Below are 56,071 nucleotides of genomic sequence, written 5' to 3'. Positions count from 1 at the left end.
TAAACAACGCATCGTCGACGTCGAGCAGGAAAGGTCTTCGCTTTTTCTCCGAGCTGTCGAGGGCGGCCAAGATGTTCGCCTCGCCCTGAAGCTCGGCAGCTTCGAGCCCAAGCTTCAGAGCGCACTTATAGTAACCGTTCGACGTCGCCAAATACACTTGGCCGTTCGCGCCAAGCCCTACTAGCTTCTCCAAGCGATAGTTGTTTCCGTTCCATTTGCCGCGAAGTATCGTGCCCGGCGGCAATGGCACTACTTCTGCTTCAGACGACGTAGTCACTCCGCACCCCGTTCGTAACGCTTCTTGTTGGAGCTTGCTGGGCGTCCAATTTCTCTGATCTGATATTACCACATGTTTCGCGGATATACTCCACCACCTGCATTAACGCAGGTCCCGTCGGGGTCGTCCCTTTCATCCGGATTTTGCCGAACAACGAGCCGATCTTCGACGCGTTGGACGTCCATTCCGCATCGAGCATGCACAGTTCGTCTTGCGAGTTGCCCGGAAAATGAAAGACCGCCACTTGGCTCTTGCCTTCTCTAGCCTGCAGGCTAAGCGTAAGATCCCGTATCGCTTCCTCTACCGCGTGCAGCTTCGGCTTCATGCTGGCGCTCGCATCGATCAGCAAAGCGACGGACAGCGACATCGTCTCCTCCATCTCTTCCATGACCTTCACGACTTCGGAACGCTTGGTCGGCGGCAGGGCGCCTACGTTGTCCACGCCGAACAGCTGCTTCAGCTCTTGATTCACCGCTTGCCGGATGCTGCCCGCAATCGTCTGCCGCGTCATCATCTGGACGGTGCGGGACAGCTGCACGCTCGTTACGATCCGGCTAATGCCGCCGCCTGCCTTAGCAATCTCCGCAATCTCCGTCGCCCCGTATTCGCCGATCGCGCCTTCGTCCACGATACCCGCCACGTTAACCGTAATGCCTTCCGCGTAAGCTTGCGCGGCGGCAACGACCGGACTATCCCCGACGTTGGAACCGCCGTCCGTAATCAACAAAATTTGTTTCATCATCGCCTAATCCTCCCATTCTATCGGTTCTATTAGCATTGTCGCCAATGAATGAGAGGTTTATCCGTAAAGTAAAAGAGTTCGTAACAACAGCAGGCTGATCAGTCTGCCGCCGCTTCGCCGCTTATGGTTTTTTCGTAAAGGTTGAATCCGTCTTTATCGCCGATATAGGCATACTCAGCCTTGCGATAGAAGGCGTTCAAAGTCGGATTGTTAGCGATACAATCGAGCCTGATGCATGTTTTGTCCGGCGGGAAAGCAATGCCCGTATCGATCCACTTCATGATCTGCTGTCCTAGCCCTATTCCGGCGAAGTCGCGATGAACGGATAGGCGGTGCAAATATACGGCCCGTTCGTCGAACGCGCGGTCGCCCCACAGGTTCAGATCCCACTCGCTCGGCCGCGGCATGAATATAACGACAGCCGCCGGACGGTCTTCCTGCTTGAAGAGTATAACTTCTCCCCGCGTTATGGCAGCAGCGGTATTATGCCTGTCTATGCCGACGAGCAGGTCCGCCCATTGCGTGGAGCCTTTGGACTTGAGCCATTCGGCGGTAATTCTGAATAGCTCCATAATGCGCGAGGCGTCCTCCGGTTGGGCAAGGTGAGCCCGGATTTGCGAGTTGACGATCGGGTTGGTCAAGGTGAATGAATTCATTAGCGTGCCTCCATCGTTAACGTTGGGAACAAAACTCTGCCATCAGCATAGCATTTCCTAACTCGGCGCAACAACAAGCCCCCTCTTCGTCCCGCGCTGGCCGCGCGTCGCCGAATGGGGGCTTCATCTATATGAATTTTCCTATCCGCTATTAAGATCCCTTCGCATCATGTCATTAACTCACCGTCCTTGGCCGCTCCATCCGGTGGAAGCCCGGCCAACGGAAGGCCGCCCATTCCGGCTGGTGCCTCGCGATACGGGTGACGATAACCGTCATATCGTCTTTCACCCCGCCCGGATACTGCTTGAGCGCAGTCTCGAGCAACGCGTCCGCTATATCTTGCGGATCGTCCGCGTCAAGCTCCTGGAGCACCCGCTTCATCCACTGCTCCTTATTGAGCGCATGACCGGGCGCATCTAGAATGCCATCGGTCATCATGATGAGAATATCTCCGGGCTGCAGCTGGACGCGAAGCAGATCGATCTCGATATCTTGCAGGATACCGATAGGCAAGTTGCCCGCCGCGATCGGAATAATCTCCCGCCCTCGCTTAATGAAGCTAGGCGTAGATCCGATCTTCAGCATCGTCGCGGTGGCAGAATGCAAGTCGATCAGCGCCAAGTCGACGGTCGCGAACATTTCCTCGGGGGAGCGGAGCAGCAAGACGGAGTTCACCGACTTAACCGCGAGCCGCTCGTCGATGCCGGATTGCAGCAGCTGCTCGAGCATCGACAGCGCCGCGCTGCTCTCCATGCGCGCCCTCGCTCCGTTGCCCATTCCGTCGCTAAGCGCGACCGCGAATTTACCCGCGGGCAGCTCCATCATGCTGAAGCTGTCGCCGGACAGGATGTCGCCGTCTTTGGCGGCGCCGGCCACTCCCGTCTCCACTTCGAACACTTTGGCCGACGAGAACATGACCGTCGATTGATGCGCCGTCGGCACTCCGCCGCGTTCCGAGCTGACCGTTACCGTCTCTCCGAGAATTTCGGTTAGAATCGGCGCGATCATTTTCCGGCATTCGTCGAATCCGGATCGGAACGCGTGCACCATCTCGATTTCCACATGACCCTCCTCCAGGCTAATAATATCGACGCTCTGGATCGCCAGCCCTAACTGATCGAGCGCATCGCGAATTTGCTCCTCCTGCACATCCATCTGCTTCGATTCGCGGCGAATTTCCTTAACGAGGTCGTCCATGACCTGCGACACGCCGGACAATTGATCCGCGACCAGAAACCGGCTGTCCTGAAGCTGCTGCCGCCAATGCAAGTCGTGGCGGTACATCTCGGACTCTCGTTTCAGCACGTCGAGCACGAGCGGGATTTTGACGCATGTCCGATTCCAGCTCTTCGGCAGCTGTACCGCCCGTACCGCCGGATTGTTCTCGATCGTCGTCATCATATCCGTCATGAGCTTGTACGTCTGGAAAAACTGCCCGTCCCAGCATAGCCCTCTTCGATGACAGCTATTGCATGTATTCTCGTGAACCGCGTTCACGAAATGGTCGACGTCTTGGCTCTGCCGCATCGTCTCCCCGGCTTGGGTAATTTGCCGGAAGCTGCGCGACAGCTGGCGGAATACTTCCGAGAACCGCTCGACCCGCTCGGCGGTCAAATCTCTCACCTTCTGCGCATATTCTCGTTGATTTTGAGCATAATTGAGCGTGCCGGGCACATATCTTGATAGTGACTCCGCTGCTGAGCGCGGCGTAAGCAGCAGAAGAATGGCGGCAGCGACCGTCGCCCACGTCGAGCTCATCGTCGTGGCAGCATCTCCGGCATACAACGCCAATACCGACGTTCCGAGTATCATCCCGAACGCGGTCGCCGCTTTGCCGCCTTCGCGAATGAGTCCGGCCATCAAGCCGCCGAGCGCAAGCAAGCCGATATTCGAGGCTGCCGCCAAATCGGACAAGCTGAGGATCATCCCGGCGACGACTCCGGCGGATGTGCCGATCGCAGGCCCTCCCACAAATGCAGCCAATAGTACGAAATAACGGGAGCACACATACACGACCGCTACGCCATATACGGTCCATCCGGTTAATCCGGTAAGCAAGCAAGCCAACAATATAACGAGTCCGACCCATTCCTCGTGCCGCAGATGAGCGGCTTTTCGCGTACGGGTCAGTATGGGCAAGGAGTGAATGAACAACAACGTGAGCACGAAAGCTAAGCCGGCTTCCACCAACGTAAGTATGTAGGGTAACCACGTAGGCTTGTCCAAGAGCAATGTGTTAAACAGCCGCACTAGCAAAGAAGCGGCGAATACGACGACCGGCGCGTGAGAGAGATCCGCTCGTTCATATAGCACGAGCCCTCTGTGCAACAAATAGATGACTCCGATTTCCGCGCAGATGAGCGCGGGCATCGGATCCGGCGACCAGAAGCTGCCTGCTACGGTCGCGAGCGCCGCCCAGAACGCGAACTCCCTTCGCATATAGAGCACGACGCCGAAGTAGGCGGCCGCAAAAGGCGCCAAGCCCTCCAGCATAACCGCTCGTCCGAGTAAAAACCCCGCAACGATAACGAGAAGGAGCCACATCTGCTCCCGAATCGCCGCGCCCCACCTGTGCAACAACTTCTCCGGAGGGTCGCCCTTTGCCATGCGGTTGTCCGCACCGCCTTTGGAATACCACCGTTTCTGCCGCTTTACCGCAGGCGCATAGGCTGGTCCGGTTCCTGCGCGAGGAACGAAGGGAACAACGGACGGCTTGTCCATAAACGCACACCCCATTCACCATATTGATTTGTGTTCTTAATTATAGGGGGGCGTGCAGGGAAAGTTTGTCAGAAACGGTTGGCGGGAAAAAAGTTTTTTCCGACAGCTTCGGCCCGGTTAAAGCGCGTTCTTGGCGACAACTCGGCGACACGGGCAAACCCGCGACTGGCATGGCTTATGATCTGAATTGCACTCCGTTGCCCGACCGATTCGCACGGATTACGACATCACAATAGGCGCGCTTCCGACGGCGGATGCCGATGCCGAATCGAGCTTTAGCGGACGCGATCCGCGCCGCTATGCCGGAAACCCGCGAATGATTGGGCAGGTTAAAATTTTCAAATATTTGGACACAAGCATAAACGGATTGCACCGTCCCAAGGGCTGGCGCAATCCGTTTATGTCGGAGGTTATTCAGAAACAAAAAACCGAACCTCATCGGTTCGGTTTGCGTTCATCTATTACGATCGGCGACCGCCACGTCCGCCGCGTTTGGATTCGGTGCTCTTCTTCAGGTTGGAAATCCGCTCTTCGCTGTCCTTAAGGAATCTGGTCAGCTTGTCATCGAAAGAAGGAGATCTTCCTGGTCCTCCCTGCTTGAAGGGGCGTCCTCCACGATCGCGTGGTCCACGCTGTTGAGCTGGCTGCGTTTGTTGCTCCGGCGGTTTGTCCACGGCTTGACGAATGGACAGACCGATCTTTCCGTCTTTGTCCACGTTAATGACTTTAACCGTAACCATGTCATTAATCTTCAAGTGTTCATGAACGTCTTTAACATAGCTGTCTGCGATTTCGGAAATGTGTACGAGTCCCGTAACGCCGCCCGTCAAATCTACGAACGCTCCGAAATGCGTAATGCCGGTAACTTTACCCTCAAGTTTGGTGCCTACTTCGATGGCCATAAAAACCGATGTTCCTCCCTGAACATAATTGTGCCCGAACTACATAAGTTCGGTTATGCCGATTATAACCGAGAATTGAAACCGAGGTCAACAGACGTGCGCCCAGCAGCAGCGCATCTTATGGCCTTTTTATTTTATTTCGAGCGGGATTTCTCCCGGATAACCCATTCCTTGTTCCTTGCGCGCGAGCTCTTCCACGTACTCCCGATCGTTCAATTGCACGATCTTCTGCTTAAGCGCTTCGCTCTGAACGGTGGCATCGTTAAGCTTCTTGTCAGCTTCTTGCAAGTCGCCCGCCCGATCTCCCATGAGCCCGTGCTGCACGTACAGGACGTACACGGCCCAGCTCATGAAAATAACCATAACAAATAACAGCAGCTTCATTCTTCTGCGAACGCCGGTTGTTGCCGATGTCGTCGCCATGGTGCGAGTTGACATGCCGATGCCTCCTTTCTCGCGCTTATTATAGCATAAATGGTTTAATCGAAAATATCCTTCTTACGATGCAATTCCGTCTATAAGGCTGTCGAATCGTGCAGCTGTTATTTTTTACGGAAAATCGCGACGATCTCCCGCCATTTATCCCTTATCTTATGCCAGGCTTGGACGACCGGACGGAATTTCACGCGCACCGGCAGGAGCTTCGCCCATATCCACTTCGCCAGCTTCGATAAAGGCTTGAACAGAAGTCTGCCGACCCATAACAACAAAGCGGCGATAACGACGAATACGATGTCGAGCAGCTTGGCGAGCAAGCGGACGATCCAGGCCAGCGGCTTGAACAACAACGCATCGCCTATGCGCCATAATCCTCTGAACAGCTGCTGAAGTCGCTCGATCAGCCACCCGGTCACTTTGGCGACCGTTCGGCTGAACAGCCCGAAGTACCCGGTGACGCCGATGCCCAGTCCGAGGAACACGTACATCCGCACTTCGCCGTGGTTGCTGTCGAGGAGAAGGCTGAATACGGCGAACGTCGCAGCCGCCCAATAGACGACGTCCAGCCCGGGCAACAACCACCGCGCGATATGGAACCGATGGCTCGCGACTCTGTAGACGTCGAAAACGGTACCCATCGCGAGTCCGCAAAGGATCATCGCTCCGATCGCCGTCCATTGTTCCGCCGCGTTCATTTGAACAACTTTCCGAACAAACCTTTCGATTTGTTCCCGGATTGACCGTCCAAATAAACAAGCGAGTGGATCGAGCCTTCGATCGAGACGAGCTTCTGCTCCAAGCTCAAGTTTTTCATATGAAGGTTTTGGCCCCGAACGGTCAGAAACCCGCACTCGGTCTCAAGCAGAAACTCTTCGTTGTCGAAGCTTTCCACATTGTTGACGCCGGATATATCCAGCGACTTGCGGTTCAACATGCGAACTTCCTGATGCTTGATCCCCTTGCTTTGTTCCATGGCGCTCCCCCCTAGCCTTTAAGACTAGCTTATGGGGGACAGGCTGCGATTAGAACTCGCGGTTACGGGCGGATATAGACGCAGACGGGTTTGTTGATCGCGATCTCGTTGCCGGCGTAGACGGGCAAGCCCGTCGCCGAATCCACCCGGAACAGCACGACCGAATCGGAGTGTTGGTTCGCCGCGAGCAGCCACTGTCCGTCGGGCGTAATCGCGAAGTTGCGCGGGTATTTGCCGCGCGTGGAGACGAAGCCCGCGCCGCGAAGCTCTCCGGTGTCGGCATCGACCGAGAAAATCGCCAAGCTGTCGTGCCCCCGGTTGGAGGCGTAGACGAATCGGCCGTCCGGAGATACGACGATCTCCGCGCACCAGCTCTCGCCCTCGAACGTCGACGGCAGCGTCGTTACGCTCTCTTGCTTCTCCAGCTTGCCAGGCTGCGCGTAGTCGAATCGGGTTACGGTACTATCCAGCTCGTTGATGACGTAGGCGTATTTGCCCGAAGGGTGGAATTTCATATGACGCGGTCCCGCGCCGGGCGCGAGATTGACGGCATCGTGCACCGCCCATTCCCGTTTGTCCGAATCAAGCGCGTACACCATGATTTTATCCATGCCCAGATCGGGGATGAACAGGAATTGCCCGTCCGGACTGAACACCGCCGAATGCGGATGCGGCGCTTCTTGGCGGCTCGCGTTAGGTCCCGTGCCGGAATGGCGGAAGCGTACGCTCACCGCGCCGGGCACGCCGCTCGGCTCAACCGGGTATACGACAACCGAAGAGCCGCTGTAGTTGGACACCGCAAGCCACCGCTCGCTCGGATCGAGCATGACGAAGCAAGGGTCGGCCCCGAGCGTCGGGTGAGACATGACTTCCTGTAACGAAGTGCCTTCTTCTTCGATGGCGAAGGTGACCACTTCCCCGCCGGGCTGTCCGCCTAACGTGGACACTTCGCTAACCGCGTGCAAATACCGTCCCGACTTATCCATCGTGAGGAAAGACGGATTCTGAATACCCGTGAACTCCGTTTCTTTCGTCAACGTCGCGGCGTCCGGGTCGAGACTGAGCCGGGTAACACCGACCTCCTCGCTGCTTCCGTACGCGCCGATCCATATTTCTATCGCTTTCGCCATGTGGTGTACCCCTTTCCGATTGTTACTTTGCATCATTATAAAGCATTCCTATCTTTTCCTGCTATAAAAAAAGACCGCCCGAAGGCGGTGCTTGTCGTCTGACCCAGATGCGAGCGGCTTACAGGAAAGGATCTTCTTCTTTCTTGCGCGCCTCTTCCTTCAGCACCGTATACATGCCTTCGACGTCTTCTTTGCGCGTCGACTCGCTAAGCTTCTCCACGCGAACCGTCAGCGTGCGCTGTCCGAACTGAACATCCAGCACGTCTCCGATCTTGATCGTCGTGCTTGGCTTAGCCTCTTTACCGCCCAGAAGGACGCGCCCTTGATCGGACACGTCCTTCGCGACGGTGCGGCGCTTAATGAGCCGCGACACCTTCAAAAATTTATCCAGACGCATGAATTACTTAACGGCGTCTTTCAGCTTGTTGCCCGCTTTGAAAGCAGGAACTTTGGAAGCTGGAATCTCGATGGAGTTACCCGTTTGCGGGTTGCGGCCAACGCGGCCGGAACGGCTGCGCGTTTCGAACGTGCCGAAGCCGATCAGTTGAACTTTGTCGCCACCAGCAAGTGCGTCCGTAACTTCGCCGAGGAAGCCGTTCAATACGGATTCTACGTCTTTCTTCGTCAAGCCGCTTTTTTCTGCGATGTTGTTGATCAGGTCGGTTTTGTTCATGTTACTTATTCCTCCTAATGATTCTTTTCATATTTCGTCCCGCCTAAGGCCCAAAGGCTTGCTGGAACGCTGTTTGTTTAATACACGATGAATATTATTCTGTTACTTACTAAAAAAATCCTGCCGAACATTCAAAAAAAATCGCGAAATAGGTAGAAAGTATGGGAATTTCGTCGGATTTTACGTAAGTTTTAGGTAACTTTGTAGCTAGCTTAGGCTTTTCGCCTCCTGCCACCACGCTTCCATCTCTATCAAGCTAGTATCCCCGAACGTTCTCCCGCTCATACGTAGCCGCTCTTCGATGTAGCGAAAACGTTGCGCGAACTTGCGATTCGTACCCGCAAGCGCCTCCTCCGGATCGACCTTAAGGAACCGCGACGCGTTCACGACGGCGAACAGCAAATCACCTAGCTCGTCTTGCTGGCGATCGCGGGTCTCGTGCTCGGAAGCGTGGCGAAGCTCTCCGAGCTCTTCCTCGATTTTGTCGAAAACGCCGCCGAGATCCGGCCAGTCGAAGCCTACGCCGGCTGCCTTCTTCTGTTGCTTGTGCGCGCGCGGCAAAGCGGGCAAATCCTTCGGAATGCCGTCAAGCAACGACTCGCGCTCCGGCACGCCTTTGCGCTTCTTCTCCTCCGCCTTCATCTGCTCCCAGTTGCGAAGCGCTTCTTCGGCGTCTTGCGCGTTCTCGCCGCCGAATACGTGCGGATGGCGGAAGATCAGCTTGTCGTTCAACTCGGCGAGCACGTCGAATACGTCGAACGTGCCGACCTCTTCTTCCATCTGGCTATGTAGCAGCACCTGCAAAATCACGTCTCCGAACTCTTCCTTCATGCCGTCCGGATCGTCGTTGTCGAGCGCTTCGATCGCTTCGAACGTCTCTTCGATGAAGTTTTTGCGAATCGATAAGTGCGTCTGCTCGCGATCCCACGGGCAGCCTTCCGGGCTGCGAAGCGTGGCGACGATCTCATGCAGCCGCTCGAACGATCCGCGGAGCAGCCTGTCGTCCATGCTGGCGGGAACGTAGACGAGCATAAGATTGCCGTAGTCCGCTTGGCGATCGAGCTCGTGCAGCGGTACGGTGCGGATCGACTCCTGACCCGGCACGCCCAGCGCCTGCCCGATCGTCACCGGATGGTCGTCCGGATAGACGCCCATGAGCGTCAGCTTCACTTCCGAAGCGGTGAACGGATCGTACACTTGCCCGATGACGGTATGCATGCGCGGACGCAGCATGTCGCGCGTCAAACCCGACGCGTCAAGCAGCTGGAAGCCTTCGATCGGATCGAAGCCGAGCCGCGTGAAAGCTTGGTCCAGAAAGCTCTCTCCGCCGAGGATGGTGAGCTGCGTGCCGTTGGCCGGCGCACGCTCGCGCAGCAATTGCACGGCGCGCTCGGCGACCATCGGATGGCCGGGAACGGCGTAGACGATCGTCTCATCAGGATGCAATTGTGCGAGTTCAAGCAGTCGGGACGCAATCGCTTCGTACACGTCCTCGAAAGCATCGTGCTGCTCGTAAATCGAATCGAACGACGTGAAGACGATATCCCGCTCGCTCAGGTCGGCGACTGCCGGATGGTCGGACGTGCGGACATAGCGATGCGAAGCGCGTTCTAGCGTCTTAAGCGCGCCGAGTGTCAATTGATCTTCGCCGCCGGAGCCGAGCCCGACGACGGTAATGGAAGCTGGCATAGGTAAGGTCATCCTTCCTTGGTTAGGTTGCGTTTGAGGGCTGCAGCATGGATGCGCTGCAGCCAGCCGTCGATGCGGGTGCCGGAGATGCCCGGCAGCTCTCGCCACTCGCTAGGAGCGACGGCGCCGAAGGAGACTAGCGCCGCGGCGAATACGGCGGCGCCGAGCGCGATGCCCGGCAGGGCGGTGAGCAGCGCCGCCGCGCGCGCGGGCAAGGCGCCGGTTAGGGCGCCGAGCGCTAGCGCGATAGCCGCGACCGCTGCCGCCATGGCGGCGAGCGCAGCGGCGGAGCGCCACGCGACGCTTAGGCGCGGGGCGGGCAGTTGGACGCGCTGGCGTAAGCTTAGCGCGTTGAGCAGTGCCGCGGCGGCGAAGGCCGCGGCCATCGCGGCGGCTGCGCCGCGTATGCCATACGCGGGGACGAGCACCGCGTTGAGCGTGAGCTTGAAGAGCGCGGCGGCGGCGAGGTTGACGGCGGGCGAGCGCATGTCGCCGAGCCCTTGGAGCAGCGCCGAGCTGACCGCTTGCAGCGTGCCGCCCGCGGCGGCGATCGCGATGATCGCAAGCGCGCCGGTACCTTTGTCGTCGGAGAACAACGACACGTTGATCGGTCCGGCAAGAATCGCCAAGCCTACGGCGGCGGCCGTGCCGAACCACCACGCTAGACGGGTAGCGGACAGCGCCCGCTTGCCGAGCTCCGCGTCGTCTCCGCGTGCGCGAGCCGCCGTGAAGGCGGGCACGAGCGCTGCGGCCGCGCCGGCCGCAGCCATTATAACGAGCTGGTTCAAAGCGACGCCGCGATTGTAGATGCCGAACTCCGCAAGGGAGAAGGCGGACGTCGCATCCGTTCGTTGTCCGAGTAGCCGAGGGATCGAGAAAGCATCGATAAGTCCGAATAACGGCGCGACGACGGAAGCAACGGCCACCGGGATAGCAACCGCCGCAATGCGTCCGAGCAGCTTCTTGCGCGACTCCGGATACTGGATAGCCGCGCGTCCAGCCAAGCCGGTCACTCGCGAACCGGCGCCTTTGCCCCGTATGACAAGCGGTTCCCCGCGACGGCGCCAGTGCAACTGACCCCATAGCATGGCGATCAGTCCGGCGACGGCGCCGGTCGCTAATCCGCCGTGAACGGCAGCCGCGGTCGACGAAGGCGACCAAGCCGCATGCACGGCGTAAATTAACATAATGAGCATGAACGAGACGCGGGCGATTTGCTCGACGATCTGCGAGATCACCGGCTGCACCATCTGCATCCGTCCTTGCCGGTAACCTCTAAGCACGGCAGTCGCCGGCGCGAACAGCAGGGCGATGGACGACATGCGGATCGCGGATGCCGCTTCGTCCACGCCCATCCCATGCGCGAAATGATCCGCGCCCAAGCACAACAGCGCGAACATGACGAGCCCGCTCGCGCCAAGCAGGCTCAGCGACCAGCGCAGCACGCGCTGCGCGCCGTGCTCGTCGCCTACGGCCACGCGCTCCGAGACGAGCACGCTGACCGCTACGGGCACGCCTGCGGCCGCGAGCGTCATCCACATGATCGCCAAAGCATATACCGCGCTATACAGGCCGAACGTCTCGTCCCCGGCCATGTTTTGCAGCGGAATTTTTTGCAACGTCCCGATCAGCTTGGATAACAGCGCAGCCCCGCCCAGCAACGCGGCACCTTGCCATAGCGCTTGTTTAGCCCCTTGTTTGCCTGTTCCCTCTACCTTTTCCGACGACGACATGAACGTCCATTCCCCATTCCCGCTTCATTCCCATGAGGCGATTTAGCAAGTATTGCGAATATTATACTTGATAATCGCACATAAAAGCGTCTGTCCCCTTCCTCTCGGCGGGTGCAGACGCTTCGTTATCATCTATTTAAGCAGATTTACTGCTCCATTTGCTTCGCTAGAAATCCGGCGGCCGTCTCCACCATCTTGCTCTCCATTTCGCCTACGGAAACCGAATCGTCCTTGCCGATCAGGACGACCGTCCCTATCGGATCGCCACCGGCGACGATCGGCGCCGCGACCAACGAGCCGTTGGCATCGTTGTTATCGCGCATGATCTCATGGTTGCCGGCCCCCGGTTCAAGAAGGATTTTCCGGTTTTCCATGCAGCTCTCGAGCAACGTGCCGATCGCTTTGTCCAGAAACTCCTTCTTAGGTGCGCCCGCTACGGCAATGACAGTATCGCGGTCGGTAATCAGACAAATATGCCCCGTGCTCTCCGACAAAGATTCGGCATATTCTTTGGCGAAGTCGCCTAGCTCCCCGATCGGGGAATATTTCTTTAGGATAACTTCTCCGTCGCGATCCACGAATATTTCCAGCGGATCCCCTTCACGGATCCGAAGCGTGCGGCGAATTTCTTTCGGAATGACAACCCGCCCCAGGTCATCAATACGGCGTACAATCCCGGTTGCTTTCATAGCTCGTGTTGCCCCACTTTCGTTGATGTATTAACCTGCGTGCTACCGGTGCATATGACTTCCGGCCTTTATGACGAGCGCTAGATAACGTTCGGAAAAAGGTGTCATTGAGTCGTGATAGTAGTATTCAACCTCTCCCATTTTCTTATGCGCTCGCCCTGCACTGGTGCAATCCACCAACCTTGCTTCCGGGCGCGTTCACGGCTTGGCGATCCGGTCGCCTTCTAAGGGTTTCCCCGTTTCCTTGGCATATTCGCCGCCGCGGTTCATCAGCTTCCAGATGAGCTGCGCCGCTTGCTTCACCGAGCGCGGCCGCAGGTCCTCGGCGCCTTGCAGCATGCGAAACGGACGCGCCAACCGAGGCAGATGGAGCGAAGCTTGCGTCAGCAGCTCGTCGTCGAACAGCAATTCCGCAGTTCCCGAGGCTAGCAACTTGCCGTCCTTGAGCAGCAGCACGCGGTCAGCCCATTCCGCCGCGAAGTCGACGTCGTGCGTCGCGACCATGATCGTGAGCCCGCTCCGATGCATCCGTTCCAGCAACTCCTGCAGCTCATCTCGCCCCCGCGGATCGAGGAACGACATCGGTTCGTCCAAAATGATGAAATCCGGCCGCATGGCGAGCACGCCAGCGATCGCTACCCTTCGCTTCTGGCCGTAGCTTAGCTCGAACGGCGATCTCGTCTTGTATTCCAGCATTCCGACGCTGCTGAGCGCCTCTGCCGCCCGCTCCGCCGCTTCCTCGGCGGATAAGCCGAGATTGCGCGGTCCGAAAGCGACGTCCTCCAGCACCGTCGCGGAGAAGATCTGATCGTCGGGGTCCTGATAGACGACGCCGACGCTCCGCCGCAGGCGATGCTCGTTCGACCGGTTAACGGTCTCGCCGTATAGCCGCACCTCTCCCGCGTGAGCGAGCTCTAGCCCGTTCAAGAGCGAAATCAGCGTAGACTTCCCCGCCCCGTTGGGCCCCATAAGCGCAACCTTCGTTCCCTTGGCAATATCGAAGCTTATGCCCTTGAGCGCTTGAATGTTGCCATAAGCGTACGAGACAGCTTTGACCTCTACGACCGGTACCGTACGATCCGTCTCCGCAAGACGTTCCACGCTTCTTCCCCCTTCGAATCCGCCTCGCGCGGACATCGCCATATAAATGCGCTGGCTTCTTAAATAAGCGCGAACGAACAACGCCCCCATCAACTGCCCAAAGCGCTTATACGTTAGCGCGTTCCAGAGCCAGCCGGACGTCTTCATCCCTCGCGAGCGCTGCGCCTTGGACATGCCTCGCGCCTCCTCCTTGAGGAGGAAAAAGTATCTCAGCAGCAGCGACATCATCTCGAGCATGATCGCGGGAATGCCGATAGCCCTCAAGCTGCGGATCAACACGAACAACGGAGTGACCGCGATCAAGTAGGTGATAAGCAGGTTCGCGCCCGCCAGCTTCAATAACAAGACGACCGCCCGTTCAACGCCTTCGGACGTGGCCGTATAGCCGAGCACTTTGAATGCAGGGCGTCCGGCCGTATGAAACGGAATGAACAGCGCGGCGCTTGCCCCGAAAGGGATGAGCAGCAGCATTCTGCGCAAGATCATTCGGAGCGAGATGCCGCAACATAGCATTACAAACAAGAACAACCCTGCCGTTCCGGCGAGAACGGCGGGTTGTCGTAAGGCGACGATCGTAACGAGAAGAACCGCTACCGTCCACAGCCGGTAGGAAGGGCTGGCGATTAGCGGCCTTATGCCTTCGTTCTCACGAAGGGTGACGGTCACTTTCCCCGACATCTTCTTTCCCCCTGCCACGGCGCGTTAAAGAGCCTGTTAGTAGATAGAGCACCAAGAAAAGCAAGCCTACGCCGATAAGTCCGGCCAAGCCTACCTTTACGATCGGCACATGGATGCCCGGCACTTCGTAATCCGCTATCCAAGCCGTCCAAGACGGCGTCTTCGCCTTGTCCAGAAATCCATGGTCCTCCGCGACTCGCTCAAGCCCATCCGGGCGCGGAGAAGCGAAATAAGAGATAATCCCTCCGGCCAGCAGCGTGATCACCCCAAGGACGATCCACTTGCGCTTGCTGCCCGTCACTTTGCGAGGCTCGTTCATGTTAGCGGAACCCCCTTCGTCTGCGCAGGCTCGATCGCGATCTTGCGCTCCGTTAAGTAGGCGACGACCATCGCTGTCAGAAGTCCTTCTCCGATTCCGATCAGACTATGCCAACCGACCATCGCCTTCAGGGCGATGTCGAGAGGGAATGTCCCCGACCATGCCAGCAAGAAAGCTACCCCGGCAGCAGCCGTCACGATAGAGATCCACGCGGCGACGAAGGTGACGACGGACGACGCTCGGCCTCTAAGCAGAGCGGTCCCTAGGCGATAGAAGCCATACCCCGTATAGATCCCAATTACGCCAGTGCACAGAATGTTCGCCCCGAGCACCGTTAATCCGCCGTCTTGGAACACGAGCGCTTGGATCATGAGCACCGACGTCATGACGATAACCGCCACGGAAGGCCCGAACAAGATCGCGGCGAGCGTTCCCCCGAGAAAATGTCCGGACGTCGCGCCTCCGATCGGGAAGTTAAGCATTTGCGCCGCGAAGATAAACGCGCCGATGAGGGCGATCTTCGGAACTTCGGAACGGGAAAGCGACAACCGCGCCTTGCGCAAGCTATAAGCGACCGATGCAGCGCCTAGAGCCCCCGTTGCCGCGCAGGTTTTCACATCCAAAAATCCGTCAGGGATATGCATCGACTTCCCCTCCTTTTTTCCAATGATCCCTTATCCCCGTCGGCTCGTCAAGCCTTTCGACTACTCTTCCTTATGCTTCAGCAACGCCGCTAATTCCCGCCGCAGCTTCAGAAATTCCGGATGCTCCCGTACCTCGGGCGTGCGCTCCGCGGGCAGGGTGACGGGGAACTCGCGCAAAATGCGCCCCGGTCCCGCTCCCATTACGACGATGCGCTGGGAGAGGAAGATCGCTTCATCGATGTCGTGGGTAATGAACAAGACCGTCGTCTTCTCCGTATCCCACATTTCCAGAAGCGCTTCCTGCATCTCGAGTTTCGTCTGCGCGTCGAGCGCGCCGAAAGGTTCATCCATGAGCAGCACCTTCGGTTCGTTGGCCATCGCCCTCGCGATAGCGACCCGTTGCTTCATGCCTCCGGACAATTGCTTAGGGATATGGTTAGCGAACCGCTCTAGGCGCGTAATCCGCAAATAATGGTTGGAGATGCGGCGCCGATCGAGAATCGAGATCCCCTTGAGCTTCGGCCCGTACTCGATGTTCTGCCGAACGGACAGCCACGGGAACAACGTATACCCTTGGAACACCATGCCCCGGTCCGCGCCGGGACCGACGACAAGCTCCCCGTCCAGCCGGACTTCGCCTTCGGACGACTCCTCCAATCCGGCGACGATACGCAAAATCGTCGATTTGCCGCACCCGGACGGACCGACAATCGTCACGAACTCGTTCGCGCCGATCTCCAGGTTAATGTTGGCTAAAGCGCGGAATTCCGTCTTCTTTGCCTTAAATGTCTTGCCTAAACCTTGGATCGAGATGGATCCCGAACCGGTAACCTTGACAGCTTGCAGAACGGCCTCGCTCATGGCTGACGCCTCCTTTGTCCTGTATTAAACCCACGGATAGAAGCGACGGTTGAGAAACGCGAATATCCGGTCGCTGATTAGTCCGAGAAGTCCGATGACGATGATGCCGACGAAAATTTGATCGGTGTTCAGGAACCGCTGCGCCTTCAAGATCGCGTATCCGAGACCGCTGTTAACCGCCATGAGCTCTGCGACGACCAAATACGTCCATGCCCATCCAAGGATCAAGCGCATCGTATTGAGCAACTTCGGCTGAACAGCCGGAATAATGACCGTCTGAATCGCTTGCCACCGGCTCGCCCCGAGCGTGAACGCCGCCTGCACCAAGTCTTTGGAGACGAGGCGGGTGTCCGCGGCGACCATAAGCACGAGCTGGAAGAAGCAACCGATGAAAATGAGCAATATTTTCGCCCATTCGCCGATCCCCGCCCATACCATGATGAGCGGAATGAACGCGACGGCTGGCATGTAGCGAATGAACTCCATCGGAGGCTCCACGAATGCTTCCCCGTACCGGTAAGTACCGGCGAACAAGCCGATCGGTATGCCGACGATACAGGCTAGTACGAAGCCCGCGCTAACGCGGAAAATACTAATTCCGATATGATGCCAGTACGTGGACGTGCCAAGCAGATCGAACATCGTGTTCAGCACTCTGCCGGGCGTCGGCAGGAAAAGCGGATTCACGAACTCGCCGTAGCTAAGCACGGACCAGATGGCCAGCATGATCCCGAAGGAGATGACGGCGACGATGCCAAAGTTGCTCTTCGGAACGTCCTCGAAAATTTGCATCACATGGCGTTTCTTCGTTCTAGCCTGTTTCGCCGCGCTTGGAGTAACGGACGGGATCGCCGCGACTTGTTGTCCTCCCGATTGCTCATTCGCCGTATTCATGTCGGATCACTCTCCTGAGGCTTTTTGGACGAACTTCGGTTCTAGCAGCGCTTCTACGTCCGGAATCGACGTGATCATGTCGAGCTTCTTCAGGAATTCCGCCGTCTTCTTGCCCGTGAACGCAAGCGACGTATACTCTTCGCGTACGCCGAACGCGTTGACGTTATCCGCAGCGCTGAACAGCTTGATGCTGTCGAGTCCGAGCTTGAAGTCTTCCGGCGACGTCTCCGCCTTCTTGGCCATCAACTCGATCGATTCTTGCTCGTGATCCTTGAAGTAGGCGAGGGCGTCGAACCAAGCATCGATGATCTTTTGCACATCGTCCGGACGGTTGTCTATGACGCTTTGCTTGAACACGAGCAAATCCGGAATGAGTCCCGGCGTATCTTTGGACGAGAACAGAATCTTGCCTTTGCCTTCCTTGACCGCGGTCGTCTGGAACGGCTCCCATAAGACGGAAGCATCGGTCTTCCCGGATATAAAGGCCGGAGCCGCATCGTTGACTGTCATGTTCGTATAGTTCACGTCGCTCTCCGACATGCCGTTCTGTTCCAGGGCGGTTAGGAGCAACAAGTGGTCGACCGTACCGAGCTCGGTCGCGACCGTCTTGCCCTTCAAGTCTTTAATGGACGAAAATTCCGGTTTGCTGACGATGGCGTCTCCCCCGTTGGAGTTGTCGTTGACGAGCACCGCCTTCAGCTTGATGCCTTTGGATGCGGCGGGTAGCGTATCCGAGAGCGTCTGGCTGTTCGCATCGACTTTGCCTGTCGCGAGCGCCTGAAGGGAGTCGCTGTATACCGGGAACCATTCCAGCTCGACATTGACGCCATGCTTCTCGAAAAATCCCTTTTCCTCGACGAGGTACCAGAAAAACCAGCCCGGCCACGGGCTAAGCGCGATCTTGATCGGCTCGCTCGAGTCGCTTGCGTTATCTTTGTTGCCACCACAGGCGGACAACAGCAATGCGCTGATCAACACGGTCGACAACAGGGCAAATACTAACTTGCGCGGACTTTTCGGATTCGGTTTCATGACTCCCACTCCCTTATCGTATCTTTTAAGTAATAGAAAAAGCCTGAGAGAGAGGGTCTCCCAGGCTTTTGTCCTTCCGTGTGAATGGTCCTGAACGCCATACATATCGCCCGCGAACCATGCGCCGTCTCTCGGACCAGCTTGGAAGCCCAACGGAACCCTAGACGACTTTGCGTTTCCCTTAAGTGAATCAGGAAACCGATATTCAGTTTTAATTGTTAGGTTTAGTAACATACTACCAACAATATGCGAATCCCGTCAACAATTATGTTAGATATTATTACATAATTAAATCGTCAAATATTTCATAACCGCCGGGTCATCCAATTCCTCGCGCCCGCCCTGCCACACGATGGAGCCTTTCTCCATAATGTAGAACCGGTCTCCGACACTCCGCACGAAGTCCAAGCTTTGCTCGACGAGCAAAATAGCCGTTTTCCCCTCGTCGCGAATCGAACGAATAACATCTTGGATCGCTTCGACGATCGAAGGCTGGATACCCTCGGTCGGCTCGTCAAGAAGAAGTAGCTCCGGCTCGGAGATGAGCGCGCGCGCGAATGCCAGCTGTTGCTGCTGCCCGCCGCTAAGATCCCCGCCCCGGCGATCGTAGAACGTCGGCAAAATCGGGAATTTCTCTACGGCCACCGCAGGAATGTCCCTGCTTTTACGCTTCGCCGAATCGCGGTTGGCTTCCAGGCCGATGCGCAAATTTTCGTAGACCGACAGCTGGGAGAAGATCTCGCGCCCTTGCGGCACGTACCCGATACCCCTTCTCGCCCGTTCGCCCGGCGCTCGCTTCGTCACGTCGGAGCCTTTGAAGGAGACGGAGCCTTGTCTCGCCTTAAGCAACCCCATAATGCTCTTTACGAGCGTCGACTTCCCGACGCCGTTGCGCCCCATCAGGCAGACGACCTGCCCCGGCTCTACCGTGAGCGACACGTCGCGCAAAATGACGCTTTCCCCATATCCCGCTTCAAGCCGTTGAACGGTTAACATCGTAATCCCGCCTTCTGCCCAGGTAGACTTCCGCCACCCGATCGTCTCTTTGTACCTCTTCCATCGAACCTTCCTTAAGAAGCTTGCCTTCGTGCATAACGGTTACTTTGCTGGCGAAATTGCGAACGAACTCCATATCATGCTCCACGACGACGACGGTCCGCTTGCGCACGATTTCCTGCAGCAGCTCGCCGGTCTTGTCGGTTTCCTTGTCCGTCATCCCCGCTACAGGCTCGTCGAGCAGCAAAATTTCCGGCTCCTGCAGCAGCATCATGCCGATCTCGAGCCACTGCTTCTCTCCATGCGAGAGCAGCCCGGCGCGCAGCTTCTTCTTATCGCCTAGCCCGATGAGCGCCAGCTCGCCGTCGATTCTCTCTTGGTCGGCTTTATTCATTTTCGCCCGAAGCGTCGCCCATACGCCGCGGTTCTGAGCCATCGCGATCTCCAGGTTCTCCTCGACCGTAAGGCCGGCGAAGATCGACGGCGTCTGGAACTTGCGCCCGATGCCGAGCTGCGCGATCTCGTGCTCCTTGCGCCTTGTCACATCCACCGCTCCGCTCTTGCCGTTGAACAGCACCGAACCGAACGCCGGTTTAACTTTGCCGCAGATCGCATCCAGCATTGTCGTCTTCCCGGCCCCGTTCGGCCCGATCAGAAACCGCAGCTCCCCGTGAAGCAGCTCCAAATTCATATCCTGCACGGCTTTGAAGCCGTCAAACGACACCGTTACTTTCTGGCACGACAGTATTGAGCTTGATTTCATCCGTCTTCCGCCTCCTTGAGAGTAGTTGACTCGCTTGCCGGATCAGGCCGACGAGGCCGCCCGGCAGGAATACCGTCACGACGATGAACAGCGCGCCGAGGAAGAACAGCCAGAAATCCGGATACGATGCACTCAGCTCGCTTTTCGCTTGCGTCATAATAATGGCCCCGATAACCGCTCCGATTAACGTCCCTCTACCGCCGATGGCGACGAGCAACACCAACTCAATCGAAGGAACGATCGCCATCATCGTAGGCGAGATAATGCCGACATGAAGCACGAACAACATTCCGGCTAGACCCGCCAGCGCGGCGGACACGGCGAATGCGGCCATCTGATACTTCGCCGGATCATAGCCGAGGAACCGCGTGCGGTTCTCTCCGTCGCGAATGGCGCGCAACACTTTGCCGAATCGGCTCTTGACCAAATATCTGCAGACGATGAACGACACGATTAGCGCAACGACCGTCACCAAGTAAACGACCGACTTAGCCGTATCGGATTTCAAGCTGTAACCGAGTAGCTTGCTGTAGCCGGTCAACCCGTTCGTCCCTCCCGTGTATGCTTGCTGCCCTACAAACAAGGTGACGGTAATGATAACGAGCGCTTGCGTAAGAATCGTAAAATACACCCCGCGAATGCGGTTGCGGAAAGTGAAGAAACCGAGAATTAACGCCAGCACCGCCGGAATTACGATCCCCATCAGCGCTGCGAAAGCAAAGCTCTTGAACGGCTCCCAGAACCACGGCAGCTTCGTCAGCCCCATCCAATCCATGAAGTCGGGCAAATGCTTGCCACCCGCTTCAAGCTTCAAGTGCATTGCCATCGCGTAGGCGCCAAGGCCGAAGAACACGCCGTGCCCCAAGCTGAGAATGCCGGTATAACCCCACAACAGATCAAGCCCCAGCGCTACGATCGCGAAGGCAAGACACTTAGCCAACAAATTCAACCGGAAGTCGCTCAGAAACATCGGCGCGGACAACAGCAAGCCCGAGGAGACGACGTAGCCGATAATTAGCCAGACTCGGCGCGGTATATTGATCGAGGATAGCAACGCAATCACCCACTCCCATACGAATATCCATTGCGTAGCGCATGCGGACCCGCATGCAGCTTAGTCGAGCGAACGCGTCCGAACCGCGAACATCCCCATCGGCTTCCACTGCAGGAAGGCGACGATGCACAAGAAGACGAGCACCTTGCCGAGAGACGCATCCGTCCACCATTCGAACATCGTGTTGAACACGCCGATGCCGAGCGCTCCGGCTACGGTCCCTACGAGCTTGCCGACGCCGCCCAGCACGACGACCATGAAAGCATCCACGATATAATAAGTGCCGATGGAAGGCCCGATTGATCCAATTAACGTAAGTGCGCAACCCGCGATGCCCGCGATACCCGAGCCGATAGCAAAAGTAACCGAATCTACCCGTCTCGTCGAAATTCCTAGGCATGCCGCCATGTCCCGATTTTGCATAACCGCGCGCATTCGGCGCCCGGCACCGCTACGGTAAATATAGAAGTACATCGCGACCAAAATCAGAACGACTAGCGCGATAATGAACAACCTTTTGTAGGGGAGAACAACGTCACCGCCCATCAATTTCAACCCGCCATTAAGCCACGAAGGGCTCTCGACGCCGACGTTCGGCGCCCCGAAGATGGACCTTGCAAGCTGCTGCAGCATTAAGCCGACGCCCCAAGTGGCGAGCAAACTGTCGAGCGGACGGCCATACAAAAACCGGATCAATGTCACCTCGAGCAAGAAGCCAATGGCGAACGCAAGCACGAAGCTCACGAGTATAGCGACCGGAAAATACGCGTCGAACATGCTTTTAGGGAAGGAAGACTTGAATATTTCTTGCGTCATATAAGCGCCGTAAGCGCCGATCATGATAAACTCGCCGTGCGCCATATTGATGACCCGCATAAGACCGAACGTAATGGCTAGCCCGAGCGCGATCAAGAGCAGAATGGAGCTGACGCTAAGACCATTGAACATTTGCGTAATCCATATATCCATCGATGGAACCCTCCCCTGCCTTGGTACAAGCGAGGGGAAGGCTCGGCTTTCGCCGAACGCTTCCCCCTACGTTTGCTGCGACTAGTTTATGACCCTTCGCTGAGCCCCTTCGCCCAATCGTAGGTTTTCAAGTATGGATCGGGTTTGACCGGACCACCGGAATTCCACAGTTCTACGATTTGACCGTCGGCTTGGATTTCGCCGATCCGAACCGTCTTGTAGATGTGCTGGTTATCTCCGTCGATCGTGACTTTGCCCTCTGGCGCGTTGAATTCGATGCCTTTGGCCGCGGCCTTCACCTTGTCTACGTCGAAGGATCCGGCTTTCTCGGCCGCTGCCGCCCACAGATAGACAGCGACGTAACCCGCTTCCATCGGATCGCTCGTTACGCTGTCCGCACCGTACTCCTTCTTGAAGTTTTCAACGAATGCTTTGTTCTCCGGCGTATCGGTCGTTTGGTAGTAATCCCAAGCGACGAGATGCCCCGTCAAGTATTCAGGACCGATGCCCTTCACTTCTTCCTCCGCGACGCTGACGGATACCGTCATGAGGTCTTTGGAGCTAATGCCGGCATCCTTCAATTGCTTGAAGAAGGCTACGTTGCTATCGCCGTTCAGCGTGTTGTACACGACGTCCGGCTTCGCTTCCTTAATCTTCGTAATAATCGTGGTGTAGTCGGTGTGACCGAGCGGCGTATATTCTTCGGCGACCGTCTCTCCGCCTTTGGCGGCCAGCTGCGCCTTAATGATCTTGTTAGCAGTGCGCGGGAATACGTAGTCGGAGCCAAGAAGGAACACTTTCTTCTTGCCCTTCTCCAGCAGGAAGTCGACGGAAGGGATGATTTGTTGGTTCGTCGTTGCGCCGGTATAGAAGATGTTAGGGGATGATTCCAAGCCTTCGTATTGTACGGGATACCAGAGCAGACCGTTCAGTTCTTCGAATACCGGCAGCATCGCTTTACGGCTGGAAGAAGTCCATCCCCCGAATACCGTCGCGACTTTATCTTCCGATAGAAGCTTGCGCGCCTTTTCCGCGAATGTCGGCCAGTCGGACGCTCCGTCCTCGACGATGGGCTCGATCTGTTTACCGAGCACGCCGCCCTTGGCGTTAATCTCTTTGATCGCCATGAGCTCGGAGTTCTTGACCGTCACTTCGCTGATCGACATCGTTCCGGTCAACGAATGCAAGATACCAACCTTAACCGTGTCTCCCGTCGCCGCCGCGGACGATGCCGGCGCCGAGGATGAGCTCCCCGCCTCATCATTGTTGTTGTTACCGCAAGCTGCCAACACCAAGCTGGCGGATAACACCAATACGAATCCTTTAACCCAATTACCCTTCCTCATCCTTCCACTCCCCGATCTATTGTATGGTTTCTCTCTAAAATCCGAACGTTAGGTTCTCTCCACAACCGCACCGTTCGTGATCCCATTATATGGCGAGTTTCTAGTCCATGTCAATATACATGACATATAAATAGGAAAATATCTATTTTACAAGAAGATATCCTCTATTTATATGCACTTAACGTAATTAAATATCACATATATCGACGGATTACACTTAGTTTATGTTATGAAAGGTAACATAACAGACTTTCAATTCGACGAAAAAAAGACGTGCTCGGGAACCGAAGTTCCTTTGCACGTCTTAACGTGGAATTCTTTTATTTCGCCGACGCCGATGGCGATGCGCTTGGGGAAGCGCTTGGCGATGCACTCGGAGATGCACTAGGGGATCCCGATGCGCTAGGCGAGCTCGAAGGGCTTGGCGACGGTGCAGGCAACGTTACCTTGATCTCGAGTTTCTCTTGCTCCGCCGTTAGGAAGTCGCCGGCTTTGGTGCCCGCCACGTTCGTTTTCAACGTGTCTTTGTCCTCATCCGTCAGCTTATCGAACGCCGTAGCCTCGCGGCTCTCCACCTTCATAACATGATACCCGTATTGCGTTTTGACCGGTTCGCCGATTTTGCCGATTTCTTGCGTGTTAGCCGCGTCCTTGAACTCGGCGACATAGCCGCTTACGGTCTTCTTATCATATAGGCCGCCATTGTCTTTAGAACCCGGGTCGTCGGAGTACTCCTTCGCCAGTGCGTTCCAGTCTCCGCCGGCATCCAGCTTCGCTTTGACTTCTTGCGCGCGCTTGAGCGCTTCATCGTCGGTACGAACGCTAGCATTGGTCGACTGATCGACGGTTTGAACTAGAATATGACGAACGGACACGACGTTGAAATCCGCAGGATTCTTATCGTACTCCGCTTTCATCTCGTCATTCGTGACGGCGGCTTTATATTCGTTCATCTTCGCCATGTAATACAATTGGAACGCATAATCATGCTTAAAGAATTTCACCGCTTCGGCGACGGACAAGTTATGCTCGTCCATGTAAGACTTGAGCTGGGCCGATTGCTCGGCGTTCTTGAGCTCCGTCTCCAATTCCGTCTTGAAGCTCTCGGCGTTCGTATCGACCGTTTTCTTATCCGCGTCCGAAATTTGCGGCGCGAATACTTTGGAAACGACGTATTGCTTAACGAAGTTCTCTTTCAACTGTTCGATCGACATGTACATCGCTTTATCGGGATTTATGAACATCTCGAATGCCGCGTATTTGTCATATTCTTTGTCCGTAACGGTACCGCCGTCCTTGTAGGTAGCGATTACGTCACCCTTGCTAGATCCTGGATAATCCCCGTCTTTATTTCCGCAGCCGGACAAGAGCGCGACGGGCATGGCCGCCGTCAGCAGTATGGTGGCTAGCCGACGGTACGGCATGCGCTTATGGTGCAACATCCTGCAATTCTCCCTTCGATTTTGTCGCTTCTTTGTATTGTAACAGAAATTGCTCGATTAGCGCCAATAAAGCGTTCTCATCGAGGCCTCGAATCTTAAATCGAAGGACAAGCTGCGACGCATTGATCGCATTAACTAGACGTCCTTGGAACTTCGACTCCATCGCCTTAAGCTTGGTCAGGTCGATATCCTCGCGGCGTCGCTCCTCGAATTTGAGGGAGACCTCGTCCCCGCGACGGATAATGGACTCGATTCCGTAGCGTCGGCCATGTACTTTCAGTCTGGCGACAGTCAGCAAGTTGAGCACGGCCTTAGGCGGTTCACCGAAACGGTCGATCAGCTCTTCGAAGAGATCGCTCACATCGTCGAGCGACGATGCTGTCGCGACCTTCTTGTAAATCTCGATTTTCTGAATGCTGTCGTAAATATAATCCGGCGGCAAATAAGCATCGACGCCCAAATCCAGCTGCGTATTGATAACCTGCGGAGGCAACGCCACGCCACCCATCTCGAGCTTGCGGCTTTGGATTTCCTCGGCCAGCATTTGCGAATAAAGGTCGAATCCGACGGAAGCGATGAACCCGTGCTGTTCCGCTCCGAGCAAGTTGCCCGCGCCGCGAATCGACAAGTCGCGCATCGCGATCTTGAAGCCGGAGCCGAGCTCGGTAAATTCCTTGATCGACTGCAGCCGCTTCTCCGCCACTTCGGTGAGCACCTTGTCCCGCTGGTAAGTAAAATACGCATAAGCGATCCGGTTCGAACGACCAACGCGGCCCCGCAGCTGGTACAGCTGCGACAGCCCCATCTTGTCCGCATCGTGGACGATAAGTGTGTTCACGTTCGGAATATCGACGCCCGTCTCGATAATGCTCGTGCTGACGAGTACGTCGTACTCGCCGTCCAGAAAATCGAGAATCGTCCGCTCCAGCTCCTGTTCGCTCATCTGGCCGTGGCCGACGGCGACGCGTGCGTCCGGAACGAGCGCGCTAATCTGCTCGGCCATCTGGTAGATCCCTTGTACCCGGTTATACAAATAGTAGACTTGGCCATCCCGGGCCAATTCCCGCTCCACCGCTTCGCGCACGAGCGTCGGGCTATACTCGACCACGTACGTCTGAACCGGGAACCGATTTTCAGGCGGCGTCTCGATAACCGATAGATCCCGCACGCCTAACATGGACATGTGAAGCGTACGCGGAATTGGCGTCGCCGTGAGGGTCAGCACGTCCACGTTCGTCTTGATTTTCTTCAGCTTCTCCTTGTGCGTGACGCCGAAACGCTGCTCTTCGTCCACGATGAGGAGGCCAAGGTCTTTGAAGATGACGTCTTGCGAGAGCAACCGGTGCGTCCCGATGACGACATCGACCGTGCCGGCCTTCAGCCCTTTCATCGTATCCGTCTGCTCTTTGCGGGAACGGAACCGGCTAAGCACCTTAATATTGAAAGGATAGCCCGAGAAACGTTCGCGGAACGTCTCGTAATGCTGCTGCGCCAAAATCGTCGTCGGCACGAGTACCGCTACCTGCTTGCCTTCGATTGCCGCCTTGAACGCCGCACGGATCGCGACTTCCGTCTTGCCGTATCCGACGTCACCGCACAACAACCGATCCATCGGGCGCGCCGTCTGCATATCTTCTTTGATTTCCTGAATAGCGCGAAGCTGATCCACCGTTTCGTCGTAAGGAAACATCGCTTCGAATTCCTGCTGGTATGGCGTATCGTCCCCGAAGCCGAACCCTTGCGTCGACTGACGCGCTGCGTACAGCTTGATCAGATCGTCGGCGATGTCTTGCACGGAGCTGCGGACTTTCGTTTTAACCCGGTTCCATTCCGCGCCGCCTAGCTTGCTAACCTTCGGCTCCTTTTCTTCGGAACCGATATATTTCTGAATAAGATCAAATTGCTCCACCGGAACGGACAACCTGTCGCTGCCCGCGTAGAGGATATGAAGATAATCTTTGTGAATGCCGCCCACTTCGAGCGTGCCGATACCAAGATACTTACCGATGCCGTGGTTCTGGTGAACGACGTAATCTCCGACTTTAAGCTCGGTATAGCTCTTGATCCGCTCCGCGTTGTCCAGATGGCGGTCTACCCGTCTCGCCTTGCGCTGCTTCTGGGTAAACATCTCCCCTTCGGTAATGACGACCAATTTAATGGAGGGCAGCTCGAACCCGCTCTGCAAGTTGCCTTGCAAAATTTCGGGAGGCTCGATTTGGTAGTCTTCGAGGACGCGCCTTATGCGCTCCGCCCGCTCGGTATTTCCGGCGAGCATGTAGATGCGCGACCCGCTCTTCTTCCAGCGCTCCATCTCTGCTTTAAGTACGTTCATCTGGCCATGAAAGTTTTGCATGGAGCGACAGACGAAGTTCACGATATTTTGCGGCTGCGTATGCGGAATTTGCCTAACGAACAAAGATAAATAGACAGTCTGGTATCCCTTAGGATAGAGCGCCTGTTCAGCGCCGACCGCCAGCATGAAGCCTGGCAACGACTTTCCTTGTTGCAGCAGATGCGTCGTCCATTCGGTCTCGTCCCGTTCCAGCTGACGCGCCGTCTCCGCAAGCCGATTCGGCTCATCCATGAGCAGAATCGTGTCCTTAGGGATATAATCGAGCAACGTTTGACGTTCCGGATAGAGAAGGGAAATATATTTGTAGATTTCGGAAAAATACACACTTTGTCGCAAAAGGTCTATTTCCCGGGAAATTTCGGAGCTAAGCCGTTCTTTCGCCTGACGATCGCTCATTTTCTCAAGCTGTTTGTCGAGAAGGTCGTGCGCGTGCTGCGCCGCGTTCTTGAAACGGCGTTCGTTGGCGATCCACTCTCTGCAAGGCCGAACCGTGTAGCTATCTAGCTTATCGATAGAGCGTTGATCCGTCGGATCGAACGTACGGATCGAATCGACTTCGTCGTCGAACCACTCTACGCGGTAGGCGTTAGCGGAAGCGAGCGGGAAGAAGTCTACGATGCCCCCTCGCACGCTAAGATGCCCTTTCTGTTCGACGCGATCGACGCGCTCGTACCCCATCTCGATCATACTGCGAAGGAATTGCTCCATGGGCAGCGTCTGGCCGACTTGCATATCAATGCGCGCTTCCGCCATCGATTTACTGTCCGGCTGGAACCTCCGAACGCCGGCGAACGGCACGACAACGAGCCCGCGGAAGCCTTCCGCAAGCTTAAGCAATACTTCTAGACGTCTCGCCGACGTTTCCGGACTCGAGATCGCCGTCTCCGCCGCTATCAATTCGTTAGCCGGATAGATCAGCACCTCATCCGCGGACAAGCACTCTTGTAGATCATCCGCCATCTTCTGAGCCGAGAACATGTTGTGCGTAATAACGAGCATCGGCCGATTCAGCTCGCGATACATCGCGGCGATCGCCGCCTGGCGAGCGGAACCGGACAGTCCGGCTACGAGTTGCTCGCGCATGCCGCTCTTGAGCCCGCCCAATATACTAATCAGATCGGGATCCGCAATCATGGACTGAATGAGCGGTTTCATGGCATTTCCCCTTTCTTCCCGTCAATCCGCTCCGTATTGATCATAGGAAAAAGCCCCGGCACATGCCAAGGCCTCCTGTTGAAGGTGTCGGAACGTGATGATGCTGCGATCATTGCAATGGATTCGATAACAAAGCCAGCTCGGGATGAGCATCCAACGTCTGGCTGCAATAGTCGCATATTAACCGTACGGTCACGTCCCCGTTCGAATTATACGCAATTATACGCTTTCGCTCTTCGTCGGTCAAGAATTGGAAACCGAGGCGATACTCCGGAACTTCGGCGTTCTCGAACCGCCCCAGCGCCATATTGCAATGCCTACAAACGTAGTTTACAGCCATATGTATGCCTCCTGAAACAGGGTTATGCGGCAATCGCCGCCTTCTGGTTCAGTATGCCCCATCGATGCGTATTTTAAGCTTGCGCGCTGCCCGTTCCGCCGGCGGTATTGAATTTCGCCATCGTCTGCTCGAACGGATGGCCGATCGCATGCTCGATCGCATCGCAGGCTTCTTCGACCATGCGGCGTACTTCCGCTTGTTCCGCTTTCGCGAATGGCGAGAGCACGTAATCGGAGATAACGACGCCCGGCTTCGGCCGCGAAATGCCGATTCTGACGCGGTTGAACGTCTGGGTGCCGGTATGCTGAATGATCGACTTGATCCCGTTATGTCCGCCCGCACTGCCCTGATATCTTAGACGAATGCGGCCCACCTCCGTGTCGAGGTCGTCATAGACGACGATCAAGTCTTCTAATTTAACCTTGTAATAATCCATAAAAGCGCGAACCGATTCTCCGGATAAGTTCATATAAGTCATCGGCTTCAATAACGCGACTTTCTCCCCTCCGATGCGCGCTTCCCCCGTCAGCGCCTTGCACTTGTTGTTGCCGACGTCCGCGCCGTGTCTCCTCGCCAATTCATCGATCACCATGAATCCCACATTGTGCCTCGTATTCGCGTAAGCGGTACCGGGATTCCCCAGTCCGACGATCCATTTCATCGCTTGCTTCAACCTCCGTTAATGGTTCCTTTGTCCGATTCAAAAAAAATTTCCGTGCCATGCAACGATTTATATCCCTAATGTGTCCTATTCAATACAGACACCAATGGAGAAATGGAGTGAATTGACGTGTACATGAATGGCCAAATGATCTATGACGACCGGCACTTCCAAGATCATATGAGTTCCGAGGTGCCCGTACAGATTTACTGCGGCAGATCGCACAGCGACATCGGTTTCATTGAACAGTATGGCAAAGAGTTTGTTCAGGTCAACAATATTTTCTACAGCCGCAAGCAATTTACCTTCGTATCTCGTCCGGGATATTAATTAATTTGTGCTTCACCGTCAAAAGAAGGGGTCGCGTCTAGGCGCGACCCCTTAATCATGCAATCGATAAGTAAAATCCTTAATCCTTCTCCACGGCCACCGCCGCATCCCGATGCTTCGCGTTCTGCAACTCCTCATCGTGGATATGATCGAGCTCTTCCTCCGTACGTTCCTTCTGAGGTGCTAGGATCGCCACGACCACCGTCTCCGCGTCTTGCGTAGCCTTGATACCTTCCGGCAACTTCAAATCCCCAATCGAAATATGTTCTCCCAATTCAAGACTGCTGACATCGACGTCGATAACGTCCGGAATATCCTTAGGATAACATTCGATATCAAGCTCGTGCAAAATTAACTGCAGCATGCCGCCTTCGCGTTCTCCGATCGAACTGCCGACGATATCGATTCTCGCCGACGTCGTGATTTTCTCGTTCATGTCGATCCGCTGAAAGTCGATATGCATGATCTGATGGGAAATCGGATCGCGTTGCAGCTCGGCCATCATAATCGGATGCTTGCCTTCACCGGGCACGTCCACTTCGATCACGGAGTGAGGATGGCTTCTTAGCATTGCCGCCAATTGTTTGCCGTCTAGCGATATGGACACGGGCGCGCCCAACCCTTTGCCGTAGATGACGCCCGGTACTTTGCCGGACTCTCGGATTTTGCGCAATTCGTTGCGGCTTCCGGTTACCCGCCGCTCTACTTGCAATGTCGCGCTTGCTTTCATAGGCGTACCTCCTCGGTTAGAGATATCCTATTATTGCCCGCTCGCCCATTCAATTAAACATGCGGTTCGAACAGCTTGCTGATCGATTGCTGCTCGTGAATACGGACGATCGCTTCGCCGATGAGCGGCGCGACGGACAACACCTTGATCTTCTCCGTACCGCACGGTTGGCGCAGCGGGATCGTGTCCGTGACAACGATCTCCTTAAGCGGCGATGCTTCCAACCTCTCGATTGCGGCTCCGGACAATACCGGATGCGTACAACAAGCGTACAACTCTACCGCCCCCGCTTGCTTTAGCGCAGCGGCTGCCAGCGCGATCGTCCCAGCCGTATCGATAATGTCATCGATCAAGATCGCCGTTCGTCCAGAGACGTCCCCGATAATGTTCATCACTTCGACGACATTGGGCTCCGGACGCCGCTTGTCGATGATCGCGAGAGAGGCCCCCAGCTCATCGGCCAGCCTGCGAGCTCGCACGACCCCGCCGTGATCCGGTGATACGACGACCGGTAAGCGAAGCCCTTTGGTTTGAAAATATTCGCCCAGAATAGGTACCCCGAGCAGATGATCGACCGGAATGTCGAAGAAGCCTTGAATTTGCATCGCGTGCAAATCCATTGCAATGACACGATGCGCGCCTGCCGTCTCGATCAAGTTCGCTACTAATTTAGCCGTGATCGGATCTCTTGAGCGCGCCTTGCGATCTTGTCTTGCATAGCCGTAATACGGCATGACGACGTTAATCGTCTTGGCGGATGCCCGCTTCAACGCGTCTACCATAACGAGCAGCTCGATCAGATGATCGTTCACCGGCGCGGATGTCGATTGGATGACATACACATCGGCTCCCCGGACGCTATCGTCTAGGCGGATGTGCGTCTCTCCGTCGCTGAACCGGCCCATCTCGGCTCGGCCAAGCTCCACGCCAATATAGCTGGCGATCGCTTCCGCCAGCTTAGGGTTGGAGCTGCAGGAGAACAGTTTCAATGTGGCATCAGGGTACGCCATATGACAACCGCCTTTTTTATTCAGTTTGACCGCTTATTCGGACTCTCTTTCCTTCTTCGCCTTCGCGCGGGCGCGAAGCTTAGCCGCGTATCCCGGCTTGTTGACTTGCCGTTCGCGCGCGATCGCGACATCGTTATCTTCGACGTTCTGCGTAATCGTCGAGCCGGCAACTACGTACGCGCCGCTGCCGATTTTCACGGGAGCGATCAAGTTCGCGTTGCTGCCGATAAACACGCCGTCGCCGATTTCGGTTACAGATTTATTATACCCGTCATAGTTGGCGGTAATCGCTCCGCATCCTATATTTACGTTGGAGCCTACGATCGCGTCGCCGACATAGCTCAAATGCGGGACTTTGCTATGCTCGCCGATTACCGTGTTCTTGATCTCTACGAAATCTCCGATTTTCACGTGACGCCCCAGCTTCGTGCCCGGTCTTAGGAAAGCAAAAGGTCCTACGTTGCAATCGTCGCCGATCTGCGCCTTCTCCGTGACGGAGTGCCGAATCGTCGATCCGCTGCCTACCGTCGTATCGGTAAGCTCTGCTCCTGGCCCGATGACGCAATCGGAACCGATAGCCGTATTACCGCTAAGCACCGTTCCAGGGTAAATGATCGTATCCGATCCGATCGTGACGTCCGCGCCGATATACGTATTGCCGGCATCGATAAGCGTTACGCCGTTCAATTGATGCTTCGCATTGATGCGAAGGCGCATGAGACGTTCCGCTTCGCCTAGCGCGACGCGGTCGTTAACGCCGATCGCTTCCGCGACGTCGCCGGTTACGCTGGCTCCGACCCGCTCGCCTTGCCCCTTCAGAATGCCAATAACGTCCGTCAAATAGTATTCGCCCTGCGCGTTCTTGTTCGTCACAAGATCAAGAGCGGCGAACAGCTTCCGGTTATCGAAGCAATACGTGCCCGTATTGATTTCTTGTATGGCAGCTTCTTCCGCATTGCAATCCTTATGCTCCACGATGCGCTCCACGTCGCCGTTCGCTCCGCGTACTACCCGCCCGTATCCGGTCGGATCTGCGAATACTGCCGTCAGCACCGTAGCGGCAGCGCCTTGCGCCACGTGCTGCGCGATCATCGCTTCTACCGTTTCCACGCGCACTAGCGGTGTATCTCCGCAAATGACGACCGTAACCCCGTCCTCAAGTCCGAGAAGCGATTTAGCTTGCATAACCGCATGTCCCGTACCCAACTGCTCGGCTTGGAAGGCGTATTCTACCGATTGTCCGAGCGTCGCTTGCACCGCTTCCGCGCCATGCCCGACGACGATTACCGTACGCTCGCAAGAAGCTTGTTTAACTGTATCAAGCACATGGCTCACCATAGGCTTGCCGCATACTGCGTGAAGCACTTTGTATAGTTTGGATTTCATGCGCTTGCCCTGTCCGGCCGCAAGCACGATCGCCATTTTCTTCATGAGGTATAACGCTTCCCTTCATCCGTTTCTTCAATTACATCAGCATCATAGCTTATTCCGTTATAAATGAAAAGAGAGCCCTCATAGGCCCTCTCTCCGAGTATTCATCATTATGCCCCTTCGACCATAACTTCTTCATCTTGCGCAGCACGCTCATACTCTGCCAACACGGCCGCTTGAATCTTCTCGCGCGTGCCGGAAGAGATCGGATGAGCAATGTCTCGAAACTCTCCGTCCGGAGTCCGTTTGCTCGGCATGGCCACGAACATGCCATTGTTGCCGTCAATGACCCGAATATCGTGTACGACGAATTCGTTATCAATGGTAATCGAAGCAATGGCCTTCATGCGCCCCTCCGAATTGACGCGGCGGAGTCTCACATCTGTAATTTGCACTTTGTGTTCACCACCTTTGTCCATCAGAAGACTTGGTGTAATATTCCACAAAATCGCGCCGATTCCTTCTTAATTCTGGTAAAGCCAATGTTAAAAATGAAAAAATTTTTTAATTCCTGACAGTTTCGACATTAATCGCCGCGATCAATTCTATTTCGACAAAAACATCTCTCGGAAGCCTTGCGACTTCTACTGTGGAGCGGGCTGGCGTGTGTTCGCCGAAGTACGAAGCGTAGATCGAATTGAACGCCGCGAACTGATTCATGTCCTTCAAAAAGACGGTTGCCTTCACGACGTCGCCGAAAGTGGCTCCCTCTGCCGCAAGCACCGCTTTCAAGTTGGTCAGCACCTGGTTCGTCTGCTCCTCGATGCCGCCTTCTACGAGTTGGCCAGCGGGAGTGAGTGGGATTTGACCCGATGTAAAGAGAAGATTACCTGCGCGCACGGCTTGCGCATACGGACCGATAGCGGCGGGAGCTTCTGGCGTAGATATGATTTTAAGACTCATGGGAGGTTCCTCCGAGTTAGTTATTGAAAAAAGTTCCCGGGTTGCACGGTAATTTGGCGGGTTTTCAAATCCACTTCCGTAAGCCGCGCTAGGGACACATAGTCATGTAGCAGTCGCTCGTCCGTCTCTACTTCTCCGGATTCTACGAACACGCCGACTCCGGCAACTACGGCACGGAATTCATGCAGCAGATCGACCATTCCTTGAATGGTTCCCCCCGCTTTCATGAAATCGTCGATAATAAGCACGCGCGATTCCTCTTTAAGTGCGCGTCTTGCTAGCGACATCGTCTGGATTCGCTTCGTGGAGCCCGAGACGTAGTTGATGCTGACCGCCGAGCCTTCCGTCACTTTGTGATCCCTGCGCACGATGACGACGGGCAAGTTCAAGAAGACGGCCGTCGCATGGGCCAGTGGGATTCCTTTCGTCTCCACGGTCATAATGACGTCGATGTGTCGGTCCGCGAACGCCGAAGCGAACATGCGTCCGACCTCTTGCATCATGCCGGGCTGTCCGAGCAAATCGGTCATATAGAGATAGCCGCCCGGCAACAGCCGATCCGGCTGTTCAAGCTCGCGGCAAATCGAACCCATCTTCTCGAGCGCGAGATCCGTGCGAACCTTCGGCACGAAACGAACGCCGCCCGCCGCGCCGGCAAGCGTATTCAATTCTCCGATGCCCTCATCTTCGAAAACTTCTTTAATGATCGCCAAATCTTCGCTAATCGAAGACTTCGCAGATTGGTAGCGTTCAGCGAATGCTGTTAGAGAAATTAACGTATGAGGACGAGCTAACAGGTATTGTGTCATCTCAACGAGTCTAGCGCTGCGTTTCAACTTTTTCACTGTCCTCTCTCCTGTCTAAATCCGAATAATATAACTGCATCATATCACTTTTATACGGTTTTCAGCAAGGAGAAGCCGCAATTTCACTATGATTTAACCTCTTATGTAAGCATTCTTACCACGTACACCTCTTTGCAGAAGCCTCTAAGCCCATTATAAATTTTAGCCACTTTCATTTCCTTGGATACGAGGCCGAACACCGTCGGTCCGCTTCCGGACATTAGCACGCCGTCCGCGCCAAGTCGCTCCATGCAATCTTTGATCTGCCTGACCTCCGGATGACGATCGAGCGTAACCGTCTCCAGCACGTTGCCGAGCGCTTTACACACTTCCGGGAACGATTGATTCGAGATCGCATCCAACATCCGCGGCAACGAAGGGTGGGTCTTCAGTTCGTTCGCGCGCAGCTTCCCATAGACGTCCGCCGTGGATACGTTGATCGGAGGCTTAGCCAAAATGACCCAGCATTGGGGCGGCGATTGGACCGGGGTGAGCTTCTCTCCGCGCCCGGTTGCCAACGCGGTTCCTCCGCGAACGCAGAACGGGACGTCCGAGCCAAGTTCCGCGCCCAGGCTTTCCAGCTCGGCTCCGCTCAGGGACAGATTCCATAACCGATTGAGTCCCCTGAGCGCGGCTGCAGCGTCACTGCTGCCTCCTGCGAGCCCGGCAGCCACCGGTATTTGTTTATCGAGGTGAATGTACACCCCTCGTTTAACGCCGTACCGCTCCTTAATTAGCTTAGCGGCTTGGAAAGCCAAGTTCTTCTCGTCCAGCGGAATGAATCCGACTTGGCTCGACAATACGATCTGGTCGCGAGGCAGCTCTTCCATTTCGAGCCGATCGGCCAGGTCGACCATCGTCATAATCATCTGTACTTCATGAAAGCCGTCTTCGCGCTTGCGCAGCACATCAAGCAACAAATTGATTTTGGCAGGCGCTTTCTCGTAAATTTTCGTCATCGTTATCCTCGCTTGCTTGTTCGTCACTTTACATATTATAACAAACCCGTTCACCAATTGCGATTTTCCGCGAACCCGTGTAATTTAGCGCCTAATTCGCTAAGCGTAAAAATAAGCCGAACCCCTCGCGTTAGCAGGTTCGGCCCTTATTACTGCTGCGTCGACTTGGCGGCCGCTTGCTCCGCAATCTGTATCGCCCGCTTCACCATGTTGCCGGCATCCTTGGCGCGTATGCCGCCCCAGCCTTCCCGTTGCACCGTATCATAGATGCCGAGGTCTTTGGCGATCTCCGCCTTGAACTGCTCCGACATGACGCCTCTTCTGCGACTCATTCCGCTTCCTCCTCAGGATGGAGACATTTATCGTCTATAGCTTGCCCGGGCCTAGTCCCTTACATGCAAAACAGGCAGCCCCGGCGCCTCTTCGGCGCAGTGCTGCCCGTGCAATCAATCAAGTCAATGCGATAAATAATTGATGCGTACTTGACCTTCGTCATTGCACAGCATCACTTCAACGGATTCGGTCAGGATATCAGCGTAGCTGTACGAGACACGCTTGAAAGCGTGTTGTTCCTGATCGAGCTTGACGATGAAAACCGATGGGTAGATTTCTTCCAGCACGCCCGTGCGTTCGATGGTCTTACGGCGTCCACCGTTGGCGCGGAGCATGATCTTCGAACCGACGTGCGGTTCCAGGCTTCGTTTGATCTCTAGAAGCGCGTTTTTAGCCATGATCCACTACCACCTCTTTCCCTGTAAATTATATCTAAAAACAGGGGAGGTGTCAAATAAAGCTCAATATTATATCAACGGTACTGAATTGCTGTCAACGGTCATTTTCCTTACTGCAGACGGGATTTTCAAAAGTTTGCTTTATTTTCGTCACATAATGTTCACATTTTGCTCCGGATTTGCGGCTTTCAGATTCGGTACGCCAACGCGATAGCGCCCCATCGTCTCGATGCCTCCGACGCCCTGTCTACCGCTGATCGTATGCGCGATTACGTCGTTAATGTTGATCGTTTCACGGAACGGCGTGAACGATGCGCGTACGGCAATGTAGACCGGATCGAGCGCATGGATCATAATTCTGCCTGGTGAGCTGGCGAAGTTGGACCCCGCTTGCAGCAGCGCTTCGAAATGCGATTGGCACGCACCGGCGATAACGATAAGCGAGTCGCGGCTTCGCTCGTACTCTCTGGCAACGTCGACCGCGCGAACGAAATTGAGCGAATTCTTATAGCTACCAAGCTGTTGCAGGTCTTGCTTTTGCTTCAGTACGCCATCATGCCCCGTTATGACAACGATATCGGGACGGAACTGCGGAAGCATTCGCATGAGCACTTGAGGCATTTGCGACTCGTGGCAGTGTACGCCTTCCGCGGGTACGCGCAACTGACGGTACACTTGCATGCTTTTATTCAAATAGTTCAAGTCGCCGTCCAGATGCAACACTTTACCGGGCAGCTCGAAGTACGGCGGACGTCGGTCGTCTAGATGAGCCAAATAACCCGAGATCCCGGATTGACGGTTATGCAGCTCGCTAATGCGCCTCAACGATTCGTCTGCATGTATGCGCGCCTGGCGCGTCCCACCGAGCTCGTCCGGATTCCGCACCGTCTGAAGATCGTTCATCGGCGCATCCGCGAGCAACCGATAATCCATCCCTCTGAGCACGGCCTGTTGTCCGGCGAATGCCGCGACCCGGAATAAGATATCCCCGCCATAGGATTTGCGGACGACCAGATCCCCCTGCTTCATGGGCAATCACCTCTTCGTCTATCCTATGGAGCCGACGCTCTTCCTGTGCGCGTCCCTAGCCTGCCAGTTTGCTCTCGTTGCTCCTAGAGCATCCCGTGCGCTTCCAGCGCCTCGGTGACCCGCGCAAACTCGTCTAGCGACAGCGTCTCCGCGCGCCGCTCGGGCTGTACGCCGCAGGACTGCAGCAGCTCGCCCAGCTCGCCTTTGCGTTCTTTGCCCGACAACGCGGATAAGTTATTGGATAGCGTCTTGCGCCGCTGCGTGAAAGCCGTCTGCACGACGCGGAAAAATTTCGCTTCGTCCGACACGGCAACGGCCGGCTCCGTACGCCGACGCAGCTTGATGACGGCCGAATCCACGTTCGGCGGCGGGATGAACGCTTTGCCCGGCACGATGCATACGAGCTCTGGCTCGCAGTAATATTGCACCGCGATGCTCAGGCTGCCGTACTCCTTGCCTCCCGGCTTAGCCGCCATTCTCTCCGCGACTTCCTTTTGCACCATGACGACGATGTTCTCGATCGGTAATTGCTCTTCGAGCAGCTTCATGATAATCGGCGTCGTTACGTAATACGGCAGATTGGCTACGACGCTGACTTTAGCGAAGCCCGAAAACTGCTCTTCCCATAGCTTCTTCAAATCCGTCTTAAGAATATCGCTATGCACGACGCTCACGTGCGGATAAGGCGACAGCACGTCGCCTAGAATCGGAATGAGCCTTCTGTCGATCTCTACCGCCGTTACTTTGCCCGCGGCTTGCGCGAGCTGTTCCGTCAGAGAGCCGATGCCCGGCCCGACTTCGAGCGCGCCCTTCGTCTCATCAAGACCCGCCGCGTCGATTATACGGTCCAGGACGGACAGATCGATGAGGAAGTTCTGCCCTAAGCTCTTCTTGAAGGTAAACCCGTGCTTGCGGATAATCTCCTTCGTGCGGCTAGAGGTTGCGATATCGTTAGTCGACGCTGCCGCTCCGCTCGTACTGACGCTTGCTTTTGGGCTTCTGCCCGCGAAGTTCGGCTTAGCCTTCTTGCCCTCGTATCTCGGATTGGTTGCCTTGCCCTCAAAGTTCGGCTTCTCCGCCTTGCCCGCGAAGTTCGACTTCTCCGCCTTGCCTCCAGCCTTATACGGTTTGTACGGAGGTTTCGTGTTAGTAGGTTTGTTCACTTGAATTTACAGCCCTTCCCGCTCCAGCTGTTCCAACGCGGCGACGAACTCTTCGCGCGTGATGCGGAACATGAGACATCTTTTATGAAATTGTTTACCGTTGGCATACCCGATACCGAGCAACTCGCCCATCCGCTCTCTGCGGCGCGCGGAGGAGGCGTGAACGATTAGACCCGCGTCCAGCAGATCGCTCCATTCGATCTCCTGTAGCTCCCCAACGCCGCCCTCAGGGCCTCGTACGCGATCGATTGCCCTGCGAATCGCTTCGTCCGACGCATGCTCGACGCCCAGCCCTCTCGAGCCTCTGGCTTCGTCCTTCGTCAAGAAAGCGTGCTTGGCTCCCGGAACGCGCTCTGCGACGATCTTGCGAATGCGCTCCCCGGGCGCGTCCGGATCGGTCAAAATAATGACGCCCCGCCTCTCCTGCGCCAGCTCGATTCGCCTCAACACGTTCTCTCCGATAGCCGAGCCGCCCGTCTCGATCGTGTCGGCGCCGATTGCCCGCCTTACGGCCGTCGTATCGTCTTTGCCCTCTACGACAATCATCTCTTGAAACATGTTCGTTCATTCCGCCTTTACCGTACTCGTCCCGGCAGCCGAAGCCACCCCTATGTATCGTATAACACAAAACGGGAAGAAGCGCCAATGACGCCTCTTCCCGATTGTTCACGTAGCCGCTATTAATTCGACGACGGCTTAACCGGACCGATCACGTATACCGTGTAGCCCTTCTTCATGCCGAAGCGATCGGCATGCTTCTCGCTGTCGTAATACACGTCGATCTTCTTGCCTTTGACCGCGCTGCCCGTATCTTCCGCGCGACGGAAGCCGATCCCTTCGATGTATACCCACCAACCGATCGGAATGACTCTAGGGTCCACGGCGATCGTACGGCCCTCTTGAACGATGGCGCCTGACGATGTTACGCCGAAGCCCTCGTCGCCTTTCGATTTGCCCGTTGACGCGAAGCCGGCGGAATACGCCGTCAGCGTAACGTTACTAAGCATCCGCTTGACCTTAACCGACCTGCCGTTCAGCTTTACCGTCGACGCTTCGGAAGCGGAAGGCTTGCCGTTATAAGTCAACGTCTTTACTTCGGGTTTCTTCGTGCCGATCGCGACCACTTGCTGAACAGCCGGCTTGGAGACAGTCTTCTCCAACAGCTTCTCGCTTACAAGTTTCCCGTCCTCGTACACTTTGGCCGTGCGAAGGACCACTTGTCCTTCTTGACCCGTCTTTACGACCTTCTTCTTGCCTTCGGCCAGATCCGCGTTCTTCTGCTCGACGACTTCGAACGCAACCGCGTGCGACGTCTCATCGACTTCCGTCCGAACGCGCGTAATGACCACTTTCATTCCTTCGGTTAGCGGCGTGTTCTGCGACGGGGAAATGCGGTCTTCGCTGCCTAGCGAAAGATTCAATTCCTTGATCACTTGCCCGACCGTGTCCGCAGCCGTATACTTCACGGCTTCTTTCCCGTCGGCTTTAACCGTAACGCTCTTCGCACGATCGATAACGATCGTGCTTCCCTCGACCAATTCCCCCGTCGTCAATGACAGACGATCGTAAGGACCGACTCTAATCTGTTGCTCTTCCAGAACGCTCTGAACATCGGACGTTCTGGTCTGGATGACCGAAGTCATTCCGTTGTCTACGATGGAAATGTTTTTGGCCGCTACGGGATTCAGTAACGACACGAACATGATGATGATTGCGAAAGAGAGAATTGCGCCTAGAATAACGATGCGCAAGTGCTCATGTTTCCATCGCAACAGTGCGATAAGCTTGCCGGTCGGTCGTGGATCATGGGTTTCCTGCCCGAAAGCCTCAGGAATGTCTCCCATTTTCTCGCTCCTCCTTCATAGCCCCGCCGTCGACTGTGATGCACGACTGTAGTCTGACGCGACTATCCTATTTTGTTAACGACGCCCGCTTCCGGCCATGCAGCTTTGACCGTTCGGCAGCGCGCCGCCTTGCTCCAATCTCGATTCAACTACGCGGGTACAATCATCCATAACCCTTTTTTTCAACACAAAAAGCCACCGACAGAGGACCTGTTCGTGGCTTCCGCTTAGACGAATAAGGGAAATGGGGCAGCACGAGGTTGACCTCTCTCTACTACGCTTACGAGGTTAGCTGTCGGGTTCGGGCGAAGAGAGTCGCCCTATTCGCTCTTGCGCGTTCAGGAGAGCTTCTTAGAAAGCTTCCTAACCGGCCTCGCGAAATTCACCCCAAGATTGCTCGGACCGCTTTGGACGAATAATGAATCGTCGCCGCGTCGGGTCCCCCGCTCTCCGTATTGGAGATTCAGCGCACTGGAAAAGGGATGCCATATTCAAACTTCTGAACTAGATGATACATTCTACCTATAGACCGTGTAAAGATGGCGTAAAGGACGAATTTGACCGTTTTTTCCTGAATTCTCCGAGAAAAACCGCAATTAGAGCTACAAAATACAGTTTTTTCTACGCAACGGACCCTTTTTCTTCGATTGTAACCGTTTTATCTCGGTAGACCCAAACAGCGCCTTGCGTTGTCGCTCGTAATTTGTGCAATTTCTTCCAGTTTTAGCCCTTTAATCTCTGCCGCGGTCTCGGCCACGAGTCGCACGTATGCGGATTCATTTCGCTGTCCTCGATGGGGGTGCGGAGTCAAATAGGGTGCATCCGTCTCCACCAATAATCGATCCAACGGAACTTGGTCCAACACCTCTTTGGGCACCCTCGCGTTCTTGAACGTAACCGGTCCTCCGAACGAAATATAGAAGTTCATGTCCAAGCACATCTTGGCCATCTCCCAGCTTCCGGAGTAGCAATGCATGATTCCCCCGACTTCCGAGGCGTTCTCCTCGCGCAGCAATTTAACGATATCCTCGTGCGCATCGCGGTTATGAATGACGATGGGCTTGTTCAGTCGGCGCGCAAGCCGGATCTGCTCGCGGAAAACCGTATGTTGAAGCTCCTTGGGCGAGGTGTCCCAGTAATAGTCCAAACCGATTTCGCCGATGGCCACGACTTTTGGATGCGCGCAAAGCGCTTCGATCCAAGCCAGATCTTCTTCAAGCCGCATATCGATCGCGTCGGTCGGATGCCAACCGACGGCTGCATAGATGAACGGGTATTGCTCGGCAAGCGCCATCGTTGTCGGTATCGTTTCCCGATTGAAGCCGATGTTGACGATCGTGTCGATTCCTGCCGCTTTAGCGCGCGCGATAACCTCTTCTCTGTCGTTGTCGAATTTCGGGGAGTCCAGGTGCGCATGGGTGTCGATTAGCATGTCGGAAGTTGTTTCCCTTCTATTATATAGAGAGTTTGTTGCGAGTTTCTGAGCTTAGCCGCAAAATGTGCTTTCGTACCTCGTCATCGGGGTAATAGATATAGTATTTGCCCCGATGAATACCGGCAATCGACCGAATGATGTCTGACTTCACGGATATTTCCGTAAGCTGTTCACGCTCGTCCAGGAGTAAGATCGGAAGCTTCCCTCTGCTACCCGGCAGCAGTTCCGGCTTATAGATATCGTAGGGCGAGTCGTAAGGCGTATCGACCTCTAGATGATAGTCGGGATTCAAGCCGATCGATCGCCACTCCTCCCTAGCATCAGCAAGCCATGCCTCGTCCTTATCCTCCAGCGGCGTATATTTGTACAGCTGCCGGTTCAAAAATCGACTGCATAAATTCGACAGCAACGCGTCTTCTTCGAGCTCCCACTGTCGAAACGCCGTCTGCACGCACGACTCGTCTAGCATTAAATAATGCGACAAGTTTAGCGTTCCTTCTAATAAATGCGCGATCGCCGGAAGCATGAACGCGAACGCATAACCTTCCCGCTTCAACTCGCCAGCCCTGCGGAAAATTTGCCGGAGCACGATTTCCGAGCTGCGCGTGACCGGATGAAAGTACACTTGCCAATACATCTGATACCGGGACATCAAATAATCCTCTACCGCATGCATGCCGCTTTCCTTAACGACGATCTTACCTTGGTAAGGACGGAGCACCCGCAAGATGCGGTCCAAATCGAAGGTTCCGTAGTTCACGCCCGTAAAATAAGCGTCCCGTAGCAAATAATCCATCCGGTCGGCATCCATTTGGCTGGAGACGAGGCTGACGACGATCGGCTTATGATAGGTTTTGCGAATGACCGAAGCCACATCCCCCGGAAAATCCGACGATACCTCGGCAAGCACGCGATTGATTTCCGTATCGCCCAAGATGATTTCGCACGTCCACTCTTCATGGTGCGTATGAAACACTTCCTCGAGAGAATGGGAGAAAGGCCCGTGCCCGACATCATGCAGCAAAGAGGCGCACAAGCTGAGCAGTCTCTCCTCCTGCGGCCAATCCGTATAGCCGTTGCGTTCGAATTGCGAGATGATTTTGCGCGTTATCTCATATACCCCAAGGGAATGCGAGAATCGGCTATGCTCCGCCCCATGGAAGGTCAGATAAGAAGTGCCTAGCTGGCGGATTCTTCTAAGTCTTTGAAATTCCGGCGTGTTGATCAGCTTCCAGATCGTTATGTCCTGCACGTAGATGGCTGAATGGACTGGATCTTTGAATACTTTCTCTTCCTGGAGCTTCGCAAGCATCGATTTCACCTCGGCGTTTGTGGACAGTCGACAAAAGTCTCATATTTAATCGAAATTTGTCGAAATAAGTCGTTTTTCATTTCCCTATTTAATTCTTGCTGTTTTTGCTTCCAGTTCTCAATTTCGCCTTATATTATAAGTTTATCATCAATAAAACTAGTATTTTCAACCGCTTTCAGGTTGACTTTTTTGGGAATGGTTGGTACTATAGAGATCGGAAAACAGAGAACTTTGTCGAAATCCCTTGTCGAATGCTGGCGGTAACGGACAAGCTCTGGACGCTATTGGTCCGTTTGTTATTAATTTTAACCTGAAGAGAGGGGTAATTCCAAATGATGAAATCCACAGGTATTGTACGTAAAGTCGATGAGCTAGGACGGGTGGTCATTCCGATCGAACTGCGCCGCACACTCGGCATCGGTGAGAAGGACGCTCTTGAGATTTATGTAGATGGCGAGCGCATCATGCTTAAGAAATACGAGCCTGCATGCATCTTCTGCGGCAACGCGGAGAACGTCACGTACTTCAAAGGTAAAATTGTTTGCAGAGAATGTTTGAAGGATTTGCCTTCACCTGTGACAAATTAAAGAAAATAGTTTATAATGAGTTTGTACTCTTACAACTGTTAATTCTAACCTTTTTATAACTCCTTTCAGCCCTCCCGAGATTGGTATCGGGAGGTGTTTTTTTTTGCGTCTTGAGCGATAACCGTAATTACTCTTCTTCGAGCAGCGCTTGGTACACATCCCTGCGGGATAAGCCCTTGTCCGCGGCAGCCGACTTCATCGCTTCCTTACGGGTTTGCCCTTTGTCTTCATAAGCCTGCACATGCTGGGCAAGCGTAAGCGAAGACCACCATGCGGCGGCATCTTGTCCACTCGCTTCCGCACCGTCCACTGACAACTTGCCTTGCAGCACAATGCAACATTCGCCAAGCGGCTGATGCTGCTCCACATGCGCCAAGCAGGCTTGCACGCTTCCCCTCACGGCTTCCTCGTGGCGCTTCGTAAGCTCGCGTACGATCGCCATGCTTCTCCCGCTCCATCGCTCTGCAATGACGGCCAGCGTCTTCTTCAGCCTATGGGGCGATTCATAGAACAGAATAGTGCCCGCTTCTCCCTCGAGCGAGTCCAGTAATCGGTTAAGCCCTTTGCGCTCTCGCGGCGGAAATCCGACGAACATGAACCGATCCGTCGGCAGACCCGAAATAATGAGCGCGGATAGCGCGGCATTCGCGCCAGGAATCGGCACGACAGGGATGCCTTCACTTACGGCCGACGCAACAAGCTCTGCTCCTGGATCGGAGATCGCAGGAATGCCTGCATCGCTGACTAATGCGATGCTCTGCCCCTCCGCGAGCATTCGGATCAGCTCGGGACCGCTTGCCTCCCGGTTGTGCTCGTGATAGCTGACCAGACGGTTCTGGATCTCGTAATGCGTCAGCAGCTTACGGGTTTGCCTCGTATCCTCTGCGGCGATCAGCTGTACTTCCTTCAGCGTGCGTATTGCTCTGAATGTCATATCCTCTAAATTACCGATCGGCGTTGCGACTAAGTAAAGCGTCCCGGGGCGCTCGCGTGTCGCGAAGCTGCGTTGCACGCTCGCCTCCCCCGTGCCTGCGGCCAATTCCCGCTCCGTCATAGCGACTCCTCCTCTTGTTGGCCGGTGAAGCTCGGGCCGTGAGCTCGTCCATTGTGCCGCTTAAAGCCAGGCAGCTCGGCTGCTTCTCCGTAGAAGACCGCCAGCAATTCCGGCGTATAGTCGCCATCGTCGCCATATACGATAACCGGCGGCAACAACCGCACCTCCGGTTTACCTTCGCGCGTTGCTTCTATTAATACCATGTTCGCCTCCGCTTCCTTGCGCGGATGAACGAATCGGATTCGCTTCGGTTCGAGCCGATTTCGCCGCATCAAATCGATAATATCAACCAGTCTCGACGGGCGATGCACCATTGATACCCGTCCGCCGCGCCGAACCGATCTGGCACAGGCGGCTACGACATCCTCTAGCTTGCAGCCAAGCTCATGGCGAGCCATCGCTTGGTGGTGATTGCCCTTATGGTCCCCGCTTTGCAACGGCAAGTAAGGAGGGTTAACGGTAACCGCATCGTATAATTCGCCTTCGACTTTCCATTCCCGCAAATCTTGCTCGAATATCGCGATCCGTTCGTTCAATCCATTCAGCGACACGCTCCGATTCGCCATGTCCGCAAGTCGCGGTTGAATTTCCACGCCATCGATCCGCGCCTCCGTCCGAGTCGTCAGCAACAGCGGGATAACTCCGTTGCCCGTGCATAGATCGAGTACGCGCCCGCGCGGCGGAACGCCTGCGAATCGTGCCAACAATACGGCGTCCAAGGAGAAGCTGAATACTTCGGGGCTCTGTATGATTCGAAGGTCGTGAGTCAACAGATCGTCCAGCCGCTCTCCCGGCATCAACTGCACGCTCGCCTTTATGTTCTCTTCGTTCATGGCCATGCCTGCCTCTTCGATATTTTAACAAAAGCCGCCTTTCCCCTAGAGGAAAGACGGCGTGCTTCGCTCAAAACCCTATGCTACAAACTTATTTGCTTAAGAAAGACAAACAGAACAAGCAATCCCCTTCCATCCGCAAATGCCCGTAGTAGACGTTGCAGATATGAAAGCCTTCATGGTACAGCCGAGCCAGATTATCGTATCCTTCGCCGACGCCTATCGCTGCCGGCAATGGCTTACCCTCGACGGCAGCCGGTTGTTCCGCCGTTTCGGAGAGCGCCGCAGGTTCGTTCTCTCGCTTGAGTACTTTGCGCAGTTGCTGATTCTCGATCCGAAGCCGCTGATTCTCTTCGAGCAGCTCCTTGATCGTCTGCTTGAGTGACCCGAAATCGGCGTGCACGGTACCCAAATGCGATTCAAGCTCATTTACGCGAGCGAAAATATCTTTCATGAACAACATTCCACCTCAAGGCATCCGAGTATGTCGAGTTCGTCACTTCAAGACGACATCGTCAAATGGTAGCTCCTTCACTTTGCCAAGGTCGAACAGCTGCACGTGCACGCTTCTGCTGCCGACGTTAATGCCGACGACTTTGCCTTCGCCCATCGAGGAGACGACAAGTCTACCGACGGCCGGCAACTCTTCCTTAGCGCTCTCGTAATTGTCGTGCTCGTATTTCAGACAGCACATGAGACGGCCGCATAGCCCCGAGATCTTCGTCGGATTAAGCGATAGGTTCTGGTCTTTGGCCATTTTGATGGAGACCGGTTCGAAATCGCCCAACCACGAGGAACAACAGAGTACGCGCCCGCACGGCCCAATCCCGCCGAGCATCTTTGCTTCGTCGCGCACGCCGATCTGCCGCAATTCGATGCGGGTCCGGAATACGCCGGCCAAATCCTTGACCAGCTCGCGGAAATCGACGCGCCCTTCAGCCGTAAAATAAAAGATGATTTTATTCCGGTCGAACGTGTATTCCACGTCCACTAGCTTCATCTTAAGAGCATGGTCCTTGATCTTCTGCAATCCGACGTTGAAGGCGTTCTTCGCCGCGCTGCGATTCTCGTCGACGGCCTTCGCGTCCGTCTCTCCGGCGACGCGAATGACCTTCTTCAAAGGCAGAACGACGTCGGATTCACCGACCGTCTTCGGTCCGACGACGACTTTGCCGTACTCTACGCCTCGCGCCGTCTCGACGATAACATGCTGATCTTTGGACACCGGATGCTCAGCGGGGTCGAAATAATAGATTTTGCCCGCTTTCTTGAAGCGGACACCGACGACATCGTACAAATCTATCCCTCCCGCATGTTAACCAAAAATTGCTCAAGCGCCAATTGCGGCGGCACATGAGCTTTGATTCTTCTTGCCGCCATGAGCGCGGATTCCATCACTGTAACCCATCCGTCGATCGAACGGGTCCAAGCGGTCTTCGCGATCCATTCCCCTTGATCCGGAAACACCATCATTTGCTGGCGTCCGGTCATGGCGTAAATCATATCCCTATACCACAGCGCTAACAGCTGTAGCAAGATTTCGACATGTTCCGAGAGGTCCGTCTTAAACACCTGCTGCTGCGCTTGTAGCAGATTAGCAGAGAACCGGGACGGATGCTCCTTGCCTAATTGTATCACTACGCTTCGAATTTCTGCAAACCAATTCTCTTCTACCAATCTTCGGCTCGCTGCTAGCCCGGAAGCCAAATTGACCGCAGCCCGCGACAGGAGCGGCGGTCTGCCTTCCGAGACGAGCGCCGCTTCCAATGCTTCCCGATCGCCGGGCACGAATGCGATCAGCTGCGAGCGGGATAATATCGTAGGAAGTACGGCTTGCGCGCTCGGCGCGAGCAAGATGGCGACGACCGGCGAAGGCGGTTCCTCGAGAAATTTCAGCAGGCTGTTCGCCGCCTGCGTCGTCATCGTCTCCGAAGCTTCGATAATATATACTTTATACCCCGCTCCGGCGCTCCGATAAGACAACTCGCGCTGCAACGCGCGAATTTGCTCGATCTTGACCGAGGCGCCGTCCGGCGTAATGACGTGCAAATCCGGATGGTTGCCATGCATAACCTTGCGGCAGGACAAGCATTCTTCGCAAGCGTCCGTTCCGCCGCGCTCGCAAAATATCGCCTGCGCGAACGCTTGCGCCATTTCCCGGCGGCCGGAGCCGCTTGGTCCCGCGAACAGGTACGCATGGGCGATTTTGCGAGTGGACAAGGCGTTCCGCAACAGCGATTTCACGCGGTCCTGTCCGTGGATGTGCTCAAAGCCCATGCTGCGAACTCCTTCGCGATCGCTTCAGCCGAAGCTGCCGATCGCCTAAAATACCAAATTTATTAACAAGCCGCGCATTTCGCCGACCTTTTGAAGCAAATCCAATCGTCCTTCTTCCGTAGAGAGCAGTTCTTCGCCCATAGCGACGAGCATCTCATCCACTTCTTCGAGAAGCTTGTACCGTTTACCCCGGCCGCGACGATCCCAGCCCCTCGTGTCCTTGAGGCCGATCCCTCGCTTTACCGTATCTTCGAGGAACGATTTGACCATCTGACGATAGAGTACGAGCTCGCGCACCGTCATCGAACGGGCAAGCCGGTCTCCTTGCACTCGGATATCTTCAAGCTTGCGCTGCAACTGCTCTTGCGTGCGTTGCCCGTCTTGCTGCTGCATCAGATCGCCGAAGCTTTGCGGTTGCGCCGGACGATTCGGTTGCTCGCCTCGTTGTACCGCTTTATTGATCAACGGATAACCTGGAGGCTGTATCTTCATGTAAGTTCACCTCCTGGTTGCTTACGCATCAGAAGTGCTCGAAACGTTCGACCGGCAATACAAACACGGCGGCACCGCCGACTTGAACCTCGACCGGGAACGGAATGTAAGAATCGGCTGCGCCGCTAACAGGCGACACCGGCGTAACTAGCTGGTCGCGCACTTTACAGTTGGCGCGAATGACGTCGAGCGCGCTCTGTACGCGATCGTCTTCGATACCGATCAAGAACGTCGTATTTCCCGCACGGAGAAATCCTCCGGTGCTCGCCAGCTTCGTTGCGCGAAATCCTTCCTTAATAAGCGCGTTCGATAACCGGTTGCTGTCTTTATCCTGAATAACCGCAATAAGAAGTTTCATCGTTCAGGCCCTCCTCGGTTCATAATTGGGGTCTGTCTGTACTACCTAACAAATTGGACAACTACCGTCCAAAATCCTCTTTTTACGACGCATTAAGGTTAAGTTTTGCTTCGATGATCGTCCATGCCTGCTGGGCTAGAACTTCCGCCGGAACGGAAGCGTCAAGCGTGACGATGCGGTCTTTGAACTGTTCCGCTACCCGGAGGTAGCCTTCCCGCACGCGACGATGGAAGTTCAAGCTCTCCAGATCCAGCCGGTTCAGCTCGCGGTTCTCGTTAGCTTCTATGCGCTTTAGTCCGATTTCCGGATCGATGTCCAAATAAATCGTAAGATTCGGCATGCAGCCTTCCGTCGCGAACCGATTAATGTCCCAAATCGGATCCAACCCTATACCTCTTCCGATGCCTTGATAGACGAGACTGCTATCCACGAACCGGTCGCAAATGACGTCGATACCCTGCTCGAGCGCCGGCATGACTTTTTCCGCTAAATGTTGTCGCCTAGCCGCCGCATAAAGCAACGCTTCGGTGCGCGGATCCATCGCCGTATTCTCTCTGCCTAAAATAATGTTGCGTATCGCTTCGGCAATCGGGCTGCCGCCCGGCTCCCTCGTTACCCTAACCTCATGGCCAATCTCTTGCAGCTTGCGTTCGATTGCCCTGATTAATGTCGTCTTGCCCGAGCCGTCTCCGCCTTCGAGCGTTATGAACGTTCCGCCTCGCACCTGCTCGTTGCCCCTCTCCTATGGATCCGCTTATGCGCGCCTATAGCGCGTAACGAGCTTCGCGAGCCCATAAGCCATTCCGGTGACTATGCTTATCACCATCATATCAAAGCACACATTAAACATAAACAAATGCTTGCCCATGTCCGCCTCGCCGTCCCCGATGATCGCGACGAAGCATGCGAACGCTCCCGCTATTCCGATGATCGCCATTGTCTCTAGGCCTAGCCTAAACCTGCGCGATTGGGTCCTCCACCATAACGTTGCGAGCGCGAAGTAATAAATGACGTAGAAGAGTAGGAATACACCTAGCTTATGCGGCATATGCCTAACCTTCCACTCGCTCCAAGCGCTATAACGATAAGATATCGCACCCCAAGGCTTGCCCGCGGATTGATCGTAGTTGCCTAAGTAACCTGGACGGATGTACACCGCGTTATCGGCCGCTACTTCAAGCTTTTGCGCGAACCGCGAAGGATGGCGTAAATAATATAGCGCGATGTCCTTATGACTCAGTGTCTCCAACACTTCCCGGCGCAAGACCGGGTCGCTCTGCGGGATGACCGTATCCTTCTGAAAATAATTCGTTCCGGCAAGCGCCGCATATTTCTCCGGAATGCCCAGCTCTTTCATGTCCGCGGCGACGTCTGGAGAGTTTTTGAGCACTCCGAAAAAGATAGATTGATACAAGTTGGTGTTTTTCAGACGATCGGGCGCGACGACGATCATTAACGCCGAACCCAGGATTAACACACCGATTCCCGACCATACTTGCTTTCTCCATCTTCGATCGTCGCGCAGCCGCATCATTCGCCACGCAAGGAGCGCAAACGCGAAGCCTAGGGGAGCGTTTTGGATTTTCGAAGTGGCCAGCGCGAGCGCCGCGCCGATGAATAAGGCTAAGAGTGCGCCGCTTGGCTTGTCCGAATTAAGTAGCGCCATTACCGCGGCTACCGTTAACAACGTTGCGATCAAAGCATACGGCTCTCCGAAAAAGGACTGAAAATAGACGACATACCCGATATCGTCGAATATGAAAACAAGACTAGCGGCGAGCACGAGGGTGCCTATTACCGTTGTTTGTCGACTACCAACTTTAGGCGCGTATTTGATCAGTAACATAACCGCCCATACGTAGAGCAACATGTAGCACACTCCGAGAACTCTCACATCGAAATGCGCGCTGCTCAACACTCTTCCGATCCAACCCGCTATCGTTACGAGTATAATGTGCGTCGAGAAATAACCTCCGAGCGTATAACCGCCATATCCGTACAGCTGATGTGCGAACCCGAAATATTGATCGTGGTAAGACTCCTTCGGATCAAGCGGTGCGATTCCCGATCCCCCAAGCACGCGACTGTAATCGCCGCTGTCGGCTAAACCCAGCACCGGCGGGATCATAATTAGCGCAACGATGAGGATAGCCGAGCCGAGTCCTGCAGCCCAGGCGATGATGGGGCGTATATCGCGATCTTTCATTAACATTCTCCTTGCACGACAATATGCTCCAGCGCCTCGTCTTGAGCGCCTTGAATTTGCGCGCCGCTGTTGCGCCATAGGACAAGCTGTTCGATCGTATCAGACGTAATGACCTCTCCAGGATAGAGAACCGGAATGCCTGGCGGATAGGGGATTACCCATTCCCCTGCCGTTAATCCTACGCTGTTCGTTAGACGGACCGTCCTCACGGATAATCGGTCGCGTCTAAACGTGACCGGTTCCGGTACCGCGGCGTCCTGATCGAGCCTCGTTACCCCACCATTAGGATTAGTTGGCGATAACTCTGCTTCCGGTACTTCCGGTAAGTGTCGGCTAATCGATGCAAGTTCGAATAACGCGTCCCGCAACGCGATCCCGTCCGCCTCGTTGCTCCCCGGTCCTAGCGCCAGCACGACATAACGATCATCCGCCATCTCCGCGATGCAATTTCTTGCGGCAAGCTCATCCCGTAACCGTGCGCCGCTAAGCTTACCCGATTCATCGAACAATACCAGCTTAAGCGGATCATATTGAATCGAATCGTTCTTATGAGCTCCATAACCGATAGCGCGGAACGGCGTCTCGTTCAAGCTTTCGATAACGACTCGAACGGCCTCGAGAGCTGGTTCGAATAGCGTCGATCCGCTCGTATGTAGCTGTCGTCTAGCCAGATCGATAGATGCGAGAATCGGGAAGGAGGGGCTGGAGCTTTGTACCATGCGAAGCGCTTGCTTAACCGCTTCCCTATCGACAAGGTTGCCCTGCATATGCAGCATGGCCCCCATCGTCATCGCCGAGAGCATTTTGTGCGTAGATTGAACGACGACGTCGGCGCCGGCACGGAGCGCGGACTCTGGAAATGCGTCGTGAAAGCCAAGATGCGCGCCATGCGCTTCATCGACAAGTACAGGAACACTTCGCCTGTGCGCAAGCTGAACGATCCGTTCGAGCGAAACCGTCATGCCGTAATAATTGGGAGTAGATAAAATAATTCCGCTTGCATCCGGATAGCGCTCCAGAGCCGCTTCCATGCTGCTCAAAGAAGGGATTACGGCAAGCCCGGACATTGACTCGAACTGCGGGGCGAGCATAACCGCCCGTGCTCCCGCGAGCATTAAACCATGTATGATCGACTTATGAACGTTACGCTGGACGATGAAGACGTCGCCTGGACTGCTCGTACCGAGAATCATCGCTAGATTGCCGGACGTACTGCCGCCCACCAACAAGCTTGTCTCTTCCGCTCCGAAGCATTGCGCCGCCAGTTTCTGCGCTTCTACGATCGCCCCTTGCGGATGATGCAGATCATCCGTATCCGCAAGCTCCGTCACGTCTAGTTGCAGAAGCGTACGATAAAACCCGGCTGCATCGTCATCTTCCCTTGCGACCCGCTGCTTGTGGCCCGGCACGTGAAAAGCGTGCGCCGACAGCCCGGCGTGAGTCGCTAACGCTTCATATAGCGGTGCCCTTTGCTTATCCATCGACATGTTAGACCCCTCGTTTTTTTCCATTTAACCATTGTATCAACTTACCAATCTTCTGCCAAATGTTGCGCGCATAGCAATAAAAGAAGCGTCAGTGCCTCTTAAAAGGCGCTAACGCTCCGTTCATGAAACTACTAGGCATTAAACTTAACCCATAATTGCCGCATTTGCTGAACAAAGAACGGATACTTCTCGTCTTCTACCTTCGTCTGAACCATCGTTGCTTCGCATGAGTTACATATGAATTCGGTTACGATCGTAATGCCTTCATCCTTCGATTCTCCGCATACAATGCACGTCTTCGGCGCATTCTCCTCCATATTAAACACCCCTGCCCATTTCTATTGATGCTTTGCAGTCTTCCCCAAAGTCTATGAAAAAATACGCATTCATAGCGGAGAATTTGGTTAACCCTAACATTCAATCCTCGTAAGACCGATACTAAGGTACAGAAGCTGTCATGCTGCATGGTAAGGAGGCTCATGGCTTGAACACGTCTAGCGCTTCGAAGAATGACCCCACTTTCTATCATTATAAGCTTATCCGTCGAATCTCGCTTAGACCCGAGAGGAAATATAGTTATATGGCGACCGCGTTGCTCGTTCCGGCGGCGCTATTCGGCATTTATAGCTGGACGGGGCTGGTCCTCTCCGTCATCGCCGCAATCCTTATGGTGGTCGTCCACTCTTTGGTTATGCGAATTACGCTTAGGCGCGTCGATAAGTTTTCCGAGAACAAGTGGTCTTTTCGCCGGGATTGGCCTTGGATCGGGCCGCTTCCTATTCAAGACACCCAGTTAGCACTGTTTCGCAGGCTGCATTTTCACCTGTTGCTTGTCGGATGCTGCGTGACCGGCCTGTTCTACCCTTGGGCGCACGCTTCGCTTGTTATTGCGCTCTTCTATTGGCACCTTTGGCTTATTACGCCGAGACTGCGATTACTGCTAACGCTTAGGCGCGAGAAGGGGGCCGGCATTATCCGGCTTGCCGCAGACGAAGTGTCGTATTATCACCAATAACTTCATGCTCGGACAATATAAAAAAGCCCACAGCCGCGGGCTTTTTACTGTTATACGGTAGGCGAAATCGTGATCGAATCGTTCAACCCCTTGAGCTTATCGGCCGAGCGTTGCAAGAGCGCTTGCTCTTCCTCGGATAAGTCCAGCTTTAAGATTTCTCTTACGCCGTTACGATCAACGATACAAGGGACACCGAGATACACGTCGCTAATGCCGTGGTACCCTTCGAGCAGCGTGGAAACGTTCAATACGGCGCCTTCATCACGAAGAATGGCGGTGCAGATTCTATCCAGCGCCAGCGCAATCGCGTAATATGTCGCTCCCTTTGCGCTAATGATCTGGTAAGCCGCATCGCGCGTATTCGCAAACAATTCGGCTTTATCCGACTCGTCGATCTGTAGCGCGGTTCCGGCAACATTCGCTAGACTCCACACGGGCAACTCGGAATCGCCATGCTCACCGACGATATGCGCGTGGACGCTGCGCGGATCAATGCCTAGATGATTGCCGATCAAGTATCTGAACCTGGCACTGTCGAGCAACGTTCCGGATCCGATGACCCGATTAACCGGCCAACCCGATTTGCGCCAAGCGTAATAGCTCATGACATCTACGGGATTGGAAGCAAGGAGCAAGATACCGTCCGTATTGTATTTTAATACCTCAGTAATGATGCTTTCCATAATCGATACGTTCCGCTTCAGCAAATCCGTACGCGGCTCGCCTTCCCGTTGCGCGGCGCCTGCCGTGATGATGATGATGTCCGCTCCTTTGCAATCCTCGTACGTCCCTGCCCATAGCTTCGTCGCGCCCAGAAAAGGAATGCCATGATTCATATCCAGCGCGTCCCCGACGGCTTTCGAATGATTCGCATCGATTAACACTAATTCATCTGCCCGATTGCGAAGCATAAGTGTGAACGCAGTCGTCGAGCCCACCGCTCCCGATCCAATGACAACGATCCTTGTCTTGTTCATGATTAGTCGCCTCCCTATTGATTGTCCGGCATATACGGTTTGTTCACATAATGGTACATAAAGCCCATGAACACGCCCCCGCCGATCATATTCCCGAAAGTCACCGGAATGAGATTGTGCATGACGCCACCTAGAGATATCGTTCCGGGATGATTTAACACGAGCGCGATAGCGAACGTGCACACTGTTGGCGATGCTATGCTCGTATCCGGAAATAAAGAAGCAGAAGACGAACAACATCATCGCGAACATTTTCGCACCGTCGTCCTTGAACGACATCGGTATGAAGAACGCGAGGCAGACGAGCCAGTTACAGAGAATAGCCCGGAAGAACAGCTCCGTCGCCGGCGTATGCATTTTCTTATCTACGACGCTTAACAAAAATCCATTAACGGATGAATCGTCGAACAGCCCCGTTGTGTAGATTAGGAATGCAAAAGCGGCAGCACCGAGCAAATTACCGGCATAACTCGTAAGCCAAAGCTTAACGGTATCCTTCCAGCTTATTTTTTTGCGCAGAGCCGCAAAGGAGTAGTAGAACGTATTGCCGGTGAACAGGTCGCCTCCTCCGTAGGAGATCAGAATGATCGCTGCTCCAAACGTGATCGCGGCCATCGGATAAGTGAGCGGCGAATGCTCTACGTAAAAGTAATTGCCTGTTTTGAAAGCTACGATAACCCCGAAGCCAATGAACATACTCGCCAACATCGAACGGGCAATGTATCTGAGCAGACTTTGCTTATAAATACCGTATTTCTTCAGCGCCAATTGTTCTACCTTAAGCAGCGGTTCCACTTCCATCAATAAGATCACCGCCCGTCGTTCATTGTATAATGGCCTTGGAATTAAATTAACACATTCCAGCGCATGCTAACGTGACGTACATCACAGGTTGAAACGTTTGGAATTGACTTGTTGCCATGTTACGATAGAGTAAACGCATACATACTGACTTGGTTTGAAAATATCGTATATGAGGGAGGCAATCCATTATGGAGTTAATCTATCACGGACATTCGTGCGTTCAGATCGTCACCGACGGCAAGTCGCTCGTCATCGATCCGTTCTTGCGTGGCAATCCTATCGCGGTTACAAAGCCAGAAGACGTTCAAACAGATTATGTGTTGCTTACGCATGCGCATACGGATCATATTCTAGACGCTGCACCGATCGCAAAAGCTAACGATGCGCCTATCGTCGCGGTCGTGGAGCTTGCGGATTTTATGAGCGGCAAAGGGCTGAAGACGATCGGCATGAACCTGGGTGGAACAGTAGACCTAGGCTTCGCCAAGGCGAAAATGGTGCAGGCACTGCACAGCTCGGGGATTACATTGGAAGACGGGAGTACCGTATACGGGGGAGTACCTGTCGGCTATATCATTCAGGTTGAGGGGTTAACCATTCTTCACGCCGGCGATACGTCGCTATTCTCGGACATGAAGCTCATTGGCGACCGGCACGCCATCGACATTGCGCTTATTCCGATCGGCGACCATTACACGATGGGCCCTGACGACGCGCTACAGGCCGCGCAGTGGTACGGCGCCAAGTTGGTTGTGCCCGTGCATTATAATTCGTTCCCGCCGATCCGCCAAGATGCGGAGGCGTTCGTTGCTCGTCTGGAAGCTCAGGGACAACGCGGGAAGTTACTCGCTCCGGGCGAGAAGATTAGCGTTAAAGCCGGAGAGCTGTAACTCTCAAGTCTAAATGTAAATACAAGCATACGAAGAAGCACCCCGCAAAGGGTGCTTCTTCGTATGCTCCTGCCTGGCAACGTCCTACTCTCCCAGGACCCTGCGGTCCAAGTACCATCGGCGCTGGAGGTCTTAAC

The 56,071-nt window shown here is 55.0% G+C and carries 60 protein-coding genes, 1 pseudogene and 2 riboswitches (1 of these 63 cut by a window edge); of the genes and pseudogenes, 4 read left to right on the top strand and 57 right to left on the bottom strand.

The features are described from left to right. From ACFPQ4_RS11320 to pth, 29 genes are all read right to left on the bottom strand, one after another. Positions 1–277, bottom strand: partial view of a serine/threonine protein kinase gene (locus ACFPQ4_RS11320; RefSeq protein ID WP_378111964.1) — the start only. Its footprint begins 653 nt before the window's first position; 277 of the gene's 930 nt are visible here — the first part of the coding sequence; the start codon lies at positions 275–277; its stop codon lies beyond the left edge, outside the window. Then, the gene (locus ACFPQ4_RS11315) at positions 261–1,016 is read right to left on the bottom strand and encodes a vWA domain-containing protein (protein WP_378111988.1); all 756 of its coding nucleotides are present in this window, start codon (positions 1,014–1,016) and stop codon (positions 261–263) included. Before ACFPQ4_RS11315 ends, ACFPQ4_RS11320 begins: the two co-directional genes overlap by 17 nt. A 101-nt stretch (positions 1,017–1,117) precedes the next feature. Then, the gene (locus ACFPQ4_RS11310) at positions 1,118–1,675 is read right to left on the bottom strand and encodes a GNAT family N-acetyltransferase (protein ID WP_378111963.1); all 558 of its coding nucleotides are present in this window, start codon (positions 1,673–1,675) and stop codon (positions 1,118–1,120) included. Between the two features lie 175 nt (positions 1,676–1,850). Then, entirely contained in the window at positions 1,851–4,397 is a 2,547-nt protein-coding gene (spoIIE, locus tag ACFPQ4_RS11305) for a stage II sporulation protein E (RefSeq protein ID WP_378111962.1), read from the bottom strand. 461 nt (positions 4,398–4,858) lie between these two features. Beyond that, a complete protein-coding gene (locus ACFPQ4_RS11300) occupies positions 4,859–5,299 on the bottom strand; it encodes a S1 domain-containing RNA-binding protein (RefSeq protein ID WP_378111961.1) in 441 nt (146 codons plus the stop codon). A gap of 129 nt (positions 5,300–5,428) precedes the next feature. Then, entirely contained in the window at positions 5,429–5,737 is a 309-nt protein-coding gene (locus tag ACFPQ4_RS11295) for an FtsB family cell division protein (RefSeq protein ID WP_378111960.1), read from the bottom strand. A gap of 104 nt (positions 5,738–5,841) precedes the next feature. Next, positions 5,842–6,432 carry a spore cortex biosynthesis protein YabQ gene (yabQ, locus tag ACFPQ4_RS11290; RefSeq protein ID WP_378111959.1) on the bottom strand — a complete coding sequence of 197 codons (591 nt, stop codon included), beginning with the start codon at positions 6,430–6,432 and terminating at the stop codon, positions 5,842–5,844. Beyond that, positions 6,429–6,710, bottom strand: coding sequence for a sporulation protein YabP (gene yabP, locus ACFPQ4_RS11285; protein WP_378111958.1), 282 nt, complete (start codon positions 6,708–6,710; stop codon positions 6,429–6,431). The genes yabQ and yabP overlap by 4 nt, the downstream gene beginning before the upstream one ends. A gap of 62 nt (positions 6,711–6,772) precedes the next feature. Beyond that, complete coding sequence (locus ACFPQ4_RS11280) at positions 6,773–7,840, bottom strand: lactonase family protein (protein ID WP_378111957.1); 1,068 nt, start codon at positions 7,838–7,840, stop codon at positions 6,773–6,775. 118 nt (positions 7,841–7,958) lie between these two features. After that, entirely contained in the window at positions 7,959–8,237 is a 279-nt protein-coding gene (locus ACFPQ4_RS11275; protein WP_378111956.1) for an RNA-binding S4 domain-containing protein, read from the bottom strand. A 3-nt stretch (positions 8,238–8,240) separates the two neighbouring features. Then, positions 8,241–8,513, bottom strand: coding sequence for an HU family DNA-binding protein (locus tag ACFPQ4_RS11270; RefSeq protein ID WP_378111955.1), 273 nt, complete (start codon positions 8,511–8,513; stop codon positions 8,241–8,243). Between the two features lie 207 nt (positions 8,514–8,720). Then, positions 8,721–10,202 carry a bifunctional methyltransferase/pyrophosphohydrolase YabN gene (gene yabN / locus ACFPQ4_RS11265; protein ID WP_378111954.1) on the bottom strand — a complete coding sequence of 494 codons (1,482 nt, stop codon included), beginning with the start codon at positions 10,200–10,202 and terminating at the stop codon, positions 8,721–8,723. Between the two features lie 8 nt (positions 10,203–10,210). Then, a complete protein-coding gene (locus ACFPQ4_RS11260; protein WP_378111953.1) occupies positions 10,211–11,935 on the bottom strand; it encodes a polysaccharide biosynthesis protein in 1,725 nt (574 codons plus the stop codon). Positions 11,936–12,081: 146 nt separating this feature from the next. Next, positions 12,082–12,624, bottom strand: a complete 543-nt coding sequence (spoVT, locus tag ACFPQ4_RS11255) for a stage V sporulation protein T (RefSeq protein WP_378111952.1) — start codon at positions 12,622–12,624, stop codon at positions 12,082–12,084. A 198-nt stretch (positions 12,625–12,822) separates the two neighbouring features. Further along, positions 12,823–14,403, bottom strand: a complete 1,581-nt coding sequence (cbiQ, locus tag ACFPQ4_RS11250) for a cobalt ECF transporter T component CbiQ (protein WP_378111951.1) — start codon at positions 14,401–14,403, stop codon at positions 12,823–12,825. Beyond that, complete coding sequence (locus tag ACFPQ4_RS11245; RefSeq protein WP_378111949.1) at positions 14,372–14,722, bottom strand: PDGLE domain-containing protein; 351 nt, start codon at positions 14,720–14,722, stop codon at positions 14,372–14,374. The genes cbiQ and ACFPQ4_RS11245 overlap by 32 nt, the downstream gene beginning before the upstream one ends. Further along, a complete protein-coding gene (locus tag ACFPQ4_RS11240; RefSeq protein WP_378111948.1) occupies positions 14,719–15,366 on the bottom strand; it encodes an energy-coupling factor ABC transporter permease in 648 nt (215 codons plus the stop codon). Before ACFPQ4_RS11240 ends, ACFPQ4_RS11245 begins: the two co-directional genes overlap by 4 nt. Before the next feature lie 60 nt (positions 15,367–15,426). Next, a complete protein-coding gene (locus ACFPQ4_RS11235) occupies positions 15,427–16,227 on the bottom strand; it encodes an ABC transporter ATP-binding protein (RefSeq protein ID WP_378111947.1) in 801 nt (266 codons plus the stop codon). Positions 16,228–16,251: 24 nt separating this feature from the next. Then, positions 16,252–17,121 carry an ABC transporter permease gene (locus ACFPQ4_RS11230; RefSeq protein ID WP_378111946.1) on the bottom strand — a complete coding sequence of 290 codons (870 nt, stop codon included), beginning with the start codon at positions 17,119–17,121 and terminating at the stop codon, positions 16,252–16,254. Between the two features lie 6 nt (positions 17,122–17,127). Beyond that, positions 17,128–18,153: an ABC transporter substrate-binding protein gene (locus tag ACFPQ4_RS11225; RefSeq protein ID WP_378111945.1), complete on the bottom strand. Its 1,026-nt coding sequence runs from the start codon at positions 18,151–18,153 to the stop codon at positions 17,128–17,130. A 55-nt stretch (positions 18,154–18,208) separates the two neighbouring features. Beyond that, positions 18,209–18,328: riboswitch (guanidine-I (ykkC/yxkD leader) on the bottom strand. Positions 18,329–18,441: 113 nt separating this feature from the next. Continuing rightward, positions 18,442–19,149 (bottom strand): urea ABC transporter ATP-binding subunit UrtE, encoded by a 708-nt coding sequence (gene urtE / locus ACFPQ4_RS11220; protein WP_378111944.1) that lies wholly within the window; start codon positions 19,147–19,149, stop codon positions 18,442–18,444. Further along, positions 19,127–19,912 carry an urea ABC transporter ATP-binding protein UrtD gene (gene urtD, locus ACFPQ4_RS11215; RefSeq protein ID WP_378111943.1) on the bottom strand — a complete coding sequence of 262 codons (786 nt, stop codon included), beginning with the start codon at positions 19,910–19,912 and terminating at the stop codon, positions 19,127–19,129. Before urtD ends, urtE begins: the two co-directional genes overlap by 23 nt. Then, a complete protein-coding gene (gene urtC / locus ACFPQ4_RS11210; protein WP_378111942.1) occupies positions 19,863–20,975 on the bottom strand; it encodes an urea ABC transporter permease subunit UrtC in 1,113 nt (370 codons plus the stop codon). The genes urtD and urtC overlap by 50 nt, the downstream gene beginning before the upstream one ends. Before the next feature lie 51 nt (positions 20,976–21,026). Continuing rightward, positions 21,027–21,935, bottom strand: coding sequence for an urea ABC transporter permease subunit UrtB (gene urtB / locus ACFPQ4_RS11205; protein WP_378111940.1), 909 nt, complete (start codon positions 21,933–21,935; stop codon positions 21,027–21,029). A gap of 86 nt (positions 21,936–22,021) precedes the next feature. Next, positions 22,022–23,281 carry an urea ABC transporter substrate-binding protein gene (gene urtA, locus ACFPQ4_RS11200; RefSeq protein WP_378111939.1) on the bottom strand — a complete coding sequence of 420 codons (1,260 nt, stop codon included), beginning with the start codon at positions 23,279–23,281 and terminating at the stop codon, positions 22,022–22,024. Between the two features lie 320 nt (positions 23,282–23,601). Then, positions 23,602–24,723, bottom strand: a complete 1,122-nt coding sequence (locus tag ACFPQ4_RS11195; protein ID WP_378111938.1) for a peptidylprolyl isomerase — start codon at positions 24,721–24,723, stop codon at positions 23,602–23,604. After that, positions 24,710–28,231 carry a transcription-repair coupling factor gene (gene mfd / locus ACFPQ4_RS11190; RefSeq protein WP_378111937.1) on the bottom strand — a complete coding sequence of 1,174 codons (3,522 nt, stop codon included), beginning with the start codon at positions 28,229–28,231 and terminating at the stop codon, positions 24,710–24,712. Before mfd ends, ACFPQ4_RS11195 begins: the two co-directional genes overlap by 14 nt. Before the next feature lie 109 nt (positions 28,232–28,340). Next, positions 28,341–28,571, bottom strand: a complete 231-nt coding sequence (locus ACFPQ4_RS11185) for an anti-sigma-F factor Fin (protein WP_378111936.1) — start codon at positions 28,569–28,571, stop codon at positions 28,341–28,343. Positions 28,572–28,644: 73 nt separating this feature from the next. Further along, positions 28,645–29,232, bottom strand: coding sequence for an aminoacyl-tRNA hydrolase (gene pth / locus ACFPQ4_RS11180; RefSeq protein ID WP_378111935.1), 588 nt, complete (start codon positions 29,230–29,232; stop codon positions 28,645–28,647). A 135-nt stretch (positions 29,233–29,367) separates the two neighbouring features. On the opposite strand from pth, the gene ACFPQ4_RS11175 reads away from it, so the two are divergent. Then, on the top strand, positions 29,368–29,562 hold the full coding sequence (locus ACFPQ4_RS11175; protein ID WP_378111987.1) for a hypothetical protein: 195 nt from the start codon (positions 29,368–29,370) through the stop codon (positions 29,560–29,562). Between the two features lie 79 nt (positions 29,563–29,641). Here ACFPQ4_RS11175 and ACFPQ4_RS11170 read toward each other — a convergent pair whose 3' ends face one another. The 15 genes from ACFPQ4_RS11170 to ACFPQ4_RS11100 form a co-directional block, all read right to left on the bottom strand. Then, positions 29,642–30,292: a 50S ribosomal protein L25 gene (locus ACFPQ4_RS11170; protein ID WP_378111934.1), complete on the bottom strand. Its 651-nt coding sequence runs from the start codon at positions 30,290–30,292 to the stop codon at positions 29,642–29,644. A gap of 53 nt (positions 30,293–30,345) precedes the next feature. After that, positions 30,346–31,302 (bottom strand): ribose-phosphate diphosphokinase, encoded by a 957-nt coding sequence (locus tag ACFPQ4_RS11165; RefSeq protein WP_378111933.1) that lies wholly within the window; start codon positions 31,300–31,302, stop codon positions 30,346–30,348. 33 nt (positions 31,303–31,335) lie between these two features. After that, entirely contained in the window at positions 31,336–32,733 is a 1,398-nt protein-coding gene (glmU, locus tag ACFPQ4_RS11160) for a bifunctional UDP-N-acetylglucosamine diphosphorylase/glucosamine-1-phosphate N-acetyltransferase GlmU (RefSeq protein ID WP_378111932.1), read from the bottom strand. 110 nt (positions 32,734–32,843) lie between these two features. Beyond that, a complete protein-coding gene (spoVG, locus tag ACFPQ4_RS11155) occupies positions 32,844–33,128 on the bottom strand; it encodes a septation regulator SpoVG (RefSeq protein ID WP_035119511.1) in 285 nt (94 codons plus the stop codon). A 109-nt stretch (positions 33,129–33,237) separates the two neighbouring features. Further along, a complete protein-coding gene (locus ACFPQ4_RS11150) occupies positions 33,238–33,636 on the bottom strand; it encodes a RidA family protein (RefSeq protein WP_378111931.1) in 399 nt (132 codons plus the stop codon). Between the two features lie 20 nt (positions 33,637–33,656). Continuing rightward, positions 33,657–34,481, bottom strand: a complete 825-nt coding sequence (purR, locus tag ACFPQ4_RS11145; protein ID WP_378111930.1) for a pur operon repressor — start codon at positions 34,479–34,481, stop codon at positions 33,657–33,659. Between the two features lie 101 nt (positions 34,482–34,582). After that, positions 34,583–35,440, bottom strand: coding sequence for a 4-(cytidine 5'-diphospho)-2-C-methyl-D-erythritol kinase (gene ispE / locus ACFPQ4_RS11140; RefSeq protein WP_378111929.1), 858 nt, complete (start codon positions 35,438–35,440; stop codon positions 34,583–34,585). Positions 35,441–35,589: 149 nt separating this feature from the next. Next, a complete protein-coding gene (locus ACFPQ4_RS11135; protein WP_378111928.1) occupies positions 35,590–35,772 on the bottom strand; it encodes a small, acid-soluble spore protein, alpha/beta type in 183 nt (60 codons plus the stop codon). Between the two features lie 123 nt (positions 35,773–35,895). Next, a complete protein-coding gene (gene veg / locus ACFPQ4_RS11130; RefSeq protein WP_027086723.1) occupies positions 35,896–36,171 on the bottom strand; it encodes a biofilm formation stimulator Veg in 276 nt (91 codons plus the stop codon). A 150-nt stretch (positions 36,172–36,321) separates the two neighbouring features. Continuing rightward, positions 36,322–37,200: a sporulation peptidase YabG gene (yabG, locus tag ACFPQ4_RS11125; RefSeq protein ID WP_378111927.1), complete on the bottom strand. Its 879-nt coding sequence runs from the start codon at positions 37,198–37,200 to the stop codon at positions 36,322–36,324. An 83-nt stretch (positions 37,201–37,283) separates the two neighbouring features. Further along, positions 37,284–38,147: a 16S rRNA (adenine(1518)-N(6)/adenine(1519)-N(6))-dimethyltransferase RsmA gene (gene rsmA, locus ACFPQ4_RS11120; RefSeq protein WP_378111986.1), complete on the bottom strand. Its 864-nt coding sequence runs from the start codon at positions 38,145–38,147 to the stop codon at positions 37,284–37,286. Positions 38,148–38,369: 222 nt separating this feature from the next. Then, positions 38,370–38,921: a ribonuclease M5 gene (gene rnmV, locus ACFPQ4_RS11115; RefSeq protein WP_378111926.1), complete on the bottom strand. Its 552-nt coding sequence runs from the start codon at positions 38,919–38,921 to the stop codon at positions 38,370–38,372. A gap of 122 nt (positions 38,922–39,043) precedes the next feature. Further along, positions 39,044–40,207 carry a ubiquitin-like domain-containing protein gene (locus ACFPQ4_RS11110; protein WP_378111925.1) on the bottom strand — a complete coding sequence of 388 codons (1,164 nt, stop codon included), beginning with the start codon at positions 40,205–40,207 and terminating at the stop codon, positions 39,044–39,046. 262 nt (positions 40,208–40,469) lie between these two features. Beyond that, positions 40,470–40,686, bottom strand: a riboswitch (cyclic di-AMP (ydaO/yuaA leader). A gap of 179 nt (positions 40,687–40,865) precedes the next feature. Then, entirely contained in the window at positions 40,866–41,639 is a 774-nt protein-coding gene (locus ACFPQ4_RS11105; protein ID WP_378111924.1) for a TatD family hydrolase, read from the bottom strand. Positions 41,640–41,661: 22 nt separating this feature from the next. Then, positions 41,662–42,954, bottom strand: a complete 1,293-nt coding sequence (locus ACFPQ4_RS11100) for an HD domain-containing protein (protein WP_378111922.1) — start codon at positions 42,952–42,954, stop codon at positions 41,662–41,664. Between the two features lie 332 nt (positions 42,955–43,286). On the opposite strand from ACFPQ4_RS11100, the gene ACFPQ4_RS11095 reads away from it, so the two are divergent. Further along, positions 43,287–43,541 (top strand): AbrB/MazE/SpoVT family DNA-binding domain-containing protein, encoded by a 255-nt coding sequence (locus ACFPQ4_RS11095; protein WP_027086730.1) that lies wholly within the window; start codon positions 43,287–43,289, stop codon positions 43,539–43,541. Positions 43,542–43,668: 127 nt separating this feature from the next. Here the strand turns inward: ACFPQ4_RS11095 and rsmI are convergent, their stop codons facing one another. The 11 genes from rsmI to ACFPQ4_RS11040 form a co-directional block, all read right to left on the bottom strand. Further along, complete coding sequence (gene rsmI, locus ACFPQ4_RS11090; protein ID WP_378111921.1) at positions 43,669–44,595, bottom strand: 16S rRNA (cytidine(1402)-2'-O)-methyltransferase; 927 nt, start codon at positions 44,593–44,595, stop codon at positions 43,669–43,671. Next, entirely contained in the window at positions 44,592–45,428 is an 837-nt protein-coding gene (locus ACFPQ4_RS11085; protein WP_378111920.1) for a tRNA1(Val) (adenine(37)-N6)-methyltransferase, read from the bottom strand. The genes rsmI and ACFPQ4_RS11085 overlap by 4 nt, the downstream gene beginning before the upstream one ends. Before the next feature lie 91 nt (positions 45,429–45,519). After that, the gene (yabA, locus tag ACFPQ4_RS11080; protein WP_378111919.1) at positions 45,520–45,882 is read right to left on the bottom strand and encodes a DNA replication initiation control protein YabA; all 363 of its coding nucleotides are present in this window, start codon (positions 45,880–45,882) and stop codon (positions 45,520–45,522) included. A 42-nt stretch (positions 45,883–45,924) separates the two neighbouring features. Continuing rightward, positions 45,925–46,725 carry a PSP1 domain-containing protein gene (locus ACFPQ4_RS11075; RefSeq protein WP_378111918.1) on the bottom strand — a complete coding sequence of 267 codons (801 nt, stop codon included), beginning with the start codon at positions 46,723–46,725 and terminating at the stop codon, positions 45,925–45,927. A gap of 2 nt (positions 46,726–46,727) precedes the next feature. Next, complete coding sequence (holB, locus tag ACFPQ4_RS11070; protein WP_378111917.1) at positions 46,728–47,705, bottom strand: DNA polymerase III subunit delta'; 978 nt, start codon at positions 47,703–47,705, stop codon at positions 46,728–46,730. A 45-nt stretch (positions 47,706–47,750) separates the two neighbouring features. Further along, positions 47,751–48,197: a YaaR family protein gene (locus tag ACFPQ4_RS11065; protein ID WP_378111916.1), complete on the bottom strand. Its 447-nt coding sequence runs from the start codon at positions 48,195–48,197 to the stop codon at positions 47,751–47,753. A gap of 28 nt (positions 48,198–48,225) precedes the next feature. Continuing rightward, positions 48,226–48,555 carry a cyclic-di-AMP receptor gene (locus tag ACFPQ4_RS11060; protein WP_378111915.1) on the bottom strand — a complete coding sequence of 110 codons (330 nt, stop codon included), beginning with the start codon at positions 48,553–48,555 and terminating at the stop codon, positions 48,226–48,228. 82 nt (positions 48,556–48,637) lie between these two features. Then, complete coding sequence (tmk, locus tag ACFPQ4_RS11055; RefSeq protein WP_378111914.1) at positions 48,638–49,279, bottom strand: dTMP kinase; 642 nt, start codon at positions 49,277–49,279, stop codon at positions 48,638–48,640. Between the two features lie 30 nt (positions 49,280–49,309). After that, complete coding sequence (gene wsfD / locus ACFPQ4_RS11050; RefSeq protein ID WP_378111913.1) at positions 49,310–50,761, bottom strand: glycan biosynthesis hexose transferase WsfD; 1,452 nt, start codon at positions 50,759–50,761, stop codon at positions 49,310–49,312. Further along, complete coding sequence (locus ACFPQ4_RS11045) at positions 50,761–52,248, bottom strand: aminotransferase class I/II-fold pyridoxal phosphate-dependent enzyme (RefSeq protein WP_378111912.1); 1,488 nt, start codon at positions 52,246–52,248, stop codon at positions 50,761–50,763. The genes wsfD and ACFPQ4_RS11045 overlap by 1 nt, the downstream gene beginning before the upstream one ends. Before the next feature lie 131 nt (positions 52,249–52,379). Then, positions 52,380–52,565: a sigma factor G inhibitor Gin gene (locus ACFPQ4_RS11040; protein WP_378111911.1), complete on the bottom strand. Its 186-nt coding sequence runs from the start codon at positions 52,563–52,565 to the stop codon at positions 52,380–52,382. Positions 52,566–52,732: 167 nt separating this feature from the next. Between ACFPQ4_RS11040 and ACFPQ4_RS11035 the strand changes: the two genes are divergently transcribed. Continuing rightward, complete coding sequence (locus ACFPQ4_RS11035) at positions 52,733–53,263, top strand: hypothetical protein (protein WP_378111910.1); 531 nt, start codon at positions 52,733–52,735, stop codon at positions 53,261–53,263. 50 nt (positions 53,264–53,313) lie between these two features. On the opposite strand, the gene ACFPQ4_RS11030 is transcribed toward ACFPQ4_RS11035, so the two are convergent. After that, positions 53,314–54,240 (bottom strand): L-lactate dehydrogenase, encoded by a 927-nt coding sequence (locus tag ACFPQ4_RS11030; protein WP_378111909.1) that lies wholly within the window; start codon positions 54,238–54,240, stop codon positions 53,314–53,316. Between the two features lie 14 nt (positions 54,241–54,254). Then, positions 54,255–55,041, bottom strand: a pseudogene (locus tag ACFPQ4_RS11025) (formate/nitrite transporter family protein). Between the two features lie 191 nt (positions 55,042–55,232). Here ACFPQ4_RS11025 and ACFPQ4_RS11020 point away from each other — a divergent pair. Next, complete coding sequence (locus tag ACFPQ4_RS11020; protein WP_378111908.1) at positions 55,233–55,934, top strand: metal-dependent hydrolase; 702 nt, start codon at positions 55,233–55,235, stop codon at positions 55,932–55,934. The last annotated feature ends 137 nt before the right edge of the window (positions 55,935–56,071 follow it).

The organism is Cohnella yongneupensis (assembly GCF_042655785.1).
Taxonomy (GTDB): Bacteria; Bacillota; Bacilli; order Paenibacillales; family Paenibacillaceae; genus Cohnella; species Cohnella yongneupensis.
The sequence above is the reverse complement of the archived record's forward strand: the minus strand, read 5'-3'. Positions and strand labels throughout refer to the sequence as shown.

Bases quoted from the DNA above. Each gene is read 5' to 3' on its own strand.
- ACFPQ4_RS11315 (WP_378111988.1), bottom strand. From the start codon at position 1,016: ATGAAACAAATTTTGTTGATTACGGACGGCGGTTCCAACGTCGGGGAT.
- ACFPQ4_RS11310 (WP_378111963.1), bottom strand. From the start codon at position 1,675: ATGAATTCATTCACCTTGACCAACCCGATCGTCAACTCGCAAATCCGG.
- spoIIE (WP_378111962.1), bottom strand. From the start codon at position 4,397: ATGGACAAGCCGTCCGTTGTTCCCTTCGTTCCTCGCGCAGGAACCGGA.
- ACFPQ4_RS11300 (WP_378111961.1), bottom strand. From the start codon at position 5,299: ATGGCCATCGAAGTAGGCACCAAACTTGAGGGTAAAGTTACCGGCATT.
- ACFPQ4_RS11295 (WP_378111960.1), bottom strand. From the start codon at position 5,737: ATGTCAACTCGCACCATGGCGACGACATCGGCAACAACCGGCGTTCGC.
- yabQ (WP_378111959.1), bottom strand. From the start codon at position 6,432: ATGAACGCGGCGGAACAATGGACGGCGATCGGAGCGATGATCCTTTGC.
- yabP (WP_378111958.1), bottom strand. From the start codon at position 6,710: ATGGAACAAAGCAAGGGGATCAAGCATCAGGAAGTTCGCATGTTGAAC.
- ACFPQ4_RS11280 (WP_378111957.1), bottom strand. From the start codon at position 7,840: ATGGCGAAAGCGATAGAAATATGGATCGGCGCGTACGGAAGCAGCGAG.
- ACFPQ4_RS11275 (WP_378111956.1), bottom strand. From the start codon at position 8,237: ATGCGTCTGGATAAATTTTTGAAGGTGTCGCGGCTCATTAAGCGCCGC.
- ACFPQ4_RS11270 (WP_378111955.1), bottom strand. From the start codon at position 8,513: ATGAACAAAACCGACCTGATCAACAACATCGCAGAAAAAAGCGGCTTG.
- yabN (WP_378111954.1), bottom strand. From the start codon at position 10,202: ATGCCAGCTTCCATTACCGTCGTCGGGCTCGGCTCCGGCGGCGAAGAT.
- ACFPQ4_RS11260 (WP_378111953.1), bottom strand. From the start codon at position 11,935: ATGTCGTCGTCGGAAAAGGTAGAGGGAACAGGCAAACAAGGGGCTAAA.
- spoVT (WP_378111952.1), bottom strand. From the start codon at position 12,624: ATGAAAGCAACCGGGATTGTACGCCGTATTGATGACCTGGGGCGGGTT.
- cbiQ (WP_378111951.1), bottom strand. From the start codon at position 14,403: ATGTCGGGGAAAGTGACCGTCACCCTTCGTGAGAACGAAGGCATAAGG.
- ACFPQ4_RS11245 (WP_378111949.1), bottom strand. From the start codon at position 14,722: ATGAACGAGCCTCGCAAAGTGACGGGCAGCAAGCGCAAGTGGATCGTC.
- ACFPQ4_RS11240 (WP_378111948.1), bottom strand. From the start codon at position 15,366: ATGCATATCCCTGACGGATTTTTGGATGTGAAAACCTGCGCGGCAACG.
- ACFPQ4_RS11235 (WP_378111947.1), bottom strand. From the start codon at position 16,227: ATGAGCGAGGCCGTTCTGCAAGCTGTCAAGGTTACCGGTTCGGGATCC.
- ACFPQ4_RS11230 (WP_378111946.1), bottom strand. From the start codon at position 17,121: ATGAATACGGCGAATGAGCAATCGGGAGGACAACAAGTCGCGGCGATC.
- ACFPQ4_RS11225 (WP_378111945.1), bottom strand. From the start codon at position 18,153: ATGAAACCGAATCCGAAAAGTCCGCGCAAGTTAGTATTTGCCCTGTTG.
- urtE (WP_378111944.1), bottom strand. From the start codon at position 19,149: ATGTTAACCGTTCAACGGCTTGAAGCGGGATATGGGGAAAGCGTCATT.
- urtD (WP_378111943.1), bottom strand. From the start codon at position 19,912: ATGAAATCAAGCTCAATACTGTCGTGCCAGAAAGTAACGGTGTCGTTT.
- urtB (WP_378111940.1), bottom strand. From the start codon at position 21,935: ATGGATATATGGATTACGCAAATGTTCAATGGTCTTAGCGTCAGCTCC.
- urtA (WP_378111939.1), bottom strand. From the start codon at position 23,281: ATGAGGAAGGGTAATTGGGTTAAAGGATTCGTATTGGTGTTATCCGCC.
- ACFPQ4_RS11195 (WP_378111938.1), bottom strand. From the start codon at position 24,723: ATGTTGCACCATAAGCGCATGCCGTACCGTCGGCTAGCCACCATACTG.
- mfd (WP_378111937.1), bottom strand. From the start codon at position 28,231: ATGAAACCGCTCATTCAGTCCATGATTGCGGATCCCGATCTGATTAGT.
- ACFPQ4_RS11185 (WP_378111936.1), bottom strand. From the start codon at position 28,571: ATGGCTGTAAACTACGTTTGTAGGCATTGCAATATGGCGCTGGGGCGG.
- pth (WP_378111935.1), bottom strand. From the start codon at position 29,232: ATGAAATGGATCGTCGGACTGGGGAATCCCGGTACCGCTTACGCGAAT.
- ACFPQ4_RS11175 (WP_378111987.1), top strand. From the start codon at position 29,368: ATGAATGGCCAAATGATCTATGACGACCGGCACTTCCAAGATCATATG.
- ACFPQ4_RS11170 (WP_378111934.1), bottom strand. From the start codon at position 30,292: ATGAAAGCAAGCGCGACATTGCAAGTAGAGCGGCGGGTAACCGGAAGC.
- ACFPQ4_RS11165 (WP_378111933.1), bottom strand. From the start codon at position 31,302: ATGGCGTACCCTGATGCCACATTGAAACTGTTCTCCTGCAGCTCCAAC.
- glmU (WP_378111932.1), bottom strand. From the start codon at position 32,733: ATGAAGAAAATGGCGATCGTGCTTGCGGCCGGACAGGGCAAGCGCATG.
- ACFPQ4_RS11150 (WP_378111931.1), bottom strand. From the start codon at position 33,636: ATGAGTCTTAAAATCATATCTACGCCAGAAGCTCCCGCCGCTATCGGT.
- ispE (WP_378111929.1), bottom strand. From the start codon at position 35,440: ATGACGAAAATTTACGAGAAAGCGCCTGCCAAAATCAATTTGTTGCTT.
- ACFPQ4_RS11135 (WP_378111928.1), bottom strand. From the start codon at position 35,772: ATGAGTCGCAGAAGAGGCGTCATGTCGGAGCAGTTCAAGGCGGAGATC.
- veg (WP_027086723.1), bottom strand. From the start codon at position 36,171: ATGGCTAAAAACGCGCTTCTAGAGATCAAACGAAGCCTGGAACCGCAC.
- yabG (WP_378111927.1), bottom strand. From the start codon at position 37,200: ATGAAGCAGGGGGATCTGGTCGTCCGCAAATCCTATGGCGGGGATATC.
- rnmV (WP_378111926.1), bottom strand. From the start codon at position 38,921: ATGTTTCAAGAGATGATTGTCGTAGAGGGCAAAGACGATACGACGGCC.
- ACFPQ4_RS11110 (WP_378111925.1), bottom strand. From the start codon at position 40,207: ATGGGAGACATTCCTGAGGCTTTCGGGCAGGAAACCCATGATCCACGA.
- ACFPQ4_RS11105 (WP_378111924.1), bottom strand. From the start codon at position 41,639: ATGCTAATCGACACCCATGCGCACCTGGACTCCCCGAAATTCGACAAC.
- ACFPQ4_RS11100 (WP_378111922.1), bottom strand. From the start codon at position 42,954: ATGCTTGCGAAGCTCCAGGAAGAGAAAGTATTCAAAGATCCAGTCCAT.
- ACFPQ4_RS11095 (WP_027086730.1), top strand. From the start codon at position 43,287: ATGATGAAATCCACAGGTATTGTACGTAAAGTCGATGAGCTAGGACGG.
- rsmI (WP_378111921.1), bottom strand. From the start codon at position 44,595: ATGACGGAGCGGGAATTGGCCGCAGGCACGGGGGAGGCGAGCGTGCAA.
- ACFPQ4_RS11085 (WP_378111920.1), bottom strand. From the start codon at position 45,428: ATGAACGAAGAGAACATAAAGGCGAGCGTGCAGTTGATGCCGGGAGAG.
- yabA (WP_378111919.1), bottom strand. From the start codon at position 45,882: ATGAAAGATATTTTCGCTCGCGTAAATGAGCTTGAATCGCATTTGGGT.
- holB (WP_378111917.1), bottom strand. From the start codon at position 47,705: ATGGGCTTTGAGCACATCCACGGACAGGACCGCGTGAAATCGCTGTTG.
- ACFPQ4_RS11065 (WP_378111916.1), bottom strand. From the start codon at position 48,197: ATGAAGATACAGCCTCCAGGTTATCCGTTGATCAATAAAGCGGTACAA.
- ACFPQ4_RS11060 (WP_378111915.1), bottom strand. From the start codon at position 48,555: ATGAAACTTCTTATTGCGGTTATTCAGGATAAAGACAGCAACCGGTTA.
- wsfD (WP_378111913.1), bottom strand. From the start codon at position 50,761: ATGAAAGATCGCGATATACGCCCCATCATCGCCTGGGCTGCAGGACTC.
- ACFPQ4_RS11045 (WP_378111912.1), bottom strand. From the start codon at position 52,248: ATGTCGATGGATAAGCAAAGGGCACCGCTATATGAAGCGTTAGCGACT.
- ACFPQ4_RS11040 (WP_378111911.1), bottom strand. From the start codon at position 52,565: ATGGAGGAGAATGCGCCGAAGACGTGCATTGTATGCGGAGAATCGAAG.
- ACFPQ4_RS11030 (WP_378111909.1), bottom strand. From the start codon at position 54,240: ATGAACAAGACAAGGATCGTTGTCATTGGATCGGGAGCGGTGGGCTCG.
- ACFPQ4_RS11020 (WP_378111908.1), top strand. From the start codon at position 55,233: ATGGAGTTAATCTATCACGGACATTCGTGCGTTCAGATCGTCACCGAC.